Annotated in this window: 40 protein-coding genes, 10 tRNA genes, 1 rRNA gene and 1 pseudogene (1 of these 52 running past the window's edge); 5 read left to right on the top strand and 47 right to left on the bottom strand. The window is 55.2% G+C overall.

Annotated elements, in window-relative coordinates; all coding sequences use genetic code 11:
• The 28 genes from H7C19_RS11360 to ppc form a co-directional block, all read right to left on the bottom strand.
• Positions 1 to 967 carry the 5' portion of an extracellular solute-binding protein gene (locus H7C19_RS11360; protein WP_221469193.1) on the bottom strand. 536 nt of this gene lie to the left of the window's left edge, so 967 of the gene's 1,503 nt are visible here — the first part of the coding sequence; it begins with the start codon at positions 965 to 967; the stop codon falls past the left edge of the window.
• Positions 968 to 1,293: 326 nt separating this feature from the next.
• Positions 1,294 to 2,592: a response regulator transcription factor gene (locus tag H7C19_RS11355; RefSeq protein WP_185142761.1), complete on the bottom strand. Its 1,299-nt coding sequence runs from the start codon at positions 2,590 to 2,592 to the stop codon at positions 1,294 to 1,296.
• Between the two features lie 18 nt (positions 2,593 to 2,610).
• On the bottom strand, positions 2,611 to 4,332 hold the full coding sequence (locus H7C19_RS11350; RefSeq protein ID WP_185142760.1) for a cache domain-containing sensor histidine kinase: 1,722 nt from the start codon (positions 4,330 to 4,332) through the stop codon (positions 2,611 to 2,613).
• A 403-nt stretch (positions 4,333 to 4,735) separates the two neighbouring features.
• The gene (locus tag H7C19_RS11345) at positions 4,736 to 5,092 is read right to left on the bottom strand and encodes a nucleotide excision repair endonuclease (RefSeq protein ID WP_185142759.1); all 357 of its coding nucleotides are present in this window, start codon (positions 5,090 to 5,092) and stop codon (positions 4,736 to 4,738) included.
• A 180-nt stretch (positions 5,093 to 5,272) separates the two neighbouring features.
• Positions 5,273 to 10,081 carry an S-layer homology domain-containing protein gene (locus tag H7C19_RS11340; RefSeq protein ID WP_185142758.1) on the bottom strand — a complete coding sequence of 1,603 codons (4,809 nt, stop codon included), beginning with the start codon at positions 10,079 to 10,081 and terminating at the stop codon, positions 5,273 to 5,275.
• Positions 10,082 to 10,284: 203 nt separating this feature from the next.
• On the bottom strand, positions 10,285 to 11,400 hold the full coding sequence (locus H7C19_RS11335) for a BTAD domain-containing putative transcriptional regulator (protein WP_185142757.1): 1,116 nt from the start codon (positions 11,398 to 11,400) through the stop codon (positions 10,285 to 10,287).
• Positions 11,397 to 14,513 carry an ATP-binding protein gene (locus H7C19_RS35460; protein WP_185142756.1) on the bottom strand — a complete coding sequence of 1,039 codons (3,117 nt, stop codon included), beginning with the start codon at positions 14,511 to 14,513 and terminating at the stop codon, positions 11,397 to 11,399. The genes H7C19_RS11335 and H7C19_RS35460 overlap by 4 nt, the downstream gene beginning before the upstream one ends.
• Positions 14,514 to 14,828: 315 nt before the next feature.
• Positions 14,829 to 17,705 (bottom strand): hypothetical protein, encoded by a 2,877-nt coding sequence (locus H7C19_RS11325; RefSeq protein ID WP_185142755.1) that lies wholly within the window; start codon positions 17,703 to 17,705, stop codon positions 14,829 to 14,831.
• A gap of 84 nt (positions 17,706 to 17,789) precedes the next feature.
• Positions 17,790 to 18,947 (bottom strand): glycosyltransferase WbsX family protein, encoded by a 1,158-nt coding sequence (locus H7C19_RS11320; protein ID WP_185142754.1) that lies wholly within the window; start codon positions 18,945 to 18,947, stop codon positions 17,790 to 17,792.
• 54 nt (positions 18,948 to 19,001) lie between these two features.
• Positions 19,002 to 19,541, bottom strand: coding sequence for a carbohydrate ABC transporter permease (locus H7C19_RS11315; protein ID WP_221469192.1), 540 nt, complete (start codon positions 19,539 to 19,541; stop codon positions 19,002 to 19,004).
• Between the two features lie 255 nt (positions 19,542 to 19,796).
• Positions 19,797 to 20,666 carry a carbohydrate ABC transporter permease gene (locus tag H7C19_RS11310; protein WP_185142752.1) on the bottom strand — a complete coding sequence of 290 codons (870 nt, stop codon included), beginning with the start codon at positions 20,664 to 20,666 and terminating at the stop codon, positions 19,797 to 19,799.
• 98 nt (positions 20,667 to 20,764) lie between these two features.
• Positions 20,765 to 22,015, bottom strand: a complete 1,251-nt coding sequence (locus H7C19_RS11305) for an ABC transporter substrate-binding protein (RefSeq protein ID WP_221469191.1) — start codon at positions 22,013 to 22,015, stop codon at positions 20,765 to 20,767.
• 251 nt (positions 22,016 to 22,266) lie between these two features.
• Entirely contained in the window at positions 22,267 to 23,310 is a 1,044-nt protein-coding gene (locus tag H7C19_RS11300) for a LacI family DNA-binding transcriptional regulator (protein ID WP_185142750.1), read from the bottom strand.
• 90 nt (positions 23,311 to 23,400) lie between these two features.
• Positions 23,401 to 23,763, bottom strand: a complete 363-nt coding sequence (locus tag H7C19_RS11295) for an L-rhamnose mutarotase (RefSeq protein WP_221469190.1) — start codon at positions 23,761 to 23,763, stop codon at positions 23,401 to 23,403.
• Between the two features lie 370 nt (positions 23,764 to 24,133).
• On the bottom strand, positions 24,134 to 25,567 hold the full coding sequence (locus H7C19_RS11290) for a hypothetical protein (protein ID WP_185142748.1): 1,434 nt from the start codon (positions 25,565 to 25,567) through the stop codon (positions 24,134 to 24,136).
• A 159-nt stretch (positions 25,568 to 25,726) separates the two neighbouring features.
• Entirely contained in the window at positions 25,727 to 27,757 is a 2,031-nt protein-coding gene (locus H7C19_RS11285) for a hypothetical protein (protein ID WP_185142747.1), read from the bottom strand.
• Positions 27,741 to 28,226, bottom strand: a complete 486-nt coding sequence (locus tag H7C19_RS11280; protein ID WP_185142746.1) for a hypothetical protein — start codon at positions 28,224 to 28,226, stop codon at positions 27,741 to 27,743. Before H7C19_RS11280 ends, H7C19_RS11285 begins: the two co-directional genes overlap by 17 nt.
• Before the next feature lie 5 nt (positions 28,227 to 28,231).
• Positions 28,232 to 29,188, bottom strand: a complete 957-nt coding sequence (locus H7C19_RS11275) for a hypothetical protein (RefSeq protein WP_185142745.1) — start codon at positions 29,186 to 29,188, stop codon at positions 28,232 to 28,234.
• Positions 29,189 to 29,878: 690 nt separating this feature from the next.
• Positions 29,879 to 30,244 carry a type I restriction-modification system subunit M N-terminal domain-containing protein gene (locus H7C19_RS11270; RefSeq protein ID WP_246469437.1) on the bottom strand — a complete coding sequence of 122 codons (366 nt, stop codon included), beginning with the start codon at positions 30,242 to 30,244 and terminating at the stop codon, positions 29,879 to 29,881.
• 104 nt (positions 30,245 to 30,348) lie between these two features.
• Positions 30,349 to 30,666 carry a helix-turn-helix domain-containing protein gene (locus H7C19_RS11265; protein ID WP_313731566.1) on the bottom strand — a complete coding sequence of 106 codons (318 nt, stop codon included), beginning with the start codon at positions 30,664 to 30,666 and terminating at the stop codon, positions 30,349 to 30,351.
• Positions 30,667 to 30,862: 196 nt separating this feature from the next.
• The gene (gene glmS / locus H7C19_RS11260) at positions 30,863 to 32,695 is read right to left on the bottom strand and encodes a glutamine--fructose-6-phosphate transaminase (isomerizing) (RefSeq protein ID WP_185142743.1); all 1,833 of its coding nucleotides are present in this window, start codon (positions 32,693 to 32,695) and stop codon (positions 30,863 to 30,865) included.
• 676 nt (positions 32,696 to 33,371) lie between these two features.
• Positions 33,372 to 34,712 (bottom strand): phosphoglucosamine mutase, encoded by a 1,341-nt coding sequence (gene glmM / locus H7C19_RS11255; RefSeq protein WP_185142742.1) that lies wholly within the window; start codon positions 34,710 to 34,712, stop codon positions 33,372 to 33,374.
• A gap of 85 nt (positions 34,713 to 34,797) precedes the next feature.
• Complete coding sequence (locus H7C19_RS11250) at positions 34,798 to 36,168, bottom strand: CdaR family protein (protein WP_185142741.1); 1,371 nt, start codon at positions 36,166 to 36,168, stop codon at positions 34,798 to 34,800.
• Entirely contained in the window at positions 36,161 to 36,994 is an 834-nt protein-coding gene (cdaA, locus tag H7C19_RS11245) for a diadenylate cyclase CdaA (RefSeq protein ID WP_185142740.1), read from the bottom strand. Before cdaA ends, H7C19_RS11250 begins: the two co-directional genes overlap by 8 nt.
• Positions 36,995 to 37,167: 173 nt before the next feature.
• On the bottom strand, positions 37,168 to 37,776 hold the full coding sequence (locus H7C19_RS11240) for a zf-HC2 domain-containing protein (protein ID WP_185142739.1): 609 nt from the start codon (positions 37,774 to 37,776) through the stop codon (positions 37,168 to 37,170).
• A 107-nt stretch (positions 37,777 to 37,883) separates the two neighbouring features.
• On the bottom strand, positions 37,884 to 38,441 hold the full coding sequence (gene sigW / locus H7C19_RS11235; RefSeq protein ID WP_376775351.1) for an RNA polymerase sigma factor SigW: 558 nt from the start codon (positions 38,439 to 38,441) through the stop codon (positions 37,884 to 37,886).
• Positions 38,442 to 38,454: 13 nt separating this feature from the next.
• On the bottom strand, positions 38,455 to 38,637 hold the full coding sequence (locus tag H7C19_RS11230) for a hypothetical protein (protein WP_185142737.1): 183 nt from the start codon (positions 38,635 to 38,637) through the stop codon (positions 38,455 to 38,457).
• Between the two features lie 297 nt (positions 38,638 to 38,934).
• Complete coding sequence (gene ppc / locus H7C19_RS11225) at positions 38,935 to 41,727, bottom strand: phosphoenolpyruvate carboxylase (protein WP_185142736.1); 2,793 nt, start codon at positions 41,725 to 41,727, stop codon at positions 38,935 to 38,937.
• A 179-nt stretch (positions 41,728 to 41,906) separates the two neighbouring features.
• On the opposite strand from ppc, the gene H7C19_RS11220 reads away from it, so the two are divergent.
• From H7C19_RS11220 to H7C19_RS35455, 4 genes and pseudogenes are all read left to right on the top strand, one after another.
• Positions 41,907 to 43,058 carry a MerR family transcriptional regulator gene (locus H7C19_RS11220; RefSeq protein WP_185142735.1) on the top strand — a complete coding sequence of 384 codons (1,152 nt, stop codon included), beginning with the start codon at positions 41,907 to 41,909 and terminating at the stop codon, positions 43,056 to 43,058.
• Positions 43,055 to 43,867 (top strand): class I SAM-dependent methyltransferase, encoded by an 813-nt coding sequence (locus H7C19_RS11215; protein WP_313731560.1) that lies wholly within the window; start codon positions 43,055 to 43,057, stop codon positions 43,865 to 43,867. The genes H7C19_RS11220 and H7C19_RS11215 overlap by 4 nt, the downstream gene beginning before the upstream one ends.
• A 494-nt stretch (positions 43,868 to 44,361) precedes the next feature.
• Positions 44,362 to 44,532: pseudogene (locus H7C19_RS35690) on the top strand (hypothetical protein); the annotation flags it as partial.
• 9 nt (positions 44,533 to 44,541) lie between these two features.
• On the top strand, positions 44,542 to 44,766 hold the full coding sequence (locus H7C19_RS35455) for a helix-turn-helix transcriptional regulator (RefSeq protein WP_313731559.1): 225 nt from the start codon (positions 44,542 to 44,544) through the stop codon (positions 44,764 to 44,766).
• A gap of 121 nt (positions 44,767 to 44,887) precedes the next feature.
• Here H7C19_RS35455 and H7C19_RS11205 read toward each other — a convergent pair.
• From H7C19_RS11205 to H7C19_RS11160, 10 genes are all read right to left on the bottom strand, one after another.
• Positions 44,888 to 44,962 (bottom strand) — tRNA-Gly (locus tag H7C19_RS11205).
• A gap of 52 nt (positions 44,963 to 45,014) precedes the next feature.
• Positions 45,015 to 45,088: transfer RNA gene (locus H7C19_RS11200), tRNA-Gly, on the bottom strand.
• A 14-nt stretch (positions 45,089 to 45,102) separates the two neighbouring features.
• Positions 45,103 to 45,179: transfer RNA gene (locus H7C19_RS11195), tRNA-Pro, on the bottom strand.
• 17 nt (positions 45,180 to 45,196) lie between these two features.
• Positions 45,197 to 45,273, bottom strand: a tRNA-Arg gene (locus H7C19_RS11190).
• A gap of 9 nt (positions 45,274 to 45,282) precedes the next feature.
• Positions 45,283 to 45,357 (bottom strand) — tRNA-Gly (locus H7C19_RS11185).
• Positions 45,358 to 45,683: 326 nt separating this feature from the next.
• Positions 45,684 to 46,511: a carbohydrate ABC transporter permease gene (locus H7C19_RS11180; protein ID WP_185142734.1), complete on the bottom strand. Its 828-nt coding sequence runs from the start codon at positions 46,509 to 46,511 to the stop codon at positions 45,684 to 45,686.
• Positions 46,512 to 46,530: 19 nt separating this feature from the next.
• Positions 46,531 to 47,415 (bottom strand): carbohydrate ABC transporter permease, encoded by an 885-nt coding sequence (locus H7C19_RS11175; RefSeq protein WP_221469189.1) that lies wholly within the window; start codon positions 47,413 to 47,415, stop codon positions 46,531 to 46,533.
• A gap of 60 nt (positions 47,416 to 47,475) precedes the next feature.
• Positions 47,476 to 47,907, bottom strand: a complete 432-nt coding sequence (locus H7C19_RS11170; protein WP_221469188.1) for an Ig-like domain-containing protein — start codon at positions 47,905 to 47,907, stop codon at positions 47,476 to 47,478.
• Positions 47,908 to 48,022: 115 nt separating this feature from the next.
• Complete coding sequence (locus H7C19_RS11165) at positions 48,023 to 49,609, bottom strand: ABC transporter substrate-binding protein (RefSeq protein ID WP_185142731.1); 1,587 nt, start codon at positions 49,607 to 49,609, stop codon at positions 48,023 to 48,025.
• Positions 49,602 to 50,555 (bottom strand): nucleoside hydrolase, encoded by a 954-nt coding sequence (locus H7C19_RS11160; RefSeq protein ID WP_185142730.1) that lies wholly within the window; start codon positions 50,553 to 50,555, stop codon positions 49,602 to 49,604. Before H7C19_RS11160 ends, H7C19_RS11165 begins: the two co-directional genes overlap by 8 nt.
• Before the next feature lie 329 nt (positions 50,556 to 50,884).
• Between H7C19_RS11160 and H7C19_RS11155 the strand changes: the two genes are divergently transcribed.
• Positions 50,885 to 51,646: a helix-turn-helix transcriptional regulator gene (locus H7C19_RS11155; RefSeq protein ID WP_185142729.1), complete on the top strand. Its 762-nt coding sequence runs from the start codon at positions 50,885 to 50,887 to the stop codon at positions 51,644 to 51,646.
• 71 nt (positions 51,647 to 51,717) lie between these two features.
• Here the strand turns inward: H7C19_RS11155 and H7C19_RS11150 are convergent, their stop codons facing one another.
• From H7C19_RS11150 to rrf, 9 genes are all read right to left on the bottom strand, one after another.
• Positions 51,718 to 54,111, bottom strand: coding sequence for a glycosyl hydrolase (locus H7C19_RS11150; protein WP_185142728.1), 2,394 nt, complete (start codon positions 54,109 to 54,111; stop codon positions 51,718 to 51,720).
• A 117-nt stretch (positions 54,112 to 54,228) separates the two neighbouring features.
• Complete coding sequence (locus tag H7C19_RS11145; protein ID WP_185142727.1) at positions 54,229 to 54,972, bottom strand: hypothetical protein; 744 nt, start codon at positions 54,970 to 54,972, stop codon at positions 54,229 to 54,231.
• Positions 54,969 to 56,357, bottom strand: coding sequence for a hypothetical protein (locus H7C19_RS11140; protein WP_185142726.1), 1,389 nt, complete (start codon positions 56,355 to 56,357; stop codon positions 54,969 to 54,971). Before H7C19_RS11140 ends, H7C19_RS11145 begins: the two co-directional genes overlap by 4 nt.
• A gap of 599 nt (positions 56,358 to 56,956) precedes the next feature.
• A tRNA-Leu gene (locus H7C19_RS11135) sits at positions 56,957 to 57,039 on the bottom strand.
• Positions 57,040 to 57,083: 44 nt separating this feature from the next.
• Positions 57,084 to 57,158 (bottom strand) — tRNA-Gln (locus H7C19_RS11130).
• Positions 57,159 to 57,174: 16 nt separating this feature from the next.
• Positions 57,175 to 57,250, bottom strand: a tRNA-Val gene (locus H7C19_RS11125).
• Between the two features lie 5 nt (positions 57,251 to 57,255).
• Positions 57,256 to 57,330, bottom strand: a tRNA-Glu gene (locus H7C19_RS11120).
• Positions 57,331 to 57,340: 10 nt separating this feature from the next.
• A tRNA-Thr gene (locus H7C19_RS11115) sits at positions 57,341 to 57,416 on the bottom strand.
• A 24-nt stretch (positions 57,417 to 57,440) separates the two neighbouring features.
• A 5S ribosomal RNA gene (rrf, locus tag H7C19_RS11110) occupies positions 57,441 to 57,557 on the bottom strand.
• Positions 57,558 to 57,671: the final 114 nt, after the last annotated feature.

The following is a 57,671-nucleotide window of genomic DNA, read 5'->3' as shown; positions in this document are numbered from 1 at the left end:
AAAGCTTGACCGCTGCTTCCGGGTTTTTCATTTTCTTGTTGACTACGTAGAACGTGGCTGCAGAGCCGTTAATCATCGGCTTGGCCGGTACGCTGTCTACGGAGACAATCGGGAACGCCTGCCAATCCGCTTTCGGGTCCTTGTTCTTCGCATCCTGCAGAGGGTAGAACGGGTTCCAATGCTGGCCGTAAAGCATGCCGACCTTGCCGGCCGTTACCGACTCGGCGACCTTCGCGGTGTCTTTGACGGAAAATTCCTTGTCGATATATCCGTTCTTGTACATTTCCGCCAGCTTGGCGAGCGCGCTCTTGATTGGCGGCTGTATTCCCCCAAAGACAAGATTGCCCGATCCGTCATCGATCCACCCGTTCACGTAACCGTGATAGCCTTCGAAGAAACCGTCAAGCACGGCAAAACCGCCCATCAGGTCCTTCACGAGCCCAAGTCCGTAGGTATCGTTAGCTCCGTTCCGGTCCGGATCGTTTTTAGTGAAAGCCTCCGCGATTTTCATGACGTCGTCTATCGTCTTTGGAGGCTCCAGACCGAGATTTTTCAGCCAATCCGCCCGAATCCAAATCATCGATGCCGCATCAATGGCCCCATTCAGTTGCGGGATACCCATGAGTTTGCCTTCCACAGTCGCCTGATTCAAACCGATGTTCTTGTCGGCTTCCATCATTTTCTTTGTGAAATCGGAGGCGTACTGATCAAACAGCTGCGTGATATCCATAGCGACACCGGTATCAACCAGCATCTTAAATTGACGGGGATTGGCAGGGATGATGTCCGGCAAATCGTTTGAAGAAATGGCCACGTTCATTTTTTGTTCCATCTGCGCCCCTGGTACCGTCCAAAGGTATTTAATCTTGATGCCCAATTCCTTCTCATAGCCGCGGGTCCATATGTTGTCGTTCACAACATCCGGCTTGATGGCGACGGATTTCTGCACCTGATCGCTTAAGCCCATAACCGATGTAACGGTAATCGGAGAATCGTATTTCCCTTTCGCGTCCTCCGCCTTGGAGACGGCAGCTTCCCCCGTGTTGTCGTTCGATGTTTGGCTTGCTTGCGATGAACGATCGCTTTCATTGTTCGTTGTATGGTTACCGCTGCAGGCAGCAAGAACCAGAATGGCAGCCGTTAGGACGGCAGTCGCGAGGATTTTGGGGTATGAAGCTTTCTTTTCCATGCACGTTCCCCTTTAATCATGATTTACAGTGGCCACTGTGCTTACATTATAGAAAGGATTGAAGCGTTTTCATATCATCATTTCTTTACGGCCCATTCATTTGTTTACCTGCAAAATGCATCCCTGTATTCTTGGGGGGCAAGACCCGTCAGCTTCTTGAAGGAACGAGCAAAGTTCGAAGCGGAACCGTACCCGAGCGTTGCTGCAATGTCGTTGATGCGGTTCTCGGAATCGGCCAGCAGCTGCTTGGCCCGGTCTAACCGGACCGTCTGGATGAATTCGGAAAGGTTAAGACCGGTTTGTTGTTTAAAGAAGCGGGACAGATAGGTCGGATTGAAATGAACCAGATCCGCAAGCCTCACAAGGGAAATATCCTCGTGAAGATGCGCGTCGATATAGACTTTGACTTTGGTGACGATATCCTGGGACCGAGCCTCCTGCTTATCGGTACGCAGCATCTCCGTCCCTGCGCCCAATCGGTAATCAAGCAGGAGAGCGAGCGATTGATTCGCTTCCGCAATTCGCTCCCATTCGATCGTCTCCGTGCTGACCGCAAACGAAACCGTCCGTCCGATCGTTTCCTTTGCGGCCCTTTGGATCGTTTCGAGCGTTTCGCGGATGAACAGTCCGATTTGCTCCTCTCGATGGTCGGAGACTTCAGACCCGTTGCTTGTGTTTTTCGCCTGCAGGAGCCATGCCATTAGATGTGATCCGGAAGCGGTCATGACGCTCTCCACAAGCGGCGAAAAATACCGCTCGGCAATCAGACGGATCGTCTCGACCGCTGCCTTCCTGGCCCTATATCCGGACGGAACTGGCGGGAATGGCGCGTCAAAGCGGCAGACGGCCATCCAGATCGGCTTAAAGGGATGGAGAGGCATGCCGAGCCGCATCAACTCTTCGGCAATATCGGGACCGGCCTCCATCTCTCCGCACAGCGCGGCTGCCAGCATGTCCTGCAACATCATCTCGTTCCACGCCTGAAGCCTTTCTTCCGCCTCGGCGATCAGCGCTTCGGCGCGAAGCGACCGCTCAATCTCCGCTATGGTCTGCCCAACGGCCTCCATGACCTTGCCATACCCTTCCGTTTTCAGAATATATCGGACTGCGCCGTGCTCCATGGCGCGGTGCGCATAGTCAAACTCCTTATAACCGGTCAGAAAGATCACACGGCAGGAGGGCCAACTGCTTTTAACATGATGAAGCAATCCGATTCCATCCAGACCGGGCATACGAATGTCCGATATGATTATATCGACTTTCATCCGGCCCAATAGTTCGAGCGCTCCTTTCCCGGAGTAGACGCGATGCACATCCATTTCCCATTCGCCGCACTCTTTGAATTCTTCATATAATCCGTCGGCGATAATCGGTTCATCATCGACAATCAAAAGCGTATACATGGGGATCCCCCTTCTTATTCAGTTCGTTGTCAACCGAATGGTCACAACGACGCCGAACTTGCCGCTTGCCATGCAGAGCCCGCTCTCGTTCCCGAGAAGCAGCCTGATCCGCCGGTGTATATTGAGCAAGCCCGTGACTTCCGCATGTTCGTTTGATTCGATATCGGACTCGAACTTGCGGAGCTGCTCGTCCGTCATCGGCGCTCCGTTGTTCGCTACTTCGATACGCAATCCGTCTTGCTCCGGAAGGAACCGGATGTTCAAGAGACCGTTCTCTTCCAGATTCTCCAGACCATGCTCGAAAGCGTTCTCCAGAATGGGTTGCAGAATTAACCGCGGCACAATTACGTTTGTATAGGCCGGCGGCAGTTCGCCGAACTCCACCCGAATTCTGTTGGAGAATCGTATGGACTGTATGTCGCAATAGGTTCGCGCGTGGTTTACTTCCTGCTCCAGGGTTACCTCATCCGAAGCATTTCGGGTTACGAATTGGAAATACTCGCCCAGCTGAAGCTGAAATTTCATTAATTGCTCATATTCGCCCCGCTTGGTCATCGTGTATAGGATAAAAAAACTGTTATAGAGAAAATGAGGGTTGATTTGGGCTTGCAGCTGCTTCAGCTCCGCCCGCTGCACCATGATGGTCTGCTTATAGTTCTGGTCGATCAGCGCTCGCAACCGCCCAAGCATCGAATTGAATCTGTCATAGAGAAACCCAAACTCGTCTACAAATCGATGGCCGATCGTGAAATCCATGTCTCCGTTCTCAAGCCGTTTAAAACCTCTGATCAGGGTATACAGCGGCATCCTGATAAAGCGGAGAATCGCCAGCGAAAAAAGAATGATGATCAATAGTACGGCAATCGAAAGCAGCCAGAACGAGGATTCGTATTTTCTCAGTCCGGCAAACAGAGCGCTCTCTGGAATATAGCTGACCAGTGTAAGACCCAGATAAGATGAAGTGCTATAAATATAAAGATAAGGCTTGCCTTGTACAGTAACTGAACCTCGGCCGCTGTCGGAATTGCCTACCATGAAGCGGATGCGTTCCTGAGTCGGTGTAGCTACACTGTCTGAAATCAGCAAATGCTTGCGGGCGTCCATAAGGAACGAACCGCTATTCTCGTTCAGATTGAATTGCTGTAGCGACTCCTTCAGTTGAGGGAGGGATAGCTTGATCAGCACAGCATACAAAGGCTGGAGGCTCTCCTTGATGTAGTTCGGCGGAAAAAAAGCGTTAAGAAAGAGATGCTCATCGCTATAAACCAACTGCGAAGGCGTCGAGCTGTCGAAGAGGGTCATCCGTTTCAAATCCGTCTCTTGCAAATCTCCTATACTGCCTTCTGCAGGAATCGTTCGTCGAACGGAGGGTATGTAAGCGATTACATTTTCAATGTAATTACTACCGTTTTTAATCGCGCTCAGCCTCTGCTGCAGTTTGTTCAAATAATAGCCGCGTTCGTAATTGTCCATGAACGAATCACTATTGGCGAGCCGGTTAATATCGTCATTGTAAAGCGCATCAGACTGCACCAGCTTAAGTCCCTGGATCTCCTTTTCGATTTTATCCAAATAGTAGGACATCTGCGCCGCCTTTGTATTGAGAATTTCCCTTTTGATCGCGGTCACGCCCCACTTGTACATGCTGATGCCGATGCCATACAGCGGTACCATAATGATCAGAAAGGTAAGGACCAGCCGCATAAATATCGATCTTCGCCAAAAGCCGACTACCTTCAAAGGGCATCTCTCTCCTTATCTACAATCGACATGAGAAAAAGCCCTGGACCTTTGGCGGCTTGGGCTTTCCTGTACGTTTAGCAGTCGCAATCGGGAGGGTTGGGGTGTATGAAGCTTTCTTATCCATGCACGTTCCTCATGTGTTTACATTATAGAACGGAATTAATCGTTTTCATATCATCATTTCTTTACGGTCCATTCATTTTTTTACCTGCAGAACGGGTGAAGTTCGAAGCGGAGCCGCATCTGAGTACATGAGCCGTTGCCCACGCGATTCGTACATCCCCTGCAATCACAAATCCTTTGTACAAAAAAGCCCGAGGACATGAGTTCCATCGGGCTTCACCAGACATATACGGAATCGCCAAGGCCTTAAGTAACCTGGAGTTTCGCACGGTTCCTCTTATCTAAATAAAACTTTTTCAACATTGTATTTCGCCTGCAAAGTATTAATGATATAGGTCTCGTAAATTTCTCTGTCGAGGGGGTCCTCCACAACACAAACTTCGATTTTCGTTACTTCGTCACGATGATTTTTCATCGGGGATACGGTATCTTCGAAATGCTTCTTGATCCTCGGTCTTAGCTTTCTTGCTTTCCCTACAAACAATAGTTCATCCTTGGCGTTGTAAAACATAAAGATTCCGCCCGTTTCTCTCGTGATCAGGTGGAAATCGGTAAACCCGTAAATGTTGCTCAGCTCGGGAGCAACCTGCTTATGAATGGTAACATCCGGCGTTGGTATCGTAATGTTAATCAAATTCGTTGCACTTCCTTTTCTCTTTAAACATAAATACTATCACAATTCCCGACGCCATGAGCATCCCTCGCTAAAAAAAATGGGGCCGTTCCGAATATAACTTCGGAACGACCCCTGTCGACCGGGGAATTCCCCCGAACGACTCGGCCGTCAAACGGAGCCGAAACCGCTAAACCTCGATTAAATCAACTCGGACTTCACGAGCAGACGCTGCATCATCGCGGCGACTTCCGCCCGGGTCACCGGCGCTTTGGGCGCGAGCGACGCCGGGCCTCTGCCCGTCACGACGCCGGCCTGCACGCTGTCGGCGATGCCCGCGGTTGCCCAAGCCGACGCGTCCTTCGCGTCCGCGAACGGCTGCAGCCGCTCTTCGACGCTGACGGGAGGCAGCTTCGCCTGGAGACCGGTGAGCTTCATCGCGTTAGCCAGAATCGCCATCGCTTGCTCGCGGGTGATGCTGTCGTTCGGGCGGAACGTGCCGTCCGCCATGCCGTTGATCAGTCCATTGGCATGGGCCGCGCTTACCGCGCCGGCATACCAATCCGAAGCGCGCACGTCGGAGAACGGCGCCGTTCCGGTTTCCGGACGGAGTCCCAGCGCGCGCACGACGATGGCGGCGAACTCGGCGCGCGTGATGTTGCGATCCGGGCTGAAGCGGCCGTCTCCCGTGCCGTTCAGCACCATGCGCGAGCCCATCTCGTTCACGGCATCCTTCGCCCAATGCGCCGCCATATCCGTGAAGGCGACCGGGTTCCAGATGACCGCGTACGTGCTGTTGGTCAGGCTGTTGATCGTGGCGTAGTCCTTGCCGTCGATCCGTTCGATCTTCGTCGGGACGTGGCGCACGCTGCCGTCCGGATCGACGACGACGCCCGTCGTGATCTTGGCGGGATCGACCCCGTCCGGAAGGGCGATCGTCCTCTTCACGTAGGCGTGGAAGGACGAGAGGTCAAGAACCGTATCCTTGTAGATGCCTCGGATCGTAAATTCGACCGGCGGCAGCGCCAAGATGAACTTGCCGCGATCCGCCGCGTCCTGCACCGCCTGCAACCGGCCGGCCGTCGGCGCGGCGATCTCGACTTGGAGCTTGATGTCCTCCAGCGCGACGGAAGCGCCAAGCCGCTTCGCCAGCGACTCGATGTCCAGCTGCAGCGCCGGAATCGTGTACGTGGCGCCCTCGGTTCGGATCTCGAGGATGGCCGCCTTGTCGGCCATCCTCTTGATCATCCGGCCGTTCAGCTCCCCGACGATCACGTCGGCCTTGGCCCGGACGGGAACGGCGACGAGCGCGCCGCTGCCCTCGGCGGCGAGCTTCGCCTCGAGCTTTTGCTCGTCGATCGAGATCGTGAGCACCGATTGGCCGTTGCGGGTCGACGTCGCCGCCGTGCCCGCGCTCTCCGACTTGCCGTTCACCAGAATGTCCACCGAGGTGCCGGCCGGATCGGCCGGTTGGGAATGACCGGACGGCATGCTCGGACCGCTAGGGCCGGAAGGTCCCGTCGGGTCGGTCGGATCTGTCGGATCGGTCGGATCTGTCGGATCGGTCGGGCCGCTATCCGACGGCTGGATCGCCGATTTCGTCAGCGTAATCCCGCCGAAACGCACGATGTTGCCGTTGCCGTCTACTTCATACACGCCCACATAGTCCCCGGCTTGCACTTCGGGGATATCGTGGCCCGGCACGTAATCCCGAATCATCGTGCCGCCAGTCGGCAAGGGATCGCCTACGTACGGTCGCCCGATCGGGCTCGACGAGACGAGCACGAAAATCCGATGCCCGTCAGCGACGGTTACCGAAGGAATCTTCGTCGTGCCTGCGGCGCTGCCCGGCACGGCTGTCGGGGCGGGCTCAAAGAGCGGCACGCGAACCCCGAAAACCTGCAGATACGGATAACCGTCGTTGCGCTGAGGATCGAGCGACCAAGTGCCGCCCAGATCCCAGCCTTTAGAGAGGATCAGTTCGGCGTCCTTCATCATGTCCGACGAGGCATTGCTGCCGATCTCTCCGTCTTGCCGGCCAAGACCCGACAAGGTTTCGTCGAAGTACAGCTGGTTGAAGTGCGAGCCCTCGTTCACCTCTTCGCTCGCATAAGCGAACCCATAGGTGGAAGAAGCGACCCCCGCGAGATGTCCGGCTGCATAGCTGTAGCTGATCTCATGCCATCGATCGAGGAGGCCGATATAGCCGCCCACTTGCGTCTCGCCCGTCACGTTAGCTCGGGTATACGTATTGACATACTTGCCCGCTATGGAAAGGCCGACGAATCCGCCTACCGCATCTGCGCCCGTGACGAGATTGTCCGGGACAAAGACGCGATCCATCCAGGCGTTGCTTACAATTCCTGCCAAGCCGCCGACGTTCGTAGTTCCCGAAACGTTGCCGGATGCGTATGCGTTCTCGATTCGAACGCCCCATCCGAGCCCGATCAGCCCCCCTACGCTATCGGAGCCCGACACCGAACCGGTGGCATAGCTATTCTTGATGAAACTGATCACGTTCCCCGTATTCATGTCATAGCCTTCGATATATCCGACTAATCCGCCGATTTCCGAGTTCTGTGCCACAATCGAGGCTGAGGACGAGGAATTTTCGATGGTAACGCCCTTGGAGACCATGCCGATTAATCCCCCTATTGTTTTGCGGCCGTAAATCTCCCCGGTGACCTGAACGCCGGAAACGATCGACTGCTCGGCATAGCCTGCCAAAGCCCCTACCTGTCTTCCCGCGCCCGAAGTGCTTTCCTTGATGCGGACGTCGACGAGATCGACGTTACGGACTTCCGCTCCCTGCAAGGCGTTAAACAAACCCAGGCCCGCTTTGTCGGAAGCAATGAACAGGTTGCGAATCTGGAAGCCGCGGCCGTCGAACGTTCCCCGGAAAGGCGCCTCTCCACCGATCGGTTTCCATCCCTCGCCTGTATTGAAGGGAGCGATGTTCAGATCGATATCGCTGACGAGCACGAAGTGCTTGTCCAGATATTGGCGCACCTTGTCCAGTTGCTCCCCGTTCGCGATCTCGTACGGATGCTCGGCCGACCCGTCGCCGCCTGCGAATTCCGCCGGCACGATTCGCGGCCAAATCAAGAACGGATACCCTTCATTAACCGGCGGATCGATCTTCCACACCCCGGTGAAGTCCCAGTCCGCGAATGTAGCCTGCTGCTTCATGGCTTCAGTGGTTTGGCCGAGCGAGCCGTCCGGTACCGGCCCTGTATACATATCGCTATTAAAGTAGGATTTCACGATCGACCTTGGAATGCCCGATCCGACGAGCGGACCCTTTTGAATACTAAACGATATGGGCGTGTCGATGGTCGCGGCGGCATAGGCACGATCAATTGTAGCCCCGTTGCCATAGCCGACGAGGCCGCCCGCTTTATCGTCCGCTGCTACCTGCCCCCGGAAGTAGGCGTTCCGGATGACGGTCGCTTCGGACATGCCGACCAGCCCCCCGGCTGTGCCGAGCTCACCCGAAGCCTTAACTTGTCCTCCCGCGGAGACGCGCTGAAGATCGGCCCCCACCGTGCGCCCGACCAGCCCGCCGACGCGGTAGTCCCCTTTGACGTTGACGTTGGCCAGGTTCAAATTGCGAATCTTGCCTAACGGGCGAATAAATCCGAACAATCCGACCTCCGGTTCGTTGCGATCGATGGACAAATTGGAAATCGTATGGCCGTCCCCGTCGAAGACGCCGGCAAAGTTGCGGAAGTTGTCGGAGATGCCGATCGGCTTCCAGCCTTTCCCGCGGTTGTATCCAGCATGGCCTCTGGACAGATACGGTTGCAGATCGATATCCGCGTCAAGCTTGAAATAGCCGCTCAAATAATTGTTCACGTTCTGCAGCTGCTCCGGCGTGGAGATGAGATACGGATCTTCCTCCGTACCGTCTCCGCCGGAAAACGGCGCGACGGAAGGGGCTTGCGCCGCCAAGAATGTCGTGATCGCGAACGTCCCGCTTACCGAATCGAACGTATTGAACAGTTCTTTCGTGATTTGGTTCGTGGCGGTGTCGATGACGAACGTTTTCTCCCGGTTCGGCGTAGGCGCGTATACGAATTTGCCGTCCGGGGAAATGGCCATCGCTCTCGTCTGGCAGCCGCTCGAAGGGCAATTATCGAACGGGATCGTAGCTATTTCAACCCGGGTTTGCGTGTCGATCACCGAGATGGAATTGCCAGTGCCGTTGGACACGTAGAGGAATCTGCCGTTCGGCGTAATTTCCGAAGACTCCGGTCCACGACCGACCGGAATCGGCTCATCGAATCGGCCGGTGCGCAGATCGAGCACCCTGACCTGATTCCCTGGTTTGTCCGCCATATAGAGGTAAGTCCCGTTCGGATCGACGGAAGCGTTGGTCGTATAGAAGACGCCGACTGGGATCGACTGGACATAGCTCCCCGTGGCCGCATCGAATATCCCGATGCTGGCTGGTTGAGGAACTCCCTGCAAGATGATGCTGCTGCAAACGACGTACAGGTGAGGCCCCACAACGACGATCGCAGTCGGCGTCGATGACACTTGCAGCGTACGGACGACGGACAGCTTCTCCGTATCGATGACGGAGACCGTTTGGTCCGTTTCATTGGCCACGAACGCCCGGCTGCCGTCCGGAGTGAAGGTGATGCTCCCCGGGTAGCGCCCAACTGGGATCGACGTGACGACCTCATCCGTCGCCGGATCGACGACGTAGACCGCGCCCGACTCATCCGAGCGCCTGGCGGAGATAAGGACTTGTTTGCCGTTCGGGTTCACCCCGGAGTTTACGGGAGAGCCGTCGATTTGAATTTTGTCGGCTTCGATCCCCCCCGTCCCCATATCGACCACGTGGATTTTTTCGTTGGTGCCGGGCAAGTAAGCTTTGTAATAGGAATCCGGATAAGCAGGCACATCCGGCGCGGCTCCCGCTGGCAGAGGCGGCAGCAGCGTCAGCAGCAATGCGACGAGCGCGAACAAGCTGACTCCCCTTTTCATCAACTTTCCTTTGAACATGGTGTCTCCCCCTGTAGGAATAAGAATCTTCATTGGCGAAAGTTCGTCCGCGATGGCAAAAAAAGACGAACTCCGACAAAGGTCGACTCCATCATACAAAACCGCTCTAAACAAACGATAAACAAGCCCTGCAGCCCCGAACGTCAAAAAGCCTCGAATCGTCCAAGACGATTCAAGGCTTCGAGGGTTCTCGGTCCCGCCGATTAGGACGGCTCGATCGCGCGGCGGAGGAGGTCCAAAAGCGCGGGATCCGGACCGGTGCCGAGCTCGCGGCGCATGATCGTCTCGAGCTCCCGATATTGGCGCAGCGCCTCGTGGTTTCGGCCCATCGCGAGATACAGCCGGACGACCTCCTGGTGAATATCCTCTCGGATGGGGTCCGCCTTCAGCATTTCTTCGTAATAACGCAGCGCTTGCGGAAGCTCGCCGTGCCGTTTCTCGTATCTGGCCGCGCGCTCCAGCAGCTCGAGTCGATCCCGCTCGAGCCTGCGCGCGAACTCGGCAGCCCATTCGTACGGCCTCCCGTTCAACAACTCTCCCGCATACAGCGCTTCCGCCTGCCGGAACAGCTCCGGATCGTGCCTCGGATTGAGCCGGATTTGCTCGGACATCTGCTGAAACGCGTACAGGTCGCAAAACACGAGGTTCTTGTCGATGCGCACTTCGTTTCGGTCGGACTGGATGCAGGCGGAGGCATTGGCGCCCCCGAGCGCTTTCCGAATGTAGTAGAGGTTGGTGTTCAGATTGTTGAGCGCCTTGTCGGGATGCAGATCCGGCCACAACGCGTCTACGATCTCCTCCCGGCTCGCCGCGCTCCGGCAGACGAGATAGGCGAACAGCTCCTCCGTCTTCGGACTCCGCAGCTTGACCGTCTCGCGGCTGTTGTCCGGCAGCCACAGCCCGATTTGAAGCCCCCCGAACAGCCGGATCTCCAGCGCCTTTTCGACGGCCGGACCGCGGGAGCGCCCGCGCAGCCGGCTCAGCGTCTTGCCCAACCGCTCGGCGGTCACCGGCTTCATCAGGTAGTCGACCGCGCTCCGTTCAAAGGCCTCCACCGCGTATTCGTCATAGCCGGTGACAAAGACCGTCGCGATCCCCGCGTTCAAATCCGACAGCAGGTCCGACAGCCGCATCCCGTCGATTTTCGGCATCGAGATGTCCAAAAACGCCACGTCGACCGGATGTTTGCCGGCGTAGCGATAGGCTTCCGCGGGATCTTGAAACGTCCCGCACACCTCCACCTCCCGGCTTTCGGCCAGGATGCGGCCGAGCCGCATAATCGACAGCTCTTCGTCGTCCACGATCATCGCGCGAATCATGTGCCTGCCTCCTCTCCGATTCCGTGCTGCGCGGGAAGATCGAACGAGATGCGCGTCCCTGCGCCTTCCCGGCTCTCGATGCGGAGCTCCGCCCCGTACAGGAGTCGGATGCGCTGTCCGATATTCCACAGCCCTACCCCGTTTTTGTCCGCATCCGCGCGCAACACTTCCGCCACCATTCGTTCGCTCATGCCGCAGCCGTCGTCCTCGATGGCCATGTGAAGCCCCGCTTCCGTTTCGAGAACGCGGACGACGACTTTGCCCCCTTGGGGTCTGGACATGACGCCGTGCCGGATCGCGTTCTCGACCAGCGGCTGCAGGATGAGCGGAGGAATGAGGACCGCGGGATCGGCATCCAAATCGTAGGTCACCTGCAATCGTGAGCCGAATCTAGCTTGCTCGATCTGCACGTACGCCCGGATGAGCTCCAGCTCGTTCGCCAAGGTCGTCAGCGAGTCGAGCTGCTTGAAGTCGAAGCTGCTGCGCAAGTACCGCGACAGCTCCAGCGTCAGCGTTTCCGCCTGAAGCGGCGCCACGACGCACAGTTCGGCGATGGCGTTCAGGGCGTTGTACAGAAAATGAGGCTTGATCTGCGAACGCAGGAAGGCGATCTCCGCCTGCTTGACGTCCTTCGCCGAAGCTCTCAGCTTGGTCAGGCTGCGGACGCGGGCCACGAGCTCTTCTGCTTCGAACGGCTTGCCGACGATATCGTTCGCCCCGTTTTCCATCGACAGCCGCACGTCGGCTCCCCGGTCCTTGGCGGTCAGCATCAGCACCGGCAGCTCGAGCGGCGAGTACCGCTCCCGCACCCGCTTCAGCACCTCGTAGCCCGACAGATCCGGCATCATGATGTCCAGGATGACCAAGGCGAAATTCGTCGGGCCGGCCAGCTCCTCCAAGGCCAAGCGCCCGCGGTGTACCACGACGACGGAATACCCTTCCAGGCTGAGCAGATTGATCATCGACTGCAGATTGGCGAAGTCGTCGTCCACCACGAGGATCGTCTCGCCGATCGGTCCCCGGATCCGAATCGGGTATTCCGCATGCGCGAGAGGCGTTGCTCCGAGCATGGGCTCGATCGCCGCCGCCATCTCCGCGGATGCGCCCGCGGCGGGGGCCTCCGACAGCGGCAGCGTGAACGCAAAAGTCGCCCCCTCGCCTAGAACGGACTGCACGCGGATCTCCCCTCCGTGCAGCTCCACCAGCTTGCGGGTGATGCTGAGGCCGAGACCGGTACCGCCGGCGTGCTTCGCATTCGCGACGTCCGCCTGTTCGAAGGCGAGGAAGATCCGCTCTTGCATCTGCGGCGCGATGCCGACGCCCGTATCCGCCACGCGGATCTCCGCGCGTTCGCGGCCGGCCCGGGCGGTGACGCGGACCGATCCGCGGTCCGTGAACTTGATCGCGTTGCCGATCAGATTGTGAAGGATCTGCATCAGCCGGTTGCCGTCGGCCCAGACGGGCGGAAATCCGTCCGGGATGCCGTTCTCGATCGCGACCGGCTTGCCTCCGAGCAGAAACTGATGAATGCGGACGACGGCGTCGACCGCCGCCTTCAGATCGACGGGATTCCGATACAGCGCGATATCGCCGTTCTTCATCTTCGAATAGTCGAGCAGTTCGTTCACCAGATGGGTCAGCTTGCGCCCGCTCCCCATCACGATGGACAGATTTTGCGCCTGCGCTTCGCTCAGCGGGCCGCCGATGCCCCGCAGCAAGGTGTCCGTGATGCTCACGATCGCGTTCAGCGGCGTCTTCAGCTCGTGCGACGTATTGGACAAAAAGTCGTCCTTGACCTTGTCCAGCCGGACCAGCTGGTCCTTCATCTTTTCGATCGTATGATAAGATTCGAAAAATCGCAGGACGACCAGGAAGATCAGGATGACGTTGAACAGGACGAGATAGATTTGGCCGGGCCAGAAGCTGCGCTTAAGAGAAAACGCGAACAGGATGACGTCCAGCGAATACAGGTTGATGCACAAGATTGCCGTATACAGCAGCAAGGACAGCGTGCGGCCGCTCCCCGCGCCCGTCACGTAGAGCCAGGCAACCCGGAGCAGCAGCCAGAGCATCATCAACTCGTAAACCACGATCACGTAGCTCTGGATCGGGACGTATACGCGGATCGGCAGCACCGCCGCCATCGCCATGAATACGGCGAGCACGATGCCCGCGGCCTGCGCGAGCTTCAGAGAGACGACGTTCTTCTGCAACCGATACGTAACGACCGTCAGAATGATGAAGCAGGCGATCGAGCTGATGTCCTTGATCCGGTAGATCGTCTCGTAAGGGACGTCCTTGAGGAAGAGGAGCAGCGGGCGTTCTCCGGTCAAGCCGTTGTATACCGCGTACAGCAGGCAGATGACGGCAAACGCCAAGTAGGAGTAATCCTTGTTGCGATAGACCGATGTGGCGATAAAGCAGAAGAAATAGATCAACGCGAGCGTGCAAAGGATCGCGAGAATCGTATATTCGCGCGCGACGCCCTGCTGCTGGGCGCCGATCATCGGTGCCTGCTCGCCGAAATAGAGGGAGACGGGAATGCCGCCGTTCGTGTAATTAAAATTGGAGACTTGGACGATAATCTCGACCGAGGAGCCGTCCGCCGAAAAAGCGCCGAACTGGGAGGTGTTGCCCATGCGGTAGCCCGAGGCGTCCAGGGACGTATGTCCGTCTGCAAAAAGAGGTTGACCGTTCACGAAGACTGCGCTGGCGAACCGGATATTCGTTTTTTTCAGGGCATAGACGCCCGCGTGGGGGAGATTCGTCAACGTGAGCCGATAGGTGGCGCTGCCGTATGCGGGCAGGACGAGACCGTCCGCGTGCTTGCCCTTCCACGCCGACGGCACCTTCATCAAGGTCGGCCCGAGCGGCCGGGCCTCGTCCGCCGATGCGAAAGCTTCGGGACCGAGCAGCCGGTTCCAGTAGAACTCCCATTCCCCGTCCAGCGGGATGCGCTTGTCCCGCTCGGGGTGCCAAGCGGACAGATCCAGCACGCCATGGCGGGCCCGGAGCTCCGGTCGGTTAGGAGAGCGATCGCCGAGATAGGAGATCGGGATGAGCGAGAACGCGAGCAAGCCGATCAGGAGGATGACGACAAACCTTTTGAGCACGGGACCTGCTCCTTTGGGCGAATAAGCGCGCGGGGAGTTTGACGACGAGCCCTGCGTTCGCGCGTTCTCTAACTATAACCCAGGATCAGGAAGACCGCATCTGTTTTTGCGCGGAAAACCGACAAATCGCGACAGCGCCGCCGCTGGCCGGATCGCCTGAAAAATGGGAGTAACTCTTGATGGCGATAAAGTAAGATTAAAGATCCCAGCTAATTTATATTAGACTAAAGTTGTTGATTTGACGGGATTTTTGAGTTTGCGATATATTAAATCGAAGTAACTAAACCCGCCCCTTTCGGGACGGGTTAGACCGTTTTACTGATATTTAAAGTTAACCGCTCCGTACGTATTGCCCGCAGAACCGTTTACGATCCGATCGCCGTAAGATGCATTATCGACTGATGCGGCCGATGTCGTCGACACGAAAGCCGTATTATTGTACCAATTATCCCCGTACTGAATCTCCAGACTGTATATATAGTAACTAGTATTTGGGTTCAACGTTACAGGCGTGATACCTCCGTACTTAAAGCCAAGGCTATCCGGCGCTCCTTGATTCATGTCCACGCTAGCCGTCGCGATCACCTTGCCGGAGGGATCTACCAACTTTACAGTATGCACTTTGTTATTGCCGGCATGATACATGCGTCCGAGCTGGGTAACCGTAATCGGAGTCGAACCGATTGTGAACTTGAAGCCGACCTGCTCGGTTACGTCCGTGCGGAGAGACGCCTCGTTAGGCTGAACCGCGGTAACGAATGAAGTACCCCCCGTTCCCGGATTGTTTATCGTGCAAGTCGTGCATTCGTACGTACGAGTACCAGATACGCTCATGATCGCATCTACGTTTCCGTTGGCATCGGCCGTCACCGTTACCGGTGAATCATTCGCCAATACAGTATGAGATGAGCCCGGCGTCTGATTCAAAAAGCGAATCCGGATGTCCGTCGGGAGCGACGGGGCATTCACGGTAAAAGAGGTCTGGCTGTTATAAGTCACGGTCAACGGTTGACTTCTCCACGTATATTTTACGACCGATCCCGACATTTCGCTGCTGATAAAAGGCGCAAGGATCAGTTCGTCGTACTGCGGCTGAAAACCGTAACCGTATGCGTAAAGTCCCCAAACCGGCATGACGTGCGTCGGGAACCAGTACTCGAAGCCGCAGCCCTGATACGGATTGTCACGATGCCAGGCTGAGCTGTCGTAGAGGCCGTCACCGTAGTAACGATTCAGGAAATTCCCTTCGTAAACAGGAATTTTGGTACGGTCGTTCAGCGCAGGGTAGCCGGCGAAGAAATCGCCTTCAGGCACCCCGTACCAGCCTCCGTTCTCGGCCCCCTTGCCGCAGCTCGGAGCGGTTGTTCCGGCTATGTACAAGTCGCGATAGTTCATAAAATGGTGATTAGCCTTGTTGGCGTAAACTTCGGATTCGACGCCGGCCACGATTTGCGCCTTGCGCTCGTTCGTGACGATGTCACTTTTCAGAACGGCGGCTTGCGTCGGAAGATGCCGTACGTCCTGATTGCCCGACCCGTATAAAAACGATTGCGTTATCGGAGACCACAATCCTCCCGCGGTAAAATCTTTGTTGAAGTTCGTTTTCAAGGTGGCGGCAACCGATTCGTAGGTTGCTGCTTTGGGGGTATTTCCAAGAACGTTGCGTTCAAGATTAGCCCATTGTAAAAGCGCGTCATAAAGAAGGGCCGAGGCGTAACCGTTATAGGTGCCAGTGGAGCTCTCCCAATAATCGTTGCTATAGATTGTGTCGCTCGTATTATTCATGTTTGTAACGAGGTTTGTAACCGGATCGATCTGATATCCGATCGCGTAGTCAAGTCCGGATTCAACCGATGCTTTCATGGTCTGTAACCAGGAGGCTTGACCGTCTAACGCGTAAGCCTTAGCCACTCCGAGAGCGTATCCCGATGCTTGATCGCGGTAACCTGTACCCCAATTGTACGATGTCGCAGACCCTGGACGGCAACAGAGCACTTGCCCCGTACCGCTCTCGATGAGATAATCCCTGATGTTCTCCAAACCGTATTTATAAGCCGTTACGGCTTCGGGGGATCCGAAAATTTCAATCAACTGCCCGATCCATTGCATCTCGAGCGGAGGCACCTCGCTCTTCATGACGGATGCCTCGGCAGACGCCCCGCGCTTTTTGTCTTGCATCATCCATCTCGCATAATTGTTGATCGCGTAGGACAAGGCTTGTTGGTCAACGCCGTAAAGTATTCCCAAATCGTAATAAATAGAAAGCGTATCCGGCACAAACGTAAGCGTAACGCTGTCTGTCTGGCCGTTCGTCACCGCTATCGGAGAGAAAATCGAGGCCCCGTCGCATCGCATTCGTCCGGTACAATCGTCCGTGCTGTAACCGAGAGGAGTGCCGGTGGCATATTGCAAATCCGTCGCGGAAACGACGGTGAACATCCGGAGAGCTCGGACCGTCGGGCTTGCTTGGGTAACAACCCTGCGTACTTCCGTCGCCGCGCCTCGATCTAACCCGCTGCGGTTGCTTGTCCCTGTTACTGAAAGGGCCAAACTCGTGCTTGGATTCAGCATCGTGTAGGAAATTTGCTCCTTTGAGACGCGGATGTTGGAATCGAAGCCCGCATCCGTACCGAGCCATTTGCGCTGCTTGTTGAGGAGCGTGCCGCCGATGGGAAAGTTCCCACCGTCTCCCGGCCACCGCATTTGCTCGAAAGCATGGTCTTCCCAGTTAATGATCGGCATCCCCTGCTCCCACACGGTCATGTTCGCCTTAAACGTCCGATCGATCTTCAGCGACACATTGGCGTCTGTTACGGTGAACGTCCACGTTTCATTTGCGGCCGACGTTGAAATGGAGGCGGTTACAACCTTGGTCGTCATATTCACGTTAACCGAGGGAGTAGCGATTCCTCCTTGCGTCGTCACCCAAGATCCATTGTAAATGCCGGTAAAAATGCCGGACCCTGTGCTCGTGTCCAGCGTCTGCTTTCCATCCACGACGAGTGAAGAGACTCTCGCCTGGGCGTTGTAGTCGAATACCAAGCTGTACCGACTCCCCGACATCGTAACCTTCTTGTTCGTCGTATCCTGCGTAATCGTGGCCGCAGCGGCAGCTTTCTTGCCAGGTCCCGTCATCGGCAGAAGCGTGATCGCCAGCGCCGCCAACAACAACTTCACTAACCCATTTTTCACGTGATTTCAGCTCCCATGCTATGGTTAGTATAAAAAAAAAGCGCCCTTGCCTGCCCTTTCTCCAAGCAATGACGCTTTGTTCCTCTAAACCTTGCTTTCTTGTCCGACAAAAACCCGTCTTAGAGCCTCGAGATAGCCGTTGCCATAACGCTCGTCCGGCAGTAAGTAACTGCCCTCGGTCCATTCGTTCCACGCGTTGATATAGACAATCTTGTGCTCATACGGCTGCAAAAGCGCGAAATCCCTTGCCTTCAAAGCCGCAATCTCGAAATGTGCCGGCGTATTGTTTTCGACGACTGGGTACCACGGGTACCCATTCATATCGCCAGCGCCGTCAAATTGCTCTGCGCGGGGAGAAGAATCCCACCCGTGCGTCAGCACCGGGTAATAGGGGATTTCGAGTTTATTTTTCATCGTCTCCCAGTGCGCCTTGGCAAGATCCAAGCTCTTTACGTAATCCTGGCGCTGCGGAGAACGAGGGTCGAACACACTGTTCGGATCGCTGATGTTTTTGCCATACGTAAAATCCCAGATCGTCTGGTAATTCGTTGCGCTCTCTATTCCCATTTCTTTTAAGTAATCTTCAACATCGAAATAATCGCCCATCGCATTAAGGTGAAGATCGGCTAAGCCCGCGCGACTCAAGCGTTCGCGGAATTTCTCGAACAGCCTCTTCGCGCCTTCGACGCCGATCGTTGCGACCATATGGTTCAAATTATACACGGTCATGACGGCTTTGCCGTCCAGTTTCCACACGCTCGGATGGAAGAAGAAGTTTTCGATCAAATAATCGACCATCTTTTCCATTGCCGGCAAATCGTATTCGCTCGGCATCAACAACGGCTTTTCTCGGGTACGTTTCATCGGGAAAATGTCGCACCAGTCATGGTTGGCCCACATCAATCCGAATTTGATCCTGTGGCTATTCGGCGCGTCGAGCAGCGCCTGCAGCGCGCGATGAAGATAAGGACCGTTATTGTACCAATACCAATCCATATGGAAGACCGTTACGCCATGATCTGCAGCAAGGTCGATCTGGCGGGTAGCGAATTCCGGATCGGTCTCGTCGAAGTATCCCCAAGCCGGAACCCTAGGCTGATAATGCCCTGGATATAAAGGCTTTGCGTTTTTGACAAGCTCCCACTCGGTCCAACCCCTTCCATGGAATTTCTCGTTGATCGGATCGACGTGCCAACTCGGGAAATAAATGGCGGCGACGTCGAATTTCGGGCTGTTCCCCATGGTTTCTCTCCTCCGGTTCTCTCTAAGATATTGTGCGGTAATGGACCGACGCGGCTACGATTTTACCGCGCCAGCGGTTAGACCTTCTTTGAAATGCTTTTGGAACAGTACATACAACACGATAAGCGGAAGCTGGATGATCACAAGCGCGGCGAATAATCCCGGCATGTTCGTCACGAAGTCAACCTGGAATTTGATCGGGATCGTCGTAACCATTTGCATCTTTTCCTTACGCATGAAAATCATCGCGAACAAGAATTCGTTCCAGCTCCCAAGGAAAGTAAATATCGTGACTATCATCGCGATTGGCTGGGTCAACGGCAAATAAATGCGAAGGAAAGATTGAAACACGCTGCAGCCGTCCACCAGGCCGGCTTCCTGCATTTCCTTGGGAAGCTGGTCCATGAAGCCTTTCGCCAACACGAGTCCAAACGGTGCTAAAATCGCGGTATAGGGAAATACGAGAGCCCAGTACTTGTTGAACCAATCGAACGAACGGACGATTTGAACGACGGGAACCGCGATGGCGATGCCGGGGATCATAAGAGCCAACAAAATCATCAGAAACAGGGCGTTCCTTAGCGGAAATCTCATCTTGGAAAAAGCGAACGCGGCCGGCATGGTGACCAAAAGCACGAGCACGATCGTGCAGACCGTGACGACGGTGCTGTTAAGAAGATTGCGTCCGAGATCGATCCGGGTCAATGCGTCGTAATAGTTATGAATTCCATGGCGTTCGAAGGAAGTTTTAAGCAATTCGTACAACGGAATGCAAAATGCGCAAACGATCGCGAGCAGAACCAAATGACGAAACCATTCGATTCGACGAATGAGCATACGACCGGCCTCCTAATTCGCCGAGCCGCGCGACAGGCGCAACTGGAAGATAGTAATCGTCATAGCGAACAGGATCATAACGCCTGCGACAGCGGAGGCATAGCCTTGCTCGTAAGTGACGAAAGCGCTGTTGAACATATACGTCGAAGGCATTTCCGTCGCATGAACGGGGCCTCCCCGGGTCAGCAAGTAGATGATGTCGAATATTTTGAGCGCGCTGATCGCCCCGATGATCGTTAGCGAAAAATGCGTGTCCCGAAGCATCGGCCAGACAACTTTGACCATCGTCTGCCGCCGGCTCGCGCCGTCGATACGGGAAGCTTCGAGCACCTCGTTCGGCAGCGATGTCATCGACGAAACATAAACGGACATGCTGAATCCGGTTCCCGCCCAAACGGTGATCGCAACGATCGAAAAAAGTGCGATACGCGGATCTCCGAGCCATTTCGCCGCCAGAAAGTCGAGTCCGATCGTCCGCAGGGACTCGTTGAGCAATCCTCCGTTATACGCCAGAAGATTCGTGAACACGTATGAGACGACGATCGGGGTCAAAATGACCGGCACGAATATGATCGTTTTGTAAGCCGTGAATATCTTTAGCGGACGACGCATGGAATAGGCTAATAGGAAACCAAGGATCATCTGGATACCGACGACGAGCACGGCGAACGTCACGAAGTTGCGCATCGATTGCCAAAAAACAGGATCATTGAACATTACCCGGTAATTTGCGAGACCGATATAGTTCATCGTTTTGTCGATGCCGTTCCATTCGAACAAGCTGATCCGAAACGTGTAGAGCAAGGGATAGAGAAGAAAGACAAGAAAAAAAGCCATAATTGGCGCGATATAGAGATAGGCGGAATACTGTCTGGTGCGCAATGATGTCCACTCCTTCCGTCTGCGGAGGTAAGCGAAGGGGAGGGGTTTCCCAGCTTCCTTCGCTTTTGCCGCGGTCTTGGGTGCTTATAATTAACGGATTACCTTGCGGAATCGATCGTCTTTTGAACCTCTGCCGCCGCATCGGCTCCGTTCATCTTACCGTAAGCCACTTTGGAGAGCACTTCGTACATTTTCTCCGCAACTTTGGCGTTGCCGATGCCGCGGTGAACCGGCGCCGTCTGCGAGACGATTTCGCCGATCCGGTCGCGGTTCGCTTTGGCGTTCGGGGACAACGCAACGGTCAACTCCACGGGATCTTTGGTCGGCGGCGTCGCTAGGAAGTGATCCATCATGATTTGCAGGCCTTTTTCCGTCGTCATGAATTTCAAAAATTCGAATGCCGCTTCCTTGTTTTTGCCGCTTTTGCTAAGCGCGTATCCGCCTACCGTGCTGAGCGTAGGTGGCGCTTTGCCGTCGCCGTTCAAGTCCGGGAACGGCATGACTCCCCATTCGGTCGCGTCGACTTTCGCTTTCAAATCGGCGTTCGCATAGATGTCGAGGTTCCAAGCGCCGTTGCTTTCGAATGCGCCGGCTTGGGTATCGATGAACGCGTTGTAGACGTCCATATATTCCGTCATGCTGAACGCGTCGTCTTGGAAAACCTTATCGGCGAACATCTTCTTCCAAAAGTCGAACGCTTTGACGACGTCCGGATCGGTAAACGGAATTTTCTTTGCGTAAGCATCATATTGCTTGCCTGGCGCGAAGTCGTTCAGAATAGTCTGGAACGTGTCGATCACGATCCAGGAGTCCTTTGCTCCGAGAAGCAGCGGCTGTTTGCCGTGTTGGCGGAGTGTATCGGACGCCTTCTTAAGCTCGTCGTACGTTTTCGGCTCAACGATGCCATATTCGTCCAGCATCGTTTTGTTATACCAGATCAAGCCCCCCGGAGAGATGTGCATCGGAATACCCATCGTCTTGCCGTCCAAGGAAACGTCGGCCAGAGTCGAATGAATGAATTTGTCCTTCCAACCGTCGCCCCATGCCTTAGCCGCGTATTCGTCGATTGGTTCTATTTGGTCTTTCAGGTTCGCAAGAGAAGTCGGGGAGTCGAATGCCAGCAGGTCAGGTGCGTCCCCGGACGCGAACGCTGTCTTGACCGCTGTCAAGTATTCGGAGAAGTTAGCGTGCAAACGAATGTCAACGGTAACTTCCGGGTGAACGGTTTTGTATTCCGCGACGATTTTATCCATATCTTCTTTGTAAGGCGTCCACGATTCGTAGACGATCGTTACCGGTTTGGCTTCCGCTGAAGTAGAAGAGGATGAAGAGGCCGTTTCTTTCGCCATCGGGGAAGAAGATGGGTTCGTACCGTTGTCGTTGTTTGAATTGCTACAAGCCGTAAGCGCGATCATGCCGATTAAAGCAGCAGACGTTACTTTCCATTTTGCCATTGGTGTACCACCCTTTTCGTCTTGATTAGTGATTGCTTCTTGATCCTGCGAGGGTCATGCAGTTTGTCCGGATCAGGGACCTCCGCGACGACCACCACCTCCAATAAAAAAATGAATCGATTCATAATTGTTCGAAATAAAATCAGTCACTTGGAAAACCGGCCGAACTCGAATTCGGCGTGAGCGCTGAAATCGGTAGATTCCCGAACGGCGATTTCCGTCGGAAAAACGTCGTTAATCTGTTCTTTCAATTCCCCTCGTAAAACCAGATCGATTATTTGAACCGCGCGTCGTGTCATTTCGTAAACGGGAACTGAAACAGAGGATAACTTGGGCGTTACGAGGGTAGACAACGGCTCATCGTCATAACCCATGACCGCGATTTCTTCGGGAATTCTCACTTTGCGGCTCTCCAAATACTTCATCGCTCCGATGGCCAGCGAATCGTTCGCACCGACGATCGCCGTTGGCCTCGGAAACCGCTTGAGCAGTTGCTGTATTCTGTTGTAACCGGCTTCAATCTGAAACGATTCACAATTGACGACCAAATTGTCGTCGTACGGAATGCCTGCCTCTTCTAAAGCAGTCAAAAACCCCTTCATCCGATCTTGCCCCGTCTTTAGCTCAAGACCGGCTGCCAAATACCCGATACGCTTGTGTCCAATATCGATGAGATGTTTTACCCCCATGTACATGCCGCTCTCGTCGTCAATATTGACGGAGTGTATTGCGGTTCCCGGGAAGTTGCGCTTGAACGAAACGACCGGGATTCTCTCTGCTAGTCGGAACAGTTCGTCAATGATGTCCTGCTTCCAGCCATACGTCGACACAATTAGACCATCCACGCCCCGCATCAGCACTTCCTGGATGACGTTAATCGGCATTTCTGTGTTGAATTCCATGGAATACAGCATCGGAACGCAGTTAATGTCCCTTAAGGCCAGGGAAACCCCCCGGAAAAATTCGACGAAATAAGGATCGTTCGATGTCGGCACCATCACGGCGACGGTATTCGTCGTCTTTGTTCGCAGACTTCTAGCAACCATATTAGGGCGGTAATTCAGCTCTTCGATTGCTCGTTGTACCTTGCGTTTTAACTTCTCTGATACGCCGGGACTTCCGTTTAAGACTTTAGAGACGGAACCAGTAGACACACCCGCCCGCAGCGCAACATCCTTCAACGTGTTCATACGTAACCTCATCGGAAATCGATTCATTTTTCTATTAATTAGAATTTAACGAAAAAATAAAGCGCTGTCAACATCCATTTTCGTCATCTGTTATTCGTCATCCAGCCGGAATACTTCTTTCATTGGCTTCATCCGCGGTTCGACATCTTTGGAATCCACTAAAGCCATAATCGGCGTTAGTAAGATCGACCATTCTTCATTGGCCGGATGGCTGCGGACGTAAGCCCATGCGCCGTCGATATCGTCGCATTCCATGTATGCGAACAAATCCGTTCCATCCATGAAAATAGAATAATTCCTAATTCCTGACTCCTTCAAAGCTTGCAGCAGACCCGGCAACACTTGCTCGTGGTGCTTGATGTAAATCTCCTCGCACCCCTTTTTCACGCTCATTCGATAAGCATGCCTTTTCATTCCAATACTCCTCTCGATATCGATGAATACTTTTTCCATTATAAATATTATTCGATATTCGTAAAGGGTGATTTAGGCATTTCGAAATACATTGGTTCGAAAAACATCCCATTCCACTGGGCTGTTTTTGATTTTTTTGAGTACTCACATAATAATAGGCTCTGTATTACATACTCAACATGTGTCAATGTGCTCAAACAAAATTGTTGTATCAGTCCATTCAAGAGTAGCTTTTTTACTCTTCTTTGTGAAACTCGTCATTGTACACCTTTGATATTCGAAATTACTTTTCTCAAAAATTTGTGATTTAAGTAAGGCAATATCGTTTAATTCTTTTTTGTAATTCCTCACCAATAATCACCTGCTCTCTCAGCTTCAACAATCCATCTTTCACATCATCGAGCTTATTTTATCCCTCTCTATCAAACAAACTTCTAGAAAGTCTCCCGAATAAATCAGCATTAATATGTAACAACCTGTTGGTTGTATTTGCATAACTTAATAATAAAACTTGTGCTTCTATTGATTGGACAATTTCTTCATAGAATTTCACTAAGATAAGTTCGAAGTTGGATTCTAATACGTTAAGAATCTTATTCGTATTATTATCTCTTAATGCCTTCTCTAATTGAATATTACTTACTCGCAGTTTCTTCTTATCTAAGATATTAGTTAATCCATCAGGAGTTAACATCCACATATTTAAGTTTTTTTGATTATTAGTAATACTCGAAAACAACCTAAAACCTCGAAGCTTGAATGAAAGTCGTGTGAATTGGTTCAATAGCCAGAATTGGTTTATATTTTTTTCAAGCTGCTCATGAATTCTATCTATCGAAGGTATTTTAGTTAAGTTTTGAATATAAAAATCAATGTCATCATACCCCAGATATTTCTTGTCGAGTAATGTAAGCAACCTTTCTGAGCACTCTGGATGATCAGAACGATTTAAATGATATAAATAATTTTGACGTATCCATGTACTGACTATCCACTCACGGTTTCGAATAATATATTCCAAGTTATTAACACCATCAATAAAGGCTTTATTTAAAATTGAAACAATTTGACGGTGCTCGTTAATAACTTCTTCAAGTTTATTTTTATTTGCATTAGCTATTGTTCTTCGCAAAATTCCGCGGGATCCATTCAGCTTAAAAAGAATAAAAATAGCAGCTATTACTATAAGTAAGTTCGGAATGTTTGAAATGATTTGATTTCCTATTTTACTTATTTGTACATCTCTTATTAGTGTCCAAATTTGATTTCCTAATGCCTTTAGTGAGACTTTGTGAAAAAGTATAGTAGCTATCAAAGCTGCCATAATAGAAGGCCATCGCCTTAATATATCAAGAACAATGTACAGGCATATTACTGCTTTTGAATCTAAAAACATAGCACGTTCAATTGGCTTACTATATAGAATGTTATCAAAGTAATATTTTTGCTTTAACATCATAAGTTCATTAAGCCGTAAGTATCCGATTTGGTACCACTTAATTATTCGAATTGCTGGGGCAGCCCACCCATTTACAACTAATCGTAATGTTATTAATTCATACAATCCTTTGATGACAAAGTTGATTCCCTCCCATAATTTCCCGTAAATAAATCTGCCACTCCAAACTAAAATCGAGTAGAACAAATATAACTCCAACCATTTATTAAAAGAAAAATAGCGCTCTACATACAAAAATAAACCATTAATCAATCGACCGACTTGATCCCAATATTCAGCTAAGGATATCCATACTACTGCTCCAATTAACCCTAAAAAAAGTGCTAATATTGTTATTCCTTTTTTCCAAAATGCTTGAAATGTAGTGAATAATAAAGTTGTCAACTTACTCCTCCGTGATAAGCAGCTTGGTTTTACGTTTCAATTCCACTTATTTTCAGGTCAACTCAAAAACCATTCAACAAGCCACAAAAAAACATCTTTAAAGCAATCGGCAGAAATAACCTTATGGTTGTCTCTGCCGTTTATTTAAAATCGCACCTATTAATTGTCACTTATTAATTGAAATGCCTTATTTGGTACCATAATAAATTTATAAGTCTCCGGATTCAATTTTTGTATCGCCTGACGAGTATCATTATCTTTAACAGTAATTCCTACGATGATTTGGCCGTCCTTCACTTTAGAAATTGTATTGAAAAACTGCTCCATATCATTAACAATGATACTATGCTGTGCTGGTTCATCAAACATTAGAACTCTTGGATGATTTCCACTTGTCTTATTTGAAGTTTGCAGTAAAGCTAAAATGAATGCCCAAATTGCTCGGATGTTGTCACTTGCAGATGAATCAAACTTCATATCAAAACCTTCAATCACGGGGAGATACGTATCCAAGGAAATCTCAACTTCGTTTACATTCAATACACTTTTGTATCCAAATAACTTAATATTATCAATGAAAAAATTGCGTAAAGTTCTTAATTTCTTCTCGTCCAACTCTGTAAACTTCTTATTTGGAAGAGATGATTTATCCTTTAAATATTCTTTCCATTCATCGGAAAGATCTCTTAACACTTCAAGTTCATTAATAACGACTTTAGATATACTGCTAAGTTTAGTTATTTCATTATCGATCTGTATTCGTTTATACACCATAGATTCAGACAAATTGTCATTCGTTGAATAGAGATCACTACGTAGCGATTTTGCAAGTCTTCGAAGCTTAAATAAATTTTGCTCTGCTTGTTCTATATTTTCATATAATAAATTTCTATTCTGTTCATGACTCCTTCTTGCAAATTCTAACATTTCTTTTTGTGCATTTAGATGTCTAATGTTTTCATCAATACTCATTACTTGCAAAACATGCGTATCATCCAGGTCTGGGATCAATGTATCCTTAATCGTTTGATTACAAACAGGGCACTTATCCTTCGAGGTCGATAATTCTAATTCCGAACCCAAATTACGAAGTCTAGCCGCATCCTTATTATTTCTAATATCCGCCTCAATAATTTCTAGACTATTAGTCAACCTATCTATGCTACTATTTTCTGAAGATATTAACCTCCTATGCTTAAATACAGTTTCTTCGTAGCTATCCATTAACTTTTCAGTAGCCTCTAATTCATCCTGTATCTCATCAAAGTTATCGACTATCTTAGGTTTGAATAAAACTAACTTTTCAAGCTGTTTATCTAGTTCTACAAGATAATTGTCCAGTCGTTCATTGTCCTTAAGAATCATTATTTTTGATAGTTCTTCTTCCGAAATGATTCTAGGATTTAGCGGCAACCCTTGAATTTCGCAATCTTCTCCACCTACAATTTGCAATAATCCCTTTACAAGCGCTTCCCATCTTTGTTTAATGCTACTCTCGGATAATCTTAATTTGTCTTTCTTCTTCTCATTATCCAGTGTGTCCAAATTAAGAATGTATTCTATTACACGCTTTTTAGATTCACGTATACCTAATACAGGCATTCCAGATAAAATGTCTGCCCATCCATGCTTTTGTTCAATAAACATTCCAGCAAAAATAAGTTGTAGATATAATTTTCTCGTAACATCATCAGTTGCGGGTACAAGAGGCAACTCAATATGTAAAAAAGTTTCTAAGAAACGATGAAATCCTTTTATATTTGTAGCTGAATTAGGCATATGAACATACATATCTTCATAGAAAACCGCTGACTCCCTCAGCTTGTTGATGCTAGCGTGATATACAGTAATTAGTTTATTGTCTCTATTCTCCATTTTCGCTGCACGGTATATTGTAATCACTTCAAGTCCATTGGTAATTTCTAAATAAGCACCTGACTCTAAAACTGGCCATACTGCATCTCCATCTTCAAGCCTTGATTTGTAAACGGATGTAAGAACCTTCTCTCCTTTCCCACCGATTATTTCTTCAAAACCCAAACAATAGTATATAGAAGCAATTATTGAACTCTTCCCGCGAGTATTATCCTCACTTGCTATGAAATTTAGTCCACCATTAAATTCTTCATCAAATCCGTATAGGCCATTACTAGTGTTTATTTCTATTTTTAATCTATTTATCCTCAACATCAGAGTACCTCCAAAAAGAAGTAAGTGCCTTAATTTTCTCATCAGTCAACTTTTCGCCTAGATCAAATAAGTACCTCTTTTCATCAATTAAAATATCTTTGTCCTTCATAATACCTCTAACGTAAGCCTTACCTTTTTTGGTCAACCTAAACAATCCATTCTGTTGCTGAAACATTAGCCCTTCGGCAATAGCATATTTCACGCCATGATTGACCGCAGGATCGAATCTCACAACTGTGTAGTTTGAAGAATTATTGAAAACAAATTCTTTAAGCCGTTTCATATCATCGATGGTGCTAAGACCCACAGAAATCATATGCAACTTTAATATTGAACACCCACCACGACAGCAGAGTTCTATAATCAAACAGAGTTGGGCCAGTTTGTAGCTGATTCTATAGTTATATGGTACGGCAGTGGGTCTTGCATCAATTATTACTTCATCAGCAATTAAATATTTGTTATCCATGAATATCACCTACTTTTAAACTGCATCGAACAATCAGCAAGCCAGCCGCTAATTATATCGGTCTTTAATTCCATAACTGATGCTAAAGTGAGATACTTAAATTGTTGCTCCAATCTATCCTGAAGATCATCAAGTATTTCGTTAAACAATTTTGCATTAATACTTCGATCCATATTCATCTTAGTTTTAATAATGACTTGTTTCTTGTAACTCTGTTCTAACTGGTATATATCCTCATAGATCTCTGAGTATGACACGCGCAATAACTTGAATAACTCAATCCCTTTAATATAGGAATCAACGTACATATTAACTATATCGATGTAGTCTGGATCAGACTCGTCTACATCACCCATCACAGCTTTTACTTTTCTTTTAATGTTATTTATTTTTTCAGAATCACATTTTGACCACTCAGGATTTGGCATGTGATAAATAGCTAAGTTTAATTGCATATCAGTTAAGTTAGTTCTAATAATTTTTGATATTTCTATTTTAAGATCCTCAGCTTGCTTAATAACTACAACAAATTCTTCAGCTATATATTCATATTTCTTTGGTTCCTTTTTCTTTTTCTCCAGAACCTCTTTGCGTTTACTTTCTGCATGAACAATAATTCTTGCGTCCTTATACTGTGGAATAACAAAGTGCCATTCTTTTATTTGGGGAACACCAAGAGCTTTTAGCCTTTGGGCATACTCATCATCTACAAGTTTGTTGATGTCTTTTGTCATTTTATCTCTAAGATGAGCATATAACTCTTCATCAGAATATTCACGTTCTGGACAATAGCACTGGTATACCCTCCCGGATCGAGTAAACCCCTCGATTCCTGCATCTCCACCGTGAACAGCCGGTATCTCTGTGAAATGTTCATCTTGATACTTCATTCGATAGCAAGAAGTACATAGCTTTTCCCATGCCTCCCCGTTCATTGGCCCCTCTATAAAGCTCAGTATCATTCGTCTGTCCCACCTAACAAATTAATAGAAATTGAACTTCTCTCATTAGATTCTTTGCTTAGGCAATTTACATCTACAATAAATGTCTTAAAGGAATTAATGTAACGAATTTTAACTAATTGAAAGACTCCAAATAATTGGACGACAACCACCTCATTATTAATAAAAAACAGGTGATCTCCTATTTGAGGATTTAACAATCTATTCATCCTCCGTAAATGTATTTGTAGATAGGAATAAAGTACGCCGTAAGAAAATAATACCAAACTTTTATGTCGAATAATGTCATATCATGTCTTTACATGAATTAAATAAATGCTTAAAAAGGCAACCAGAAATTATTATTCTGGTTGCCTTTCATGTAGTGGTTCCACTCTATTAATAACTTGGATGTTCTTCTACAAACACTGTATTTCATTTAGTTTGTGCGCGAGTATTTGCCTTGTTTTTAAAGAAATATCTCTATAAGACCTTCGATATGACAAAATAGTATCAATGGTTACGATCTGATAATCATAGTAAGTCCTTAGCTGCCATACGAGAGCCGGTAGGTGGCGTAGCTGATACTGCTCCTTCGTCTCATGGTTAAAGGTAGATGCCTGCTGTACGTCTTTATACGCCCTCTCTCCGTTTTATCCAATCCATTCATGATTGTATAAGCACCTACGCGTGTACCGGGATTAGAACTAATTAAACTTCTCGCGATCTCTTCAACCCTTTTGGAAAGTAGACTATTGCCGAAGAATCTTCTCCATTCATCGCCTTAATGAAAGGGAAAACCTGCGTACCGACAATATCGAAAATCATCCGAGGATCCTTCGTTTTAAATCGGCTCCAACGCATCGACTGACCCTGTTCGTCCTGTGGGAACAACTTCGTAACCGACTCTCCACCCAGCGCCTCGATACTTTCATTCTCCAATTCCTTCTCATCCAACGAACGAATGAACATCAAGTATGTAAGTTGCTCTATAACCGTCAACGGGTTTGTGATGCCGCCCGCCCAAATATTCGTCCATATTTTATCAACCTTGTTACGAATCTCGCCTGTCAGCATTAAGTAAATCCTACCTTCCTAGCAATCCTAAGTTGTAATCTAATATCTATTATAAGGCCACTAAGTTAATAGTGCATTAGACATATTTCAACAGCTCTAGTGACTTAATAGTGATTCAATTTCGTCTTAATAAAATCAATGATTTCATCCTGATCAACTGCTTTTAATTTATCGAATAGCATAAGTAAATCTGATTCTATTTCATTGACCTCATTCACACCGATAACCTTATTATTCGAACTAGTCGTTCCAAATACAATCCACGATATATCCGTATGGAATTCATTGACGATCGAAATAATGATCTCTAATGAGGGCTTATACTTATCCTGTTCCAATTCACTAAGCGTAGCTTGCGAAATACCCACTCGACTTGAGAATTCATTCTGGTTCATTTCGTTGAGTTTCCTGATCCTCTTAATACGTCCGCCTAATGTTTCGATTCGAATTACCCCCTTTAAATAAAAACAGTCCCGATGAGCGCTTGCATCATCGGGACTGACATAGTTGGTTCACGACTTTATTTACTGATTCACGACATTTTTTACTGGTTCATGACTTTTTACTGGTTCACGACTTTTTTATCATCAGACATTAGAAGAGGTTAACGCGGTAAACTTACTCCACCGTCACGCTCTTCGCCAGGTTCCGCGGCTTATCCACGTCGTGGCCCAGCGCCAGCGAAGCGTAGTAGGACAGCAGCTGCAGCGGCACGACGGACAGGGCCGGCGTGAGCAGCGGCAGCGTGCGAGGAATGGCGAAGTGGGTATCGACCGACTTCGCCACTTCGGCTTCGTGGCCCTCGTTGACGATGCCGAGCACGTCGGCGCCGCGCGCCTTCACTTCCTTAATGTTGCTAAGTGTCTTCTCGTACAGATCCTCCTGCGTGAGCAGCGCGATGACCGGGACGCCCTCCTCGATCAGCGCCAGCGTGCCGTGCTTCAGCTCGCCCGCCGCATACGCCTCGGAGTGGATATACGAGATCTCCTTCAGCTTCAGCGAGCCTTCGAGCGCGACGGCGTAGTCGATGCCGCGGCCGATGAAGAACAGGTTGCTGTGCTTCGAGATCGCCTCGGCGATGCCCTTCACGGTCTCGGCCTGCGCGAGGATCTTCTCCACCTGCTCCGGTAGCGAGTCCATCGCGGCCAGCACGTGCGCGATATCCGCTTCGCTCTTCGTGCCCCGCGTCTGCGCCAGATACAGGCCGAACAGGTAGAACGCGATCAGCTGCGAAGTGTACGCCTTCGTCGAAGCGACGGCGATCTCCGGCCCCGCCAGGGTGATGATGACATCATCCGCTTCGCGGGCGACCGAGCTGCCGACGACGTTCGTGATCGCCAGCACGCGCGCGCCGCAGCGCTTGGCTTCGCGCAGCGCGGCCAGCGTGTCGGCCGTCTCGCCGGATTGGCTCACGACGATGACGAGCGTCTCCGGCGTGATGATCGGCGAGCGGTAACGATACTCGGATGCGACGTCCGTCTCGACCGGGAGGCGCGCCAGTGATTCGATGACCGTCTTGCCGACCATGCCGGCGTGCATCGCGGTGCCGCAGGCGACGATATGCACGCGGTTGATGCCGCGCAGATGCTCCGGCGTCACCTTCAGCTCCGGCAGAACGACGGAGCGCCCGTCTTCGCTGATCCGTCCGCGCATCGTGTCGCGGTACGCCTTCGGCTGCTCGTGAATCTCCTTTAGCATGAAGTGATCGTAGCCGCCCTTCTCGGCGGTCATGAGATCCCAGTCGACGTGGAAGACGTTCTTCGCGATCGGGTTGCCCTCGATCGTCAGCAGCTCGACGCCGTCCCGCGTCAGCACCGCCATCTCGCCGTCCTCGAGGATGTAGATGTCACGCGTGTACTCCAGAATCGCCGGGATGTCCGACGCGATGAACTTCTCGCCTTCGCCCACGCCGATGATGAGCGGGCTGGCGTAGCGGACCGCGACGAGGCGGTCCGGCTCATGCTCGGTCAGGACGCCGAGCGCGAACGCGCCGCGCATCTTGCGGACCGCCTTCTGCACGGCCTTCACGATGTCGCCTTCGTACTCCACGGCGACCAGGTGGGAGATGACTTCGGTATCCGTCTCCGACAGGAAGCGGTGACCCGCCTGCACGAGCTCTTCCTTCAGCTCCAGGTAGTTCTCGATGATGCCGTTATGCACGACGGAGAACTTCAGCGAGTTGTCCGTGTGCGGATGCGAGTTGACGTCGGACGGCTTGCCGTGCGTCGCCCATCGCGTATGCCCGATGCCGACCGTGCCGTACAGCGGCTCGCCCGTCAGCCGGTTCTCCAGGTTGGCCAGACGGCCGACGGTCTTCGTCACTTCGAGCTTCTGGCCCGTATGCACGGCGATGCCCGCCGAATCATACCCGCGGTATTCCAGCTTCTTCAGCCCTTCGATCAAGATGGGCTGGGTCTCCCGATATCCGATATAACCTACGATTCCACACATATTGAAATAGACCTCCGTTTCAGTTGTGAACGTCCCAAGGACGTACCGGCAACCGAAACCAAGCCGCATGCCTTCTACAAGCCGTATGAAACCAGGGGTCATGCGCAGAGCGCCTGGACGCTTCCCGTAGAAGCCGTCAGCCTCGTCGCATCACCCTCACGACATGTCCGCAAGCGACCGGATTCCGGTCCGCCGGACATTGCATTGCATAACTTCTCACGCCCATGCTCGCGGATGAGTCGATGTCGACTCTTCGCGAATCCATGGACCTTCATGGTTTATTCTGCACCGTACCGGAATATTGTACGCTCGGTTGCCCTGAACGCTTTGTCTTCCGGCTGTCGGCCCCGATGCGGGCCGGGAGGTCCCCGCCGAACATTTCCGAACACCTCCACCTCGTCAACTTGCCCCATGTCAGGCGACAAGTTCTGGCGCTTTTCGTGCTTCTTCCCCTGCAGCCCTGCCTCTCCGTTCCAGAATATACTCCCTATCATATTCGTTTTGAAAATGCCTTGCAACCTCTGTCGGCACAATTTCCTGAAACTGCATCTATTGCCGCATGTCTGCCAAGCCCATCGCCCCATGGTTTCCGATCCTTGGACTCAGACGCGAACCGCCCGCGGATAAAGAGAAAGTCCCCGATGCGCCGGGCACCGGGGACGAGTCATAAATGGAATTAGACCAGTTCTTGGCGAATGACGTCGGCGATCGCGCCGACATGACCTTCGATCTCCGCGCGGTCGGGCCCCTCCGCCATGACGCGGATCAGCGCCTCAGTACCGGACGGACGCACGAGCACGCGGCCGTTGTCGCCGAGCGCGGCCTCAGCGGCCGCTACGGCTGCGCCGATGGCGGCGTTGCCTTCGTACTTCGACTTGTCGGCTACGCGGACGTTCACGAGCACCTGAGGGAACTTGCGCATCGCCTTGCGCAGCTCGCCGAGCTTCTTGCCGGAGGCCACGACCGTGTCCACGAGCTGGAGGCCGGACAGGATGCCGTCGCCGGTCGTGTTCAGGTCGAGGAAGATGACGTGCCCGGACTGCTCGCCGCCGAGGTTGTAGCCGCCGCGCACCATCTCCTCCATGACGTAGCGGTCGCCGACCGCCGTCTTCGCCGTCCGCAGGCCGAGCGGCTCGGCCGCCTTGAAGAAGCCGATGTTCGCCATGACCGTCGTGACGATCGTGTCGTGCTTCAGCTTGCCCGCCCGCTTCATGGCGTCGCCGCAGATGAGCAGGATGAAGTCGCCGTCGACCTCCTCGCCGTTCTCGTCGATCGCGATGAGGCGGTCGGCGTCGCCGTCGAACGCCAGCCCGAGATCGGCGCCGTGCGCCTTCACCTGCTCCGCGAGCAGCTCCGGATGCGTCGAGCCTACGCCGTCATTGATGTTCAGCCCGTTCGGCTCCGCGCCGATCGCGACGACCTCCGCGCCCAGCTCGCGGAATACCGCGGGCGCGAGCTCGAACGCCGCGCCGTGCGCGCAGTCGAGCACGATCTTGATCCCCTTGAACGACGCCGATACCGTTGTCTTCAAGAAGTCCACGTAGCGCCGCTTCAAGGCGAGATCCGTCTGCACCGTGCCCAGGTCCTTGCCGATCGGGCGCGGCAGCGCGTCTTCCTCCGCGTCGAGCAGGCGCTCGATCTCCGCTTCCTTCTCGTCCAGCAGCTTAAAGCCGTCGCCGCCGAAGAACTTGATGCCGTTGTCCTCCACCGGGTTGTGCGAGGCGGAGATCATGACCCCCGCGTCCGCGCCCAGCGTGCGGGTCAGGTAGGCGACCGCAGGCGTGCTGACGACGCCCAGGCGGACGACGTCCGCGCCGATGGACAGCAACCCTGCCACGAGCGCGCTCTCCAGCATCGCGCCCGAAACGCGCGTGTCGAGGCCGATCACGACGCGCGGACGCGCGGCCCCTCCCGACAATACATAGCCGCCGCAGCGGCCGATCTTATAAGCCAACTCTGCCGTCAATTCGCGGTTCGCAACCCCGCGTACGCCGTCTGTTCCGAAATATTTGCCCATCGTCTCGTATCTTCTCCTTCATCCGCTTACTAGCCGCTGTACGAGCCGGCTTACGTCCGACCGCTAGCTGCTCCCGCGAGGGAAGTCAGCCTTCGGTCTTCGTCTGATCGTTCGTGCTGTCCGCTCCGCCCGTGCCCGCGCCGTCCCCGGGCGCCGGCGTCCCGTCCGGCGAACCGCCCGCAGGCAAGTCCGGCGTCGGACTCTCGCCAGGCGGCGTGGTCGCGGGGACGTCCGGCGCAATCTCGACGGTGATCGTCACATGGCCGCCCGTCTGATTGATGAAGCGCGGCAGGCTCACGCGGAGCGGCACGGTGTAGGTCCCCGGACCGCGGCCCGACAAGTCGGCCTCCACCGTCACGTCGCCGGGCTGCAGCTTATCCAGCATTGCCGGCGCGCCTTGCATGGTAATGTCCACTTTGCCCGTCGCGGGCTCCGTGATCTTCGCGACGAGACCGTCGCCCAAGCCTTTGATCGTCACCGGCAGTCCTTGCAGGGAACGCGTCGAGGACAAGACGATCTCTACGTTGATCGCCAGTTCCTTCGGCGAGATCTCGGTTATATTCTTCAAGCCGCCGAGCGGTATCGCAACCTTGCCCGACTTGGTCAATTCATTCAGCCGCACGTCGGCTTCGACGAAGTCGATCTTGTCGAGCTCGTTCTGCGGCCCGTAGATCGTCACCTTGTCCGTCTCCGGCTGGAAGGCCGAGATGCTGAGACCGGGCGGCAGGCTGCCAGTAAGCTTGAACCGCACCGGCACCGTCTTGAACGGGTTCGTGATCGGCACTTCCAGCTCGAGCACCGCCGGGTCGATGACGGCGCCTTCGATCGGCCTGCCCTTGGCATCGTAGGCGACGAGCTTGACGGTCTTGTCCTTCAAAGTCGCGTCCGCCCCCTCGATCTTGATCGAAGCGCCGACGTGGTCCACTCTCTCCATCTCGCTGGCCGGCAGCGTCACGTGCACCCGGTTGGTCGGACGCAGCACGGGCGTTCCCGCCTTGTATCCGGCCTTGGGCGCGCCCTCGGGGATGACCTGCACTTCGAATTCCTTGGTCTGCAGCTCCTCGATCGTGACCGTCACCGTGGACGGCGAGACGGCGAGCGATTGGATCCCTCTCGGCAGATCCGATCGCAGCGGCAGCGTATGCGTCCCCGCGGTCAGACTGCCCAAGTCGACCTGTACCGTATAGTCGCTCGTGCGGGCGGCCACCAGATCGTTGCGGGTCCCCCTTACGGTGATCCGAACCTTCTGCGGCGTGATTTCCCGCAAGACATAATTGCGTTCGTCGAGCCCGACGGCTACGACTTTGACATCGTTGATCGTTCGGTTCTCGAGCAGCGACGCGACGCTGCTCGGCGTCCGGGACTCCGGATCGAAGTGAACGACCGCCCACAGCAGAATCCCGAGCGCGAGCGAGACGATCTTGATCGCGGTCGGATGGCTGAGCCATTTATCCACGGTCGCCTTCCTCCTTCCGCTTCCAGAAGGCCCACCCGCTGCCCTTGGCTTTGTCCTTCGTCGGACGCAGCTCCTCGAACAGCTTGGAGATCAGCGATTCTTCCTTGATATCCCGGACGATCTGGCCGTTCAGCGCCAGCGAGACATGGCCCGTCTCCTCGGAGACGACGACGGAGATCGCGTCGGACACCTCGCTGATCCCGATAGCGGCGCGATGGCGGGTGCCGAGCTCCTTGCTGATGAAGGGATTCTCCGACAGCGGCAAGTAACAGCCAGCGGCCATGATCTCGTTGTCCCGCATGATGACGGCGCCGTCATGCAGCGGCGTGTTCGGGATGAAGACGTTGATGAGCAGCTCCGAGCTGACCTGCGACTTCATCTTGATGCCCGATTCGATATAGTCGTTCAAGCCCGTGCTGCGCTCGAAGACGATTAGCGCCCCGATCTTGCGGCGGGCCAAATATTGAACGGCCTTCATCACTTCGTTGATCCGATGGCTGATATCCGGGTCTACAGGAGAAGAGCGGCTGAACAGTCTGCCTCTGCCCAACTGCTCGAGCGCCCGCCGCAGCTCCGGCTGGAAGATGATCGCGATCGTCACGACTCCGAAGGTGAACATCTGGTTCATGAGCCATTTGAGCGTGTACAAATTAAGCCATGTGCTGAGCGCATAGGTAATCACGAGCAGCAAGATGCCTTTGAGCAGCTGCACCGCCCGCGTGCCGCGAACGAGCAGGATCATGCGGTACATCAGATAACTTACGATTAGAATGTCGGCGGCGTCCTTGATCGCGCCCGCCCATGTCAAATTCTCGAAATAATCCAAGACGCACCCCCCGTTTGGCGTCTCGATCGGGATTCCCGAATCATGTCATTTAGGATATATCCATATTGTCTTCTCTACTCGCGCTTCTAAATCCTGTCTAGAATACAAAAAAACCTCCCCGATGTCCAGGGAGGTCGGCCTCTGGGCGGCACCCGCGCCGTGCACTCGAACGGTCACGAGCCATAAGCGACGGTGTCGAACCATGAGGTCACTTTGTACCAAACCCAGTCCAGCGCGCGATCGACCGTCTTCACCTTGCCCGCGATATGGGCGGTGGAAGCTAGCGTGACATGGCCGTCGATGATCGTCAAGTTGCCTTCGACGTCGCCGAGGACCTGCGCCTCGCCATTCTCGATCGTCAGGTTGCCCGCGACCTTCTGGCCGGCCGGCACGATGACGGTATTTCCTTTAATTACCACATGTTCCAAGTCCCCTCGGACGCTGAGCTGCTCGTCTTGGTTCCACATCGCGACGAAGCTCGAGAGCATGACGATGAGGAAGAAGGCGGCCGCCGATGCGGCCGGGTGTCGTTGAACCCAGCCGGTCCAAACCTTCGGCTTGCGCGACTTGGGGAGAGACTTCATAATCCGGTCTGTCAGATCGCCTGAGACCGACACGGAGGGCAACGCATGCGCCAGCGCGTCCGTCCGCTCCAGCGAGCGGAACCGGGCCTGGCACTGCGGACATTCACGAAGATGGAGCTGCAGCAGCTTGCACTGATCGCGCGGCAGTTCCTGATCTAGATATTCATGCATCAACCTCGCGGCATCGCTGCACTTCATGAGAGCCATCCCTTTCTGCATGGGGGAAGTTCGTTCCTCCGTAGCTAATGCTTCTATACTGTACGTAATGCTGCGTTCCGCGGTTTCATCTTTCCCGCTAGGCAACGCTACAGTTTATGCTCCAACTTTTTCCGCAGAAACTCCCGCCCCCGGTGCACCCGGGTCTTGACCGTCGTGACCGGCATGTCGAGCACGTCCGAGATCTCCTGCAGCGACATATCCTGCAGGTAACGCAGCACCATGACGGATTTGTACTTGACCGGGAGCGTCTCGATCGCCTCGTGAATGGTCTGCTGCGTCTCCGACAGCAGCAGCTCGCTCTCCGGCGTGCGGTCGTCGCTCGGCATCATCGCGTAGCCGTCCAGTCCTTCGTGATCCGAGGACTCCGCGTCCAGCGAATAGATCGGCCGGCGCTTGCGCAGCCTGTCGATGCACAGGTTCGTCGCGATCCGATAGATCCACGTGGAGAACTTCTGGTTCTCGTCGTAGCGGTCCAGATGCTTGTACACGCGCAAGAAGCACTCCTGTACGACGTCCTCCGCCTCCTGGCGGTTGTTCATCATCCGGTAAGCGAGATGGAACAGCTTGTCCTTGTATAAATCCACAATCTCCGCGAACGCCCGCTGGTCGCCTTTGCGGGCCAACCTCGCAAGCCGCGTCTCTATTGGCTTCACCGTTCTACTCCTCCGCTTCCCTTAAGCCCCGGCCGGCCTCGGCTCCCGTCGGAACCGCCGTCCCGAACAATCCGAGCAAGAGTCCCCATCCGAACAGCAAGCCCATGCGGTCGATCCCGTCGATATCATGCTCCAGAAGCCCGACGGCCAACACCGTCCCGACGAGGATGGACCGATCGCAGCCCATTCCTGAGCCGCCGGCCATCTTCGTCTGCGAATGCTTTCAAGCAAAATGGTAATCCACGCAAATTGAAAAAGCAAGACAATCGAGAGCGAAGCGCGCAATCGCTCCAGCGCTTGATTGAAGGCACACGACAGGCTGGACAGGAGGCCGTCACTTGCGGCGCTTAACAGGGCGAGCAGGCTGCCCGCCCGATTGCGCGACTTGTTCTCGTCCCCGATTCCGCCCGTTTCGCCAAGACAGGCCCGGGTGAGCACCCGGGCCTGAATGCTTATGCTATACGTTGCCACAAGTCCCCTTCGATCAACCGGTATTCCGCAGGCCCGCCGCGATGCCGTTGATCGTGAGCAGCACCTCGCGAAGCAGCTCGGCGTCGTCTTCTCCGTCCGCCCGCCGTTCGCGCAGCTCCGTCAGCAGTTGAACCTGCAGGTAGCTCAGCGGATCGACGTACGGGTTGCGAAGCCGGATCGATTCCTGGATGACCGGGACGTTGTCGAGAATCTCGTTCTGTCCCGTAATCTGCAGGAGGATCGCCGTCGTGCGGTTGTATTCTTCCTCCACCAGGGTGAAGATCCGCGCATGAATCTCGTCGTCCTTGATCATGTCGGCGTACTTGCCGGCGATCAGCAGATCGGCTTTGGCGAGCGCCATCTGCAGATTGTCGACCAGCGTGGCGAAGAACGAATACTCGCGGTACATGCGGCGCAGCGTCTCGAGCTTCGCCGGATCGCCTCCGACGAACCGCTCGAACGCCGTGCCCGCCGCGTACCAAGCCGGCAGCAGGTAACGGCTCTGCGTCCAGGCGAATACCCAAGGGATCGCGCGGAGGTCTTCGAAGCGCTCGCTGTTCTTCCGCTTGGAAGGACGGGAGCCGATATTCAGCTCGCCGACTTCGGACAGCGGCGTCGACTCCTTGAAGAAGGTCATGAAGCCCGGATCACGGAAGATGAGATCCTGGTACTTGGTCTGCGCCGTCTCGGAGATCTCCGGCAGGATCGCCGCCCACTCCGCGTCGGAGGCTTGCTCCTGAGTCGGCTGCTTCGCCAGGTACGCCGCCTTGACCAGCGCGCTCGTCGCTTGCTCGAGGCTGCGGTAGGCGATGCCCTCCATCGAATAACGGGAGGTCAGCACTTCCCCTTGCTCCGTGATCTTGATGCCGCCGCCGATCGTGTGCGGCGGCTGGGCGAGGATGCTGCGGTTCAGCGGCATGCCGCCGCGTCCGAGCGCGCCGCCGCGTCCGTGGAAGAACTTCAGCTTGACGTCGTATTTCTTCGCCATCGCCGTGATATCGTTCAGCGCGACGCGCAGCTCCCAGTTCGCGGTCACCATGCCGCCGTCCTTGTTGCTGTCGGAGTAGCCGAGCATGATCTCGTGCAGATCGCCCATGGCGCGGACCGTCTCGCGGTAGACCGGCAGCTCGAAGAGCGTCTTCATGATCTCCGGCGCGGCGTGGAGGTCGTCGATCGTCTCGAACAGCGGCACCGACTGGATCGTGCTGACGATCGAGCCGTCCCGTGCCCGGCGGAACAGACCCGCTTCCTTCGCGAAGACCATCACTTCGAGCATATCGCTCGCGCCTTGGGTCATGCTGATCAGATAGCTCGAGATGCAGCCCCGGCCGAATTCCTCCTGCGCCCGGTAGATCGTCCGGTAGACGTCGAGGCACTCCTTGGAGGCATCGGTCAGCTCGGCGTTCTCGTGCAGGAGCGGACGGGTATCGGAGAGCAGCTTGTGCAGCAGATCGATCTTCGCTTCCTCGGAGAGCGCCGCGTAGTTCTCCGTCACGCCCGCCTTCGCGAGCACTTCGGTCATGGCGTTCTCGTGTTCCTTGCTGTGCTGGCGCACGTCAAGCGCGGCGAGGTGGAAGCCGAACAGCTCGACTTGGCGGACGAGCTTCTTCAGGTCCGTATCCGCCACGAAGTCGGCGTAGTGATGGCGCAGGCTGCGGTCGATCAGCGCCAGATCCGCGATGAACTCCTCCACCGCGTGGTAGCGCTGGGACGTTCCCTTCAGCTTGTCGTCGCGCATGTTCTGCAGCTTCTGGATCATATAGGTGAGCTTCACGCGATAAGGCTCGTTGTCGTTCGTCCAACGGTCGACCGACTTCAGCTCGACGCGCTCCCGCTCCTGCTCGATCGAGCGCAGCAGCTCGTCCGACACGCCGACGATCGTCGTGCTGAAGCTCATCTTGCGCATGAGGGCGCGCAGCAAGGTCTCGTACTTGTGGATGACGAGGTTGCGCTGCATGTGCAGCGTCCGCCACGTGATGCTGGCCGTGACCGACGGGTTGCCGTCGCGGTCGCCGCCGATCCAGGAGCCGAACCGAAGATAGGTCGGCACGTGCCATTTCCGTTCGGGGTAGTACTTGCCCAGGCAGCGCTCCAGCTCTTCGTAGACGTCGGGCAGCACGTTGAACAGCGTCTCGTGGAAGAAGTACATGCCGTTGCGCACTTCGTCGATGACGGTCGGCTTGCGGTCCCGCAGCTCGTCGGTCTGCCAGAGGGTCAGCACTTCGTTCAGCAGCTGCTCGCGCAGCTTCTCCCGTTCGCGGTAGGTCAGCGAAGGGTTGTCCAGCTCCATCATGTCGTTGGCGATCCGTTTGTGGATGTCGAGGACGGCGCGTCGCATCGCTTCGGTCGGATGGGCCGTCATGACAAGCTCGAGAGAGATGCCGCTCAGCAGCTCCTGCACCTCTTCGATCGGCAGGTTCTTCTCCTTCAGCTCCTGGATCGCGCTCTCGATGGAGCCCGGCTGGACCGATTCGCCGGCGGACCGCTCGTAATCGCGCTTGCGGCGGATTCGGTGGTTCTGTTCGGCGATGTTCACCAGTTGGAAATAGATGGCGAACGCGCGAATGACCTGATGCCGGATATCCGGTTCCAGGTTGTTGATGGCGCTAACGAATTCCTCGTATAGCTCGGGCACGAACTCGGCGCGCAGCGCCTTGCTGGTCTCCCGGATCTTCTCTACGTGGTCAAGCAGCTCACGGCCGCCTTGATGAACCAATACGTCGCCCAGAATGTTGCCCAGGAATCGCACGTCCCGGCGCAGCAAGTGGTTGGACGAAGTGCGGCTCACCGTCCCCAATTCCGTCATCCTCTTCACCTCAAACTATGGCTTTCAACGCAAAAACACTCTTCTGAATATCATACTACAAACAGCCCCGAAAATCTGCCCCTTTCGACGGGCTTCCTAAATTATGTACCCGCGTTTGGCCGGAGTCTTTACATTGACGCTGCGTCAACGTTTACAATGGAGACGAAGGAGGGATCGGCGTGCAGATCCGCGACGTCGCCGCCAAGCTGGGCATCTCCGCCCGCTCGGTGCGATTCTATGAGCAGAAAGGGCTGATTCGCCCGGAGAAAGACGCGGAGAACGGCTATCGGCGGTTCACGGAGCAGGATCTGTGGCGCCTCCAGACGATCGTCGCCTTGCGCGAAGCCGGCCTGGGGCTGGGGGAGACGGCGGCGGCGCTCGACCGCATCGAGGCCGGGGACGGCGACGAGTTGCTCGGCCTGCTGGAGCTGCAGCGCTCCGCGATGTACGCCCGCTGGCTCGAGTGGAAGCAGCAGATCGAGACGACGGAGCGTCTGATCGGCCTGCTGCGCGACACTGGCTCCCTGGCGGCCTCCGAGCTGACCGCGCTGGCGGCGGGGGCTAGACGGCTGCGGGAGGCGAGGTCGGGCTGGGTCGACCGCTGGGACTTCGACGGGCGCGCCGCGCGGCACGATGCCGAGGTGTCGGCGGCTGCGCAGCCCGAGGCCGCCGGAATGGCGGACGGAGGGCGGACGGACGGGGGAACGCGGCTCAAGGCCGCCGGGATGGCGGACGGAGGCCTGGCGGACGGGGAAGCGCCGTTCCAGGCCGCACGGATGGCGGTCGCAGGCCAGTCGGACGCGACGGCGCGGATTCGTCCGCATTACGAGGAGACGCTGTCGCGCATCGCGGCCCGCATACGGCCGCAGCCGGGCGAGCACGGACTGGACCTCGGCGCGGGGACGGGAAACTTGGCGGGACGCCTGCTCGGCCAAGGGGCACAGATGGCGGCAATGGATCAGTCGCGGGAGATGCTGAAGCGGTGTCGGGCCAAGTATCCCGGCATCGAGACACGGCAAGGCAACTTCGTCTCGGTGCCGTACCCGGACGCGCGGTTCGACTTCGTCGTCTCGAGCTTCGCGTTCCGCCACCTGGACGAGACGCAGCAAGCGCTTGCCCTGTCGGAGCAGCGCCGCGTGTTGAAGCCCGGCGGCCGACTCGTCATCGCCGACCTCATGAACGAACGGGGCCGCCAGACCGCTCCAGGCGAGCCGGTCAGTCTGGCGGCGCTGCGGAAGCGCTTGGCCGCCGACGGCTTCGCGTTCGATGCCGAGCGCGTCGGCGACGGCATCTGGATGATCTATGCGGAGCCGGGCCCGCCCGGAGATTGAAGCCGAACGAAGACGGCGGCGGACGCGCGGTTCGGACGGCGCAGGAGGAAGAGGCGCCCGTGCGCCGCGCGATCGGCCTAGCTGATGAAGAGAACAGGTACATAGAGAGGGGAACCGACATGTCCGACCACGAATCCATTTATCGCCATGAAGCCGAGAAGTATGACAAGCTTATCTCCGCGCAGCCTTCGCTGCGCGAACGCATCAATGCTATCCGCCCGCTCGCGGGCCTGGACGTCATCGATCTGGGGGCGGGCACCGGCCGGTTGACGGTGCCGCTCGCGGTCGCCGTCCGCTCTATCCTCGCCGTCGACGCGGCAGAGGATATGCTGCGGGTCGCCGCGCATCGCCTGCAGGCGGCCGGCAGCCGCAACTGGCGGACCGCCGTCGGCGAACATCGGCGCATCCCGGCGACGGACGACAGCGCCGATCTGCTCGTCTCGGGCTGGAGCGTCTGCTACTCGACGAGCGCGGAGGCCGACCCGACCGGCGGCCAGCTGGCCGCGATCGTCGCGGAGATGCGCAGGGTGCTCCGCCCGTGCGGCACGGCCGTCCTGTTCGAGACGATGGGCACCGGCTTCGAGGAGCCGAATCCGCCGGCCTTCCTGCTCGATTATTACGCCGCGCTCGAGCGCGAGCACGGCTTCGCGCACGACGTCTTCCGCTTGGATTACACCTTCGCGGACGCGGAGGAAGCCGAGCGGCTCACCCGCTTCTTCTTCGGCGACGAGCTGGGCGACCGCACGGCCGAACGCGGATCGCCCGTCGTACCGGAGTACGCGGGCGTCTGGTGGCGGACCTTCGCGTAAAAAAGGCTGGCGGGCCGGCGACCGTCCGTGGATCGCCGCGCCCGCAGTCCTTTGTGTCATTGCCCGCAGTCCTTTGTGTCATCGCCCCGTTGTCCTTCGTGTCATCGCCCCGCAGTCCTTTGTGTCATCGCCCGCAGTCCTTCGGATCGTCGCCCGGCGACCGTCCGGGGATTTTCGTCCCCGCGGTCCTTCGTGTCATCGCCCCTCGATATTGGCAGCCCCTCCTAAGCATTCAGCCGGTGGACGGCCGTGCAGGCCATCACGAAAGCCCCTCCTCCGTGGAGGTCGTTGGCGCTTCGCGGGCGGGTGACATTGTTCTCGTAGTCGCCCGCGGACGTGCCGATGCAGATGTCCGGCAGAGACACCCGCCCCTCCGCGTCCCGCTCCAGCGATCAAGCCGGCATAGCCGCTCATCGTCTATCTCGAGTCCGCGATTCGCTTGAACCAGCTGCAACGGGGCCGCCAGTCGCTGTTCGAAGAGCTGCTGGACCTTCATACCGCGGCCGTGGACGCAAGTCCTCGTCCCGGGCATCCAGGTCTTCAAGGAACGCCAACATGCGCAGTATCACAACATCTCGGAGAAGATCATCGATTGGTTTCAGCGCCATTACGATTCGGATCTGACGCTGGAGGATTGCGCAGCCGCGCTGCATTACAACGCGAACTATCTAAGCGTGTTATTCCGCAAGGAGACCAACTGTTCGTTCAGCGAATACCTCGCCGCCTACCGGTTCAAGATGGCCAAGAAGTGGCTGGCGGAGACGGAGATGCCGGTGAAGGATATCGCGGTTCGGCTGCAGTACAACAATTCGCAGAACTTTATTCGGTCGTTCCGCAAGCAGGAGGGCATGACGTCGGGACAGTACCGCGAAGCGCGGGGAACGGTCAAGCGCGCCTAAGCCGGGTCATAGAACAAGCCAACTTAGGATAGCCATATGACGTGTCTGATCTCTGGAGCTAAGTATGATCAAAACGTCAAAAAACCCTCTTGCCTAGGCAAGAGGGTTGGCTGCGTTTAGATGGAGCGGAAAACGGGGCTCGAACCCGCGACCTTCTCGTTGGCAACGAGATGCTCTACCACTGAGCTATTTCCGCATGGAAAAGTTCAAAAAAAATACCCGTGCAAGGGGCTACTCAAGAATAAGTATGGAGCGGGTGATGGGAATCGAACCCACGCCATCAGCTTGGAAGGCTGAGGTTCTACCATTGAACTACACCCGCATCACACAAAGAAATGGTCGGGACGACACGATTCGAACATGCGACCCCCTGGTCCCAAACCAGGTGCTCTACCAAGCTGAGCTACGTCCCGACGTAAGGTGGTAAAAATGGCGCGCCCTGAGAGATTCGAACTCCCGGCCTTTTGATTCGTAGTCAAACGCTCTATCCAGCTGAGCTAAGGGCGCATATGAAGTTGGAGCGGAAAACGGGGCTCGAACCCGCGACCTTCTCGTTGGCAACGAGATGCTCTACCACTGAGCTATTTCCGCGTATGGATGGTCAGTCCGAGGGCGAATGTTGTTGTTGTCTTCGTTAATGTCCCCTCTCAAAAGCGACTTTTTTATATTAACAAATCCCTTAGAGAATTGCAAGCGATAATTTAAAAAAAGATGAAATTGCCGATCGGACGCGGTCCGAAGCCTGTTCGGGCGCGACCTGCCGACGGACGGCCGGGAACTTCCCGGCTCTCCTTGAACCGCATGCCGTCAATGATACACGCCCTGCGGCGGCCACGGCAGATCGACATGCCAAAAAGCCCGCAGCCCCGCGAGGCGTCGGACCTTGATGGCCGCTGAACGTGCAAGCTTGCTGGCGCTTACAACTTGATTGCAGTCGACAGCAGACCTTGCACGTAATAGCGATTCGTAAACGTGAATAGCAGGATGAGCGGCACCGACGCGACCAGGTAGCCGCCGAACGTCACCGGCATGTTGGACGTGTACTGTCCGGTGAAGCTGATGAGCAGGCCTGCCGCGATCGTAAGCTTCTCGTGGTCGGCGATCGTGATCATCGGCCATAGGTATTCGTTCCAGGCGCCGACAATCTGCATGATCGCCAGCGTCCCCATGATCGGGATGCAGAGCGGCAGCGCGATGCGGTAGTACAGCTTGAAGTCGTGTGCGCCGTCCATCTGGGCCGCCTCGAAATAGTCCTTGGGGATGCTCTCGAAGAAGGATCGCAGCAGGAAAATGCCGAAGATCGGACCGCCAGTGACAAGCGGCAGAATAAGCGCCCAATAGGAGTTGAGCAGGTCGAACGTCTTATATAGCATATAGCCCGGCACAAGCGTGAGCGCCCCCGGAATCATCATGAGGGCCAGGACGAGCATATACAGCCATTCTTTGGCGAAAAACTTCATGCGGGCGAACGTAAAAGCCGACAGCGAGGCGATCAGCAGCATGCCCGCCGTGCCCACGCCCGCTACGAACACCGTGTTGAGCAAATATCGCCAGATGCTGCCGAACGCGCTGGATACGTTGCCGACGCGAAGCGGCAGCGTCGGATACCACCTGGTAGCGGCGAACGCGACGTCCGACTTGAACGCGCCCCACAACGTAAAGCCGAGCGGATACAGCAGCATGGCTAGCAGCGCGACGAGCGCGGCGTTCAGGAACCATTGCGGCAGCCGTCTGTATTGGGTCATGCCTCTTCTCCCCGTTCCATTAATTCGTCTCCGTCTTCATGCCGCGGTACGCGATCAGGCTCAGGACGAAGATCGCGGCGAACATGACCGTGCCGATCGTCGTCGCATAGCCCATTCGGCCGGCGGTAAAGGCTTCGATGTACATGTAGTACGCGGGGACATAAGTGCTATAGCCCGGCCCGCCCGACGTCAGGACGATCTGAATGCCGAAGTCCTGCAAGCCGCCGATGATGCCGAAGATTAGAAAGAAGCGGACTTGGCCCATCAGATGCGGTAGATCGATATGCCAGATACGCCGCAGCAGACCCGCGCCGTCCAGCTCCGAGGACTCGATTACCTCGCTGGAGATGTTCATCAGACCGGCCATGTAGATAAGCACGCTCGTCCCCCCGATCCAAGGGAAGCCCATGAAGACAATGCTCGGAATGATCAGATCGGCACTGCCAAGCCAGTCGATCACCCGGTCTGGCGCGATCAGCCCCGTTCCGCGCAGCAGCGCGACGAGCAGGCCGCTCGTCGGATCGTATATATTTTTCCAGATCAGCAGCCCGACGACACCCGGCGCCACGATCGGCAGCAGCACAAGCACCCGGTACGCCGACTGCAGTCTTTTCTGTCTCACGTTGAAAATCATCTCCGCCGCGATCAGCGGCACGACGATACCGATGATAAGACGCGGCACGAGGATGAGGAACGCCGTCGGGATTGAATCGAGGAACACGCGGTCCCTGAACAGTTCCCTGTAATTGTCCAAGCCGACGTAGACGGCCTTGCCCACACTGTCCCAGTCGAAAAAGGAGTGGTAAATGCCGCTGACCGGCGGGTAATAGCAAAACAGAATCAACCCCAGAAACAGCGGGGACAAAAACAGATAAGCCTTGCGGCTACTCCAGATTTTCGCCAAAAGCGTAGGACCAGATGCCATCGCGTGTCATTCCTTTCTTGCCCGGCGCGACGCTTGCGGTCACTCGCCGAAAATGTCGTCCAGATTGTGATTGCTCTTGGCCGACCGTTCCGGCTGCACGAGCGGCACGGTCACGGTCGTCTTGGCGTTGATCTCGTTGAAGACCGAGTTCGACTCGTCGATGACCTTGATCTGCACGTCTTTGGCCGGCTGCAAATCGGAAGCTTTGTACGGATAGTAGGTGTACAACGCCTCGCCCGCTTCGTCGGTAACGACGCGGCTGGCGGACAGAATGCCTCCGCCCTTGGGCAGCGCGTAGAGCGAATGTCCCTTCGCCGGCTGACCGCTCGCGTCCGTGACCTTGAAGCGCAGCGCCACGGGCGATTGGCCATCCGCCGGCGCCCGCTGCGGGTCCATCGAGAGCAGGGCGATCCGGTACTGCGTGGCACGGTAAGCATCGTAACCGGCGAGCAGGGCGACGATTGCCAGCACAATAGCCGAGATAGTCAGTTTTCTTTTCATGCCGCTCTCCATTCCACGCCGGCCGGGAGCCCGGGGCGGTACGCGGGAGGGCAAGCCGATCGCCTGCCGCCCCGACTCCCGCTGCTTACCAGCCGGTCGTATCGATGTTCATTTTTTTGATATAGTCGTCCGCGCTCTTCTGTTGGATCTCGTTGCTCTTCGCGAAAAACTTGGCGTCGTCCGTCTCCCCCTTCACCCACATCTCGAACTGCTTGTTGAGCGCGATGCCCTGCTCGTCGGTGAAGGCGTTCGGCCAACTGGCCTTGGGCATGATCGGGAACGAGTTGTTCATCCAATCGTCGAGGAGCGGGGGAATCTCCGAGCCCTTGACCGCGCCGAGCGAGGCGCCTTGCTCCAGCACCATCATCGAGATGTTCTCGGGAACGGTCAAATACTTGAGGAAGGCGATCGCCGCTTCCTTCAAATCCGGATTGTCCTTCACGATCGGCTTCAGGATGTTGAGCGACAGGTCCGGATCTGGCTGGTACGGCCCCTTCTCCGTATATTGCACGTCGGCGACGTCGAGCGAGGTCGACTTCGTGATGGGCGGTGCGGGAATGACGCCGTAATTGAACTTGCGCTGCTTGTTGCCGTTCTCCGCCTGGAGCGCCCACAGCCCTTCCTCGCGCATGGCGACCTTGCCGTCGTTCCAGGGCTTCGAGAAGTCGGTGTTCTGCCAGCCTGCAGGCAGCAGCTCCGTATACATGCGCTTGAGCTGCCGGTACATCTCCTGGGCGTAATCGTGCTCCGCTGCGTTGAACAGCCCTGCCTTCGTCGCGCGCAGCGTCTCGAGCGTGTCGACTTGGCCGTCCTTGTCGTAGTCGGTCTTGTCCATAAGCGCCGCCGCAAAAAACGGGCCGACGCTGAATTGCTGATTCCATTGGCCGAGCTCGATCTGCTTGAAGTTACCCCACTGGGCGAAGGGCACGTAGCCCTTTTCCTTCAGAAGCTTGGCGTCCGTGAACATCTCCTCCCAGTCCTTGGGGGGACTGATGCCGAGAGACTCGAATAGATCCTTGTTGTAGTAGTAGCCCGTAGCCGGTCCCGAGTACAGGACGATCGGCACGGCGACCGGCTGCTTGCTGTTATCGACAAGTGAACGGTGCTTCATCAGATAGTCGGGAAACAGGTCGCTCCACTTCGCATTGCCTGACACGTATTCGTCCGGCGTCGACAGTGCATCGCCAAGCGGCTCGTACCAGTCGCGGTCCAGGTAATTGTTGCCCCAGGTAAAAGTGATCGCCGGGGCGGTACCTGCGGAGATCTGGGTCGTCAGCCATTCCGCAATCTCGTTTTGCAGCTTGCCGACCGGCTTCGTGCGCGCCCAGGCGATCTTCACGTTCGGGTGGAGCTTCATGAACGCGTCGGCGATCTTTTGCGTGGACAAGAATACCGTCGGGTTTTCCGCCGTCGGCTCCGTATTGACCGTGGGCATCCACCCATGCAGGTCGACGGTCAGCGTCACGGGACGCCCGCCTGCGATCTCCTTGGGGCCTGCGTCCGTCCCTTCGGGCAAAGCGGTCGCCGATCCGGTCGCCGTCTGCGATGCGGTCGCGATTTGCGATGCCGTCGCCGTCGCATCGGAATTGCCGGCCGCGCCGGAGCAGCCGCTCGCGACGAGCGCAGACGCTGCCAGCATGAGAATCTGGGACTGCCATTTGAACTTAAGCAATGCCGTCACTCTCCTCTATCGGGGTAAAAGCCAATATGCGCTGCATATACAGATCCATGAAAGCTTGATGCTCGACTGCCGTGCATACCCGTACATGCGAATCCGCAGCCGGCCGATGCCAGTTCATGCCGGACAGGCTGATGCTCATCCCCCGCGTATAGGCGCCGCCCGTCTCGATGTCGACCACCCGCCGCTCCGTCCGGACGAGATCCTCCCGATACACGGCAGCCACCGCGAGCGGATCGTGCAGGTAGATGTGCGGAGAAGCCCAATGCTCCCGCATCTTCATGACGAGCTTGGCGGCGGGATCCGAGCTGTCGCGGATCGCCGCTGTTTGCCGTTCGGACAAAAGACACTGGAAGGTGACGTCGAGCCCGACGGCGACGATCGGGACGCCTGCGCTCAGCACGATCTGCGCCGCCTCCGGATCGCACGAAAAGTTGTATTCGGACACGTTCATATCATAGGCGCCGCCCATGACGACGATCTTGGCGATGCGATCCGCGATCTCCGGCTTGACGCGCAGCGCCAGCGCGACGTTGGTAAGCGCGCCGAGCGTGACGAGCGAGATCGGCTGCTCGGCCCCGATTGCGGTCCGCACGATAAATTCGGCCGCCGTCCAACGCGTGTCGACCGGCTCGCTCCGCATCTCTTCCAAGTACTGAACCGGATCCTCTTCCGGATCGACCGGCCTGCCGTAGATTTGCCGGCTGATTAGCGGCAGCGAGGCGCCGGGCACGACGGGAATATCGGATCTGCCCGCCGCCCGCAGCAGCGCGGATACCATTTGTGCGCGCTTGCTCGTTTGTTTATACACGGTTGTGATGCCGGCGATGTCGAGCTCCGGCGATTTTACAGCTAGCCATATCGCGAGCGCATCGTCGATGTCGTCTCCAATATCGGTGTCGATGATGACGCGCTGAGCGCTCCCTGCTATCGTAGACAAGATGATTGCGACCTCCTTTGTTTCTCCGAACGCCGATTCTGGAAGCGCTTCACCATTGTCGCGCGGTCGGCCTTTCCTCGTTGGTACCGGAGCCCTTCGGACGCAGACCTCCCTTTTTCCGTAACGCGCAGCCTCGCGAGAGCCGTTTTCCTGTCCTACCTGAATGTAACACAGCATCGGAGGGCCTTCTATCCGGAAGTGGTTGAACATTATCGAAAAATGGTGATCTTCCCGAGGACGCTGCAGACAAAAATGCCTTTTGCCACTATACTGTTGGTGAGATTGCCGACCGGCCATCATTCATATATGGGGATGTCAGGAGGACGAGCATGTTCGCCGATCAGCTTGAATTCGCCTTCACCTATTATCACAAGCCGCAGACCGAGATTACGGCTCATCACCATAACTGCTACGAGCTCGTGTACTATACGTCCGGCACCGGCTCCACGACGATCGGCGGCACGGAGTATCGCTACGCGCCGAACACCTTCAGTCTTATCACGCCCCGTACCACGCACAACGAAGTCCACGACGAGACGACCGAGCTGCTGTGCATCGGCTTTTCGTTAAATGATAGCGCTTCCGTACAATTTGACAACGGCGTTTATCCGGATCGATCCTCGCTCCTCATGCAGATCGTCAACAAGCTCAAGCGCGAGATCTCGACCCAGCGGCTGCATTACCAGCACAAGCTGGAGCTACTGTTAAACGAGTTCATCATCGAGATTGAACGGACGCGGTCGTCCCGTTCGTTTGCCGATCTGCTGGAGTATATTGAGAACTATATTAACGAGAACTTCCATCAGGAAATCGACCTGCCGTCACTCGCCAAAATCACCGGGTACAGCTACGATCACTTCCGCCATGTATTCAAGGACAAGACGGGAGAATCGCCGCTCAGCTTTATCATCAACAAGCGCGTCGAGCACGCCAAGAAGCTGATGCTGTCCACTGAAATGACGATGTGCGCCATCTCCCTGGACTGCGGCTTCTCGAACAGCTCGCAGTTCGCAAGCACGTTCCGCAAGATGACCGGGCAGACGCCCAGCGCATTCAAACGCAATCACTTCATCCGGTCCTCGACGGAATAAAAGGGATGACGGCCGATCGCCGCCACCCCTTTTGCCTTACGCCAAAGCTTCCTTTTCTACCGCTTCCGCCCTTAACTCTCGAACGTCACGATCAGCGCCTGCCGCTCGCCGATGACAAGCTCTGCCTGCGCGTAGCCATCGCCAGTCATCGCTACGGCGAGCGGCTTCACCTCGCCGCCGTCCGGGTCCCACAGCCGCGCGCGCAAGCCTGCCGCGCGGAACTGCACGGAGAGCGTCTTCGATTCGTCCGCCGTATTGACGAGCAGATACGTCATACCGCCCTCGCCCTTACGCATGGCGCATAAAATATCGGGATCCGCCCGCCCGAGCTTCAAATCGGGCTCTACCAGCGCCTGCAACTGCCCGTCCAGATTCTTCGCCGCGCCGACGCGCAGCACGCTCGGGAACTTGGCCAGCCGGTCGTAGAGACCGTTCGCTTCCTTCAGGCCGCTGTCGGTACGGATATAATCCGGCCCCGCTCCGATCAGCACGAGCGACACGCCCTCCGTCGCGAACTCGGTCAGTTTGGCGGCGAGCGCTTCATCGACTACGGTCGTCTGCGGCACGATCAGCGCCTTGTAACGCAGTCCGCCCCGCGCCGACAACGTCCCGTCCTCGACGCGGCTGTCCGCAATGCCGTCTGCGTCGATGTAATTGTAATCGAGCTGATGCTCGGTGAGTCGCAGCGCCGTCTGCTTGAAGCTGTCGCTGACCGTCACGGCGCGGGCGGCATAATCCGCCGGACTGAGCGACATCGGCGGCAGCGTCTCCGCCCACACGCTCTCGATCGGATAATACACCGCGACCTGCGGTGCCGGCCGACCGGCGTCCATCATGTAGCCGATGCGCCCGATATAGTCGGCGAAGCGCCCGTTCTCCTCGTCGCTCATCCGGTTATACTCGTAATAAGAGTTAAACCGATCGACGCCGAAGGCGAACTGAACGGCGGCCGCCGCGAGACGACCCTTGAAGTCGGCCTTGTCGCTGTCGAAGGCGTCGGAAATCTCGCTCATCACATGTGGCTTGCCTTGTTCCTGCGCCGCCGAGCTGGCGAGCTTGGCCGTCGTCGCCGCCCATTCCTTGGCGAGCTTCGGATGCGCCGTGAGCAGATCGATGCCCGGCAGCTGCATATGCCGGTAGATGTCCAACAGGTTGCCCTCGTAGATGGCCTGGTGGTACATTTCCTCCTCCAGCAGCAGATGGCCCGAGCAGGCGACCCCTGTATCCCCGCAAAACGCCTCGAGCGGCTCGAAGTAGCTCTCCAGGACGAGCTCGGACAGCGTCCGGTAATAATCTCCGCGCACGCGCTGCGCCTCCTTACCCTCACCCGCGACCAGATACGGCAGGACGGGCAGCAGCTCGTAGCCGCGCCGCTTCTGGAACTCTTCGGCCAGCCGGTTGCCCCAGTTCAACGTCTTGAGCAGCGGCACCGCGGGATCCGGCGCGTCGAGGACGCTCGGCTGCCGGGGCGGCGTGCCGATATACGTCCCGGTCAATGCCGGCTCGTCTGTGAAGAAGGCTTCGATTCCTTTGCCGAAATAAGGTCCGAGCCGTTCGAAATACTGCCGATGCGTCACGTCGATAAAAGCTTCTGTCGCGTCCTTTTCCAGCAGATTAATGTAGCGGCGCTGCTCGAACCAGTTGTTGACGGCATGCGTCCCTTCGTAAAACGGCTTTTGAACGAAATAGAATACGACCCAGCGGCCGGAGGCCGGCGCTTGCCACGTCAGGTTTCCTTGTCCGTCGACGGCGGACCGCAGATCGACTGCCGATGCTTCATCGAAGCTTAGCTCCGTGCCCCGATAAGCGGCCGCATACCGGACTTCTCCGTGTCCATAAGGACGCGTGATGACGACCGTATCGCCGGCGGCGGCCTCCTTCGCGACGACGGCCAGCCCCTGCGCCTCTAACTCGGGATGCTCGCCCAGCACCTGACCGCCCGCCGTGCCGCTCGGATACCCTTTTTCGTCGTAAATCCAGACGCGTAGCCCAAGTTTATCGATCGCATAGGCGACGTTTTGCTTCAGAATCTCCCAGTACTCCTCGTTTTTCAGGTAACCGTTGTAGTCGACGTTCGTCACCATGCCGCCGTAGCCCAGATCGCTCAGTTTCTTGATGACGCCGGTATGCAGATGATCGTGAATCATGAGCAGCGGCCGGTACCGGACGTCCGGATCGGCAAACTGCGCTTCGTCGAAGGCGGCCGGCTTCGGCCGCTCGGCACCCGTACCGGATGCCCCCTCAGCGCCCTCGGATGCCGAAGCAGCCATCTCCTCTCCTCCGGACGCCGCCGGGGACGTCGACGCGCCCTTATCCTGCTCTCGTCCTTGTGCCATCCCCTGTTCTTCCGCAGTCTCCACCCTTGTGTCGCTTCCTTTCCCTTGCGCCGTGAAAAAGAGGAAGCAGCCCAGCGCCCCTACCCCGAGCAAGATCGCCGCGCCCGCATTCCTTATGCGTTTGTTCAATTCTCTCTCTCCCCCTTGCGAGTCTCGTCATGGCGGCGATCCTGCCCTCCGGTCATCTGGCATGATCGGCAGTCTCCATTCACGCCGCCTGCTCACTGTTCTTTCTTTTCCAAAACGCTATTGCACGGCGACGCTGTCGACGAACGCCGTATTGTCCCCCGTCGTCGCCCCTTTGAACTTGATGACGTGCGTACCTGCAGTCGCATAGAAGGCGCGTGTCTCAAAAACAGCGAAGGTCTCCGTAGACGGAGAGAACGTGCCGATTTTCCTGTTGTCGAAATAGACATCGAACGTCTGCCGTCCCCCGAAGTTCGTCCGCATCGCCGCCTTGAAACCGACGGTATGCATGCCCGCGCTCAAGGACACGCTTTGCTCGAAGGCCGCGTCATGTTGGATGAACGCCGTCTGCACGCCATCCGGTGCAGATTGCGTACCGAAGTCGGAGCCGTTGCGCTGCACGCCCGTATAATTCGCGAACGTCCAACCGCTTGAGATCGGCCCGTAAGTGTAATTCGCGGTGACCGGAGCTTCAAATCCGGCGTTCGCCACCGTCACTCCGCCCGACGTATTGGTGAGGGAAATCCGGTCGATATTCATCGAGCCGGTATTGGCGAACGGATCCAGACGCAGCTGCTTGATCGTCCCGCTCCAGCCACTGACCGTTCCCAGATCGACCACGTAGTCCGCATAGCTTGTCATGTTTGGCGCAATCGCAAACGTCTTGGACTTCGCTTCCGTGAAGACGGAGTCCGCATCCGTCTTAAAGAACACCTGTGCTTGGGTGGCGTTGGTATTGTTTTTCAGACGAATCTTGAAGTAGCGATTGGAAGAAGACAAGCCTAAGCCCTCGGCCGAGATCATGTAGGGGTCTCCCCCGTCGAGGTCAGCGTCAGGATGCCGTCGGATACGTTTCCCGCCAGCTCGTTCGCCATCACCCATTGCTGGTAGTCTGCCGACGAGGACGCGACGTTGAAGTCCCAGTCTTGCGCGCCGTAAGTGGCGTTGCCCGAATACACGAGCGTGGTCGGCAGCGCATTGAATGTGCCCGCGGACGGCTTGAAGTTGACGAACTGGTTGTTTTGCACCGTTCCCGTAGAATTGCCCAGGATGCGAACCGCGAAGTTTTCATCTGCGACGGCCGGATTTTTGGCGTAGCCTGCGATCGTATTGTTTTCCATGACAAGATTGGTGTTTACGCCCGCATTGTTGAATATAAACACGCCTTCGGCGTCTGTATCGTGAATGTAATAGTTTTTCAGCGTAATATAGTCGTTGGCGCCTTCATAGTCGAAGCCGACACCGTCGTAGTCGGCTGCGTTTCTGCGAATGTCGGCCAGCTCCCCGCCATCGAAGGTCAGGTTGCGGCACACTTGAACGACGATGCCCCCGACGCCGAACGGATTGTACGCCGTGCCGAGCCCGTTTATTCGCAGATTCGAAATCGTCCCGCCGTCGATCCAATGGAAATCGAAGCCCCACATGCCTCCGTTTTCCGTATACAGATTCGACATGACGACGTTTTTGATTTTTGGCGCGTTCACCTCGTGCATGTAGCCGGTGCCGACCCTCCCGAAGAAGTTGGCCGTATCACAGTCGTAAAAGCTCGAATTGGTCAGTGTAAAGCCATCCAGCGCCGTGCGTTTGATGCTGAAGTCCGTTGCGTCCCCCGGCACGCCTCCCGGCCAAGGCTGCAGGCCGCGCACGTCCACGCCGGCGGAGACGTGGTTGTAGGTCTCCGGCGCGCTGTTGTACGTATGGTTCATATGCCGGAATATCATATTGTCGATGAAAATATGGCTCTTGTTGTACACGTCGTTGTACGTCAGCATGATGCCCGTCATCGCGTTTTGCAGCTCCAGCCCTGTGATATTCCAGCCTCCGACGCCGTCCAACGAGATACAGATCGCATCTACGGTGCTCGGCGATATTATCGGCTTGGCTCCCGTTCCGTAGGCGGACAGCACGATCGGCGAGGCAGACGTGCCTTCCCCATGCAGCGTCAGCGTTTGTCCCGTCCACGTATCTCCCGTTTTCAGCAGGATCTGGTCTCCCGGACTGAACGTCACGGAGGACACCTTGTTCAACGTCTTCCAAGACGCCGTCGCGCTCGTGCCGCTGTTGGCGTCGCTCCCCGCGGAATCGCTTACATAATACGTCGCGGCTGCCGCTTCGCCGCTGCGTACGGCGAACAGCAATAGCAGCGCGAAGGCGGCACAGCCCAGTAGGTAGACCGTTTTCTTTCCCATCATCCCAGCTCCTCTTTTCATCGAATGGATGCAAATGGGTCAATCGACTTTAAAAATAGCATGGTATCGCGCCTGCTTCTATCATGATGTGGTCGAACGCTATTCATTTTTGGGTGAGGGAAGCTGCCGCGGCAATGGCGTCGAGTAGGGAAGAGGGGCGCGGGGAAAGCTGAATTCGACGAAGCATGAGGAACCTTTGCGAGGAGATTAGCGGATTCGCTAACAGGGAGTGTATCGTGCAGGAGAAGGCAAAGACGCCGCATCCGCAGGCAGCGGAGCGGCTTCGCGCTTACAAGTCTTTGTGCGTCAATGCCCAGATCGAGGACTGGCTGACGGAAAGCGAGGTCGCTCCAGCCCCTGTGGCAACGATCGCCTGCTCCTTCCTTACGCCTCGCCTAAGGGCAGGCGATCGTTATTAATGCCGTAGATGATAGACCACGCGAACTTTTCATCATGTAACAAACCCCAACGAGCTTGGCTCCCGCTCCGCTCCCATCGCTACAAGATAAAACGGAGAACTCACTTCTCTTCCAATGTTCTATTTTGGAAAAACAAAAAAATCCCTTATATATCAAGGGATTTCATCAATTTTATAAAGTTGGTGCGCGTGGAGGGACTTGAACCCCCACGGTTGCCCGCCAGATCCTAAGTCTGGTGCGTCTGCCAATTCCGCCACACGCGCAGGTGGCAACTGCAAGGTTGCAGCCTCTTGCAGGCAAGAACAAATGGCTGGGGATCTAGGATTCGAACCTAGGAATGACGGAGTCAAAGTCCGTTGCCTTACCGCTTGGCTAATCCCCAGCGGTATGAAAATGGATGGTGGAGGCTGAGGGGATCGAACCCCCGACCCTCTGCTTGTAAGGCAGATGCTCTCCCAGCTGAGCTAAGCCTCCGAAATTGGTGACCCGTAGGGGATTCGAACCCCTGTTACCTCCGTGAAAGGGAGGTGTCTTAACCCCTTGACCAACGGGCCGAGATGAAGATGGAGCTCTCAACCGGGATCGAACCGGTGACCTCATCCTTACCATGGATGCACTCTACCTACTGAGCTATGAGAGCAAACCGATGTATTGAAGCGTTCCAGCCTGGCGACGTCCTACTCTCCCAGGACCCTGCGGTCCAAGTACCATTGGCGCTGGAGGGCTTAACGGCCGTGTTCGAGATGGGTACGCGTGGAACCCCTCCGCCATTATCACCAGACCGGAATGCTTACAGAGCTTGCGCCCTGAAAACCGGATGCGAAACGAAGCTAGAAACATCTTTGCCTGTGGTATGCTGCGGCTTGAGCCTTTACCTTCACCCTAACGGGTGTTG

The sequence above is a fragment of the Cohnella nanjingensis genome (assembly GCF_014212125.1).
GTDB classification, from domain to species: domain Bacteria; phylum Bacillota; class Bacilli; order Paenibacillales; family Paenibacillaceae; genus Cohnella; species Cohnella nanjingensis.
This window is presented reverse-complemented; position numbering and strand designations above follow the sequence as displayed.

Excerpts from the sequence above, each read along its gene's own strand:
- H7C19_RS11355 (WP_185142761.1), bottom strand. The coding sequence starts at position 2,592 with ATGTATACGCTTTTGATTGTCGATGATGAACCGATTATCGCCGACGGA.
- H7C19_RS11340 (WP_185142758.1), bottom strand. The coding sequence starts at position 10,081 with ATGTTCAAAGGAAAGTTGATGAAAAGGGGAGTCAGCTTGTTCGCGCTC.
- H7C19_RS11335 (WP_185142757.1), bottom strand. The coding sequence starts at position 11,400 with ATGATTCGCGCGATGATCGTGGACGACGAAGAGCTGTCGATTATGCGG.
- H7C19_RS11320 (WP_185142754.1), bottom strand. The coding sequence starts at position 18,947 with ATGGGGAACAGCCCGAAATTCGACGTCGCCGCCATTTATTTCCCGAGT.
- H7C19_RS11315 (WP_221469192.1), bottom strand. The coding sequence starts at position 19,541 with ATGAGATTTCCGCTAAGGAACGCCCTGTTTCTGATGATTTTGTTGGCT.
- H7C19_RS11305 (WP_221469191.1), bottom strand. The coding sequence starts at position 22,015 with ATGGCGAAAGAAACGGCCTCTTCATCCTCTTCTACTTCAGCGGAAGCC.
- H7C19_RS11300 (WP_185142750.1), bottom strand. The coding sequence starts at position 23,310 with ATGAACACGTTGAAGGATGTTGCGCTGCGGGCGGGTGTGTCTACTGGT.
- H7C19_RS11295 (WP_221469190.1), bottom strand. The coding sequence starts at position 23,763 with ATGGAAAAAGTATTCATCGATATCGAGAGGAGTATTGGAATGAAAAGG.
- H7C19_RS11285 (WP_185142747.1), bottom strand. The coding sequence starts at position 27,757 with ATGTTGAGGATAAATAGATTAAAAATAGAAATAAACACTAGTAATGGC.
- H7C19_RS11280 (WP_185142746.1), bottom strand. The coding sequence starts at position 28,226 with ATGGATAACAAATATTTAATTGCTGATGAAGTAATAATTGATGCAAGA.
- H7C19_RS11275 (WP_185142745.1), bottom strand. The coding sequence starts at position 29,188 with ATGATACTGAGCTTTATAGAGGGGCCAATGAACGGGGAGGCATGGGAA.
- H7C19_RS11270 (WP_246469437.1), bottom strand. The coding sequence starts at position 30,244 with ATGCTGACAGGCGAGATTCGTAACAAGGTTGATAAAATATGGACGAAT.
- glmS (WP_185142743.1), bottom strand. The coding sequence starts at position 32,695 with ATGTGTGGAATCGTAGGTTATATCGGATATCGGGAGACCCAGCCCATC.
- glmM (WP_185142742.1), bottom strand. The coding sequence starts at position 34,712 with ATGGGCAAATATTTCGGAACAGACGGCGTACGCGGGGTTGCGAACCGC.
- H7C19_RS11240 (WP_185142739.1), bottom strand. The coding sequence starts at position 37,776 with ATGAAGTGCAGCGATGCCGCGAGGTTGATGCATGAATATCTAGATCAG.
- H7C19_RS11230 (WP_185142737.1), bottom strand. The coding sequence starts at position 38,637 with ATGGGCTGCGATCGGTCCATCCTCGTCGGGACGGTGTTGGCCGTCGGG.
- ppc (WP_185142736.1), bottom strand. The coding sequence starts at position 41,727 with ATGACGGAATTGGGGACGGTGAGCCGCACTTCGTCCAACCACTTGCTG.
- H7C19_RS11180 (WP_185142734.1), bottom strand. The coding sequence starts at position 46,511 with ATGACCCAATACAGACGGCTGCCGCAATGGTTCCTGAACGCCGCGCTC.
- H7C19_RS11155 (WP_185142729.1), top strand. The coding sequence starts at position 50,885 with ATGTTCGCCGATCAGCTTGAATTCGCCTTCACCTATTATCACAAGCCG.
- H7C19_RS11145 (WP_185142727.1), bottom strand. The coding sequence starts at position 54,972 with ATGATCTCGGCCGAGGGCTTAGGCTTGTCTTCTTCCAATCGCTACTTC.
- H7C19_RS11140 (WP_185142726.1), bottom strand. The coding sequence starts at position 56,357 with ATGGGAAAGAAAACGGTCTACCTACTGGGCTGTGCCGCCTTCGCGCTG.